The sequence below is a fragment of the Ralstonia sp. 25C genome (assembly GCF_051904805.1).
In the GTDB taxonomy this organism is placed as follows: Bacteria; Pseudomonadota; Gammaproteobacteria; order Burkholderiales; family Burkholderiaceae; genus Ralstonia.
This window is the reverse complement of the sequence record NZ_CP196737.1, coordinates 3,695,120-3,752,790: the sequence shown is the minus strand read 5'-3', so window position 1 is coordinate 3,752,790 and position 57,671 is coordinate 3,695,120. Positions and strand designations below refer to the sequence as shown.

The window sequence follows — 57,671 nt, the reverse complement described above, 5'->3', positions numbered from 1 at the left end:
ACAGGCCCGAAATCAAGGTGACGCGAACCATCGACAAGCCCGATGGCACAAAGTCCCATCAGGTCCGGGACTTCGCCAAGCTCTCGCTCGGCCAACAACAGGCCATCCTCTTGTCAGTGCTACTGTTCTCGAAAAGCAGGGTGCCGCTGATCATCGATCAACCGGAGGACAACCTCGACGGCGAGTTCATTTACAAGACGGTGGTGCGTTCGCTTCGCAGCATCAAAGAGCACCGGCAGGTCATCATCGTTACCCACAACCCCAATATCGCCGTCCTGGGAGATGCTGAGTTGATCATTCCGTTGCGCGGTGCGAGCGAAGTGTCAGTGATCAGGGATCGCGGATCGATCGACACCGGCGAAACCAAGGACATCGTCTGCACAATCCTGGAAGGTAGCCAAAAAGCTTTCAAGCGTCGGCAAGAGGTGTATGGATACTGATCAGCACCCGAGCGCCCACTGAGCGGACTATCACCGTCCGATCAAAAGCAAAGTGTGCTGCCTCGTCGCCGAGGTCACCTACCCGAAGCTAGAGAAATGGCTCGCCAGTCTTGCGCCGCAGCAGGCATCGATTACCCGATCTTCACGATCGACATGTAGCCCTGCAGTTCCAGCGGCGTTTGGTTTTGCGAGCCCAGGACCTTGGCGAAATCCATCCATAGCGGGGAGTTGCTGTTCCAACTTCCTTGCACGCCGCCAACAGGCACCATGCCGAGCGCACCTGACACCGCGGCGTGGTGATTGGTGTGCCTGCATACTGCTGTACGACATGCTGGTAAATGCCCGGATAGACCCCGTTCTGGCCAACGGCGAACACCATCTGGGCAGGAAGCCGGTAGGTGTCGCCGGACGGTGCGAGGATCTTCGCGTTGCCGCAGACGAGGTACACGCCGGACGGAATGGTGATCGTACCGTCGCTGTTTGCGGTGTACTGAAAGTCATTGTAGGTTTGAACATCGATACGGAAATCGGCTGATACCAGTTGCCCTGATCGATGCCGCGACCGCCATCGGCTTGTGCGGATTGGCCCAGTTCGATGGTCAGTACCGTCGAAACCCCGTGCGGAATTGGCAGGTTCGTGAGTTGACTGCCGTCCACCGCTGGCAGCAGGCCTTGTGCGTCGAGCACGATCACGTCGCCCGGCTCCGTGCCTTCCTGGGACTTCGGAATCGCGGCCTTGGCCGTGGTGGAGATGGCCTGGAGCGGAGCGGCAAGGGGCCTGTCCGAGATTTTGTGTTCAGGGCATAACATGTGAGAGCAAGGAGCATGTATGCCACGCAAGACCAAGACGAGCCAGGCCGCAGCGCGAGAGCTGCCGGCCATCCCAGAGGACCTGATTGCCCAATTCGTGAAGGGCCCGATGACTGCGCAGGCGGTGCAGGAAGCGTCGATGGCGTTCAAGAAGGCGCTGATCGAGCGGGCCCTGGGCGCCGAGATGGGCCACCACTTGGGCTACCCGCGTGACCGCGACGGTAGCTTCGCCCCGATCCTGATCCCCAAGCACGAGCGGCGCTTCACCGGGTTCGACGACAAGATCATCGCCATGTATGCGCGTGGCATGACCGTGCGCGAGATCCAGGCGTTTCTGGCCGAGCAGTACGGCACCGAGGTTTCGCCCGAGTTCATCAGTTCGGTCACCGACGCGGTCATGGAGGAAGTCACCGCCTGGCAGGCGCGCCCGCTCGAGGCGATGTACCCGGTGGTGTTCTTCGACGCGTTGCGGGTCAAGATGCGCGAGGACGGCGTGGTGCGTAAGAAGGCGGTCTATCTGGCGCTGGGCGTACTGCCCCACGGCACGCGCGACATCCTGGGCCTGTGAATCGAGAGCACCGAAGGCGCCAAGTTCTGGATGAAGGTGTTCAACGACCTCAAGACGCGGGGCACGCAGGACATCCTGATCGCGGTGACCGACGGCCTCAAGGGCATGGAGGCAGCCCTGAACGCGGTGTTCCCGGCCACCACGCTGCAGACCTGCATCGTGCACCTGATCCGCCACAGCCTGGACTACGCGAGCTGGAAAGACCGGCGGGCGGTGGCAGCCGCGCTCAAGCCGGTGTACACGGCGCCCAGCGCGGAGGCTGCACAAGCCGAACTGACGACATTTGAGCAGGGCGAATGGGGTCAGCGCTACGCGCCGATCGCGCAGTCCTGGCGCCGTGCGTGGAGTCAGGTGATACCGTTCTTTGCGTTCCCGCCGGCGATCCGCAAGATCATCTACACGACCAACGCGATCGAGAGCATCAACGCGCAGCTACGCAAGATCATCAAGACGCGGGGCCACTTCCCAAGCGACGAAGCGGCCACCAAACTCCTGTGGCTGGCGCTACGCAACATCACTGGCAAATGGGGCAGTTCAACGCATGAGTGGAAGGCTGCGATGAACCAGTTCGCGGTCCTCTATGAAGACCGATTCACGCAGCCACACCGTTCAGATAATGCCGGCTCACCGTTCAGCCTGACGGCGAGCCTTGAGTTGCCCCGCACACAAAAAAACTGACAGCCCCGCGGCAAGCCCGGTGATCGCATTATTGAGGCCGACACCCGTGCGCGAATCCGATCCGCAGTTTGACGATCGAATCAACGCGAAAATTGGGCCTCGCCGGGTTCTGCAAACGGAGACGCTTTTTGGGTCAAGCGGCCCTTCACATCCGAGATCCAGGGCTTGGCTGGCTGGCGTATGCGCTCACATCAACTCGTCCGCCTCCTCCAACCTGATAAATTACGGCCTTTGCGACTGAAACCGACTCTATGCGACCCAACCGACTGCTTCCGGAGCGCCGCAATGACTGCTGAACCGTGGGTCTCCGTCGATCAGATCGCGGAGCATCTCGGCGTGACGCGCGATTCGATCTACCGCTGGATTGACCGCAAGGGCCTTCCAGCACATCGCGTGGGACGACTGTGGAAGTTCCAAGTGTCTGAAGTGGATGAATGGGTGCGCGCCGGCGGCGCCGACGAAGAGCAGAAGCAAGATTGAGTAAGAACAACGATATGGCCAAGACCAAGAAACCATCCCACCGACCCAGCCTGCCATTTCCGCCCACACCCGACACGCTTCACAGGGAAGGCCACTGGTTGTGGATTCCCTTGCGCAAGGAATGGCGCGACGTGACTGCCAAGCCAGAGGAAATCGTTCGCCAAAAATTCATTCGTACATTAGTAGAGCATTACGGCTATTCGCTGGACCAGATGGATCAGGAGCAGCGCACCCAGCACGGACACCGCAGTCCCCGTGCCGACATCGTCATCTGGCAGTCCATTGACGATCGGACAGCCAAGCGCTTTCCTATTCTCGTCGTCGAATGCAAGACTGACGCAATTGAGATTCAGGAAAAGGACTATTACCAGGCTGCGTCCTACACCGTTGCTTCTGGCTGTGATCTCTTCATCGCCACCAACGTGCGCCACACTGCCGTTTTCAAGCTCGTGGCCCGCACGCCAGGTGAATTCGTCGCCATCAACGAAATCCCCAAAGCCACGGACTGGGGCGATGCCAAGCGACTGAAGGAAGTCTTAGACAGTCTGCGCGCATTCAACCGCAAGGAATTTCAGGACCTGCTGTTCAGCTGTCACAGCATCCTGCGCGACGTCCACAAAATGGACCCTGGGCGCGCTTTCGACACCATCTCGAAAATTCTCTTTATCAAGATGTATGTCGAACGCTCCGGCCAACATGGTACCTTCACCACCGACTACCTCGACCGGCGCGCTGCCGTGCGGCTGCCTACCGATCCGGCCGTGCACGATGGTCTATTCGAGCAGACAAAGGCCTTTTACCGCGCTGATGACCTGTTCACCGCTGCGGACAAGCTCGACATCTCGGAGGCGACCTTCCGACGCATCGTCAAGCAACTGGAACGTTTCGATCTCTCCAAAACGGGCGACGACATCAAAGGACTAGCCTTCGAGAAGTTCCTCGGCACCACCTTTCGGGGGGAGCTGGGGCAGTTCTTCACGCCCCGGCCGGTAGTGGAGTTCATGGTCGATTTGCTCAACCCGCAAGAAGGGCAATTGATCTGCGATCCGGCCGCAGGCTCGGGTGGCTTCTTGATTCGCACCTTCGAGCATGTCCGCGCCCAGATCGTCGCCGATATCCAGCGCCAGAAGGATGAAGAACGCATCCGTATCGAAGCGCTTGGGCTGCCTGTGGAGGAAGAAGAACACCAGATCGAGAAAGCGTTCTCGCGTCTCAACAAACAACTGCTGCCCAGCGGCGAAGACAACAAGCCTATCGACACCCGCGTCGGCCGCCTGGCGTGGCAGTGCATCTACGGTACCGATGCCGAACCCCGCGCCGCCCGCACCGCCAAGATGAACATGATCATGCACGGCGATGGGCACGGCGGCATCCACTATCACGATGGCCTGCTCGACATCAACGGCATCTTCAATGGCCGCTTCGATCTGGTGTTGACCAACCCCCCGTTTGGATCAAACGTCGGCAGTGACCAGAAAGTCGGCGGTAGCGATGAAACCCGTGTGCCAACAGATGAGGCTTACCTGCAGCGCTGTCGCGAGCGAGGCTATGGCGTAGCTTGGGAAGAGAGTCACAACAGGCTGTTACAAGCGGCAGCGGCTAAGACGCCCATCCTCGACCTATTCGAGATCGGCAAGGACAAGAACAACCGCCCCACCGAACTGATCTTTATCGAGCGTTGCCTGAACCTACTCAAACCCGGTGGACGTATGGGCATTGTGCTGCCCGACGGCAACCTCAACAATCCGTCCCTGGCCTGGCTGCGTCGCTGGGCCGAGGGGCGGGCCAAGCTGCTGGCGGTGGTAAGCCTGCCGGAAGAAACTTTCCGCTCAAGCAATGCCACGGTTAAGGCGTCGCTGGTGTTCCTACGCAAATTCACGGATGCGGAAACCGCGCAGTGGGAGGCTGTCTGGAGTCAGGCGCACGCAGAGCTGGATGCCGGCTTTGACGCCGAACGCACCGCTCGCCATACTGAGTACGCGCAGCGCATCATCACCGGGGAGGACGCAGAGACCGGACGCTTGATTAGTGAACTAGCTGCCTTGGGCCTTCAGCGCGTGTTCCTGCCATGGCAACGCGGCGAAGCCCCGGCCTACCCACGCCAAGGGAGGCCGACCACTCAAAGCAAGGCCGTCTGGCTCGATGAAGTTGCCAAGGAACATAAGAAGGCTGCGGCCGAACTCAAGAAACAAGCGACCGTTGCGCTGGCTAGGGTACAGAATCACAGCGATGCACTGTTGTCGGAACTCAAGGGCAAGTACAAAGCCATCGATGAAGCTCACTCCGCCGCGCTGTGGGCGCGGGTGCGCGAGTTGTTCGACTACCCGGTGTTCGTCGCTGCGCCTAAGGCTGTTGGCATCACGTCTACTGGTGAAACTGGCGATGGGGTGGCAAGCGAGCTACCCGATTTACTAAAAGCTTTCCGCAAATTTGAATCCTGGATTGACCAGGGCGCACAGCCGGAGGCCATGCCAAATTTTCCGGCGCCCTCCCCTGCGTGATCCGGCGGTGGAGGGAGATTGAACGCTGGATCGAGAACGGCGCTTCGACGGGCCGCGCTAGCAGCTATCCAATGGTGCCCCTACGAGATGTGCTCACCGAACGGCGTGAGCCGGTGCAGGTCGACGGTTTGCTGGGTGACTGGCAGGCAATCACAATCAAATTCTCCGGGGCAGTGCTGCCGCGCGAACGCGCCGAAGCGTTCAAGGGTGCGATGTTCGCCGCCTATCCCGGTGATCTCGCGTTTTCAAAGATAGACGCCCGCAACGGTGCGGTCGGCCTGATTCCTGATGACATCCCGAAGGCGGTCGTCACGAGCGAATATCCCGTCTTCACGCCGAATCTAAAGAGGCTGCGTGCAAGCTATCTGCACCACCTACTGCGTGCCGAACATTTCAAAGCCGACCTCCAGCGCAAGGCATCCGGCACCAGTGGCCGCAGGCGGGTCACGCCTGAGGGTTTCCTGAGCCTGGACGTGCCCATTCCCTCGCTCGCCGAACAGGATGCGCTGGTCGCCACCTATACCGCCGCGCTGACCCGTGCCGCACAACTCGAACAGGAAGCCGTAGCCATTGAGCGTGCCGGCTGGCAGGCTTTTGAAACCGCACTGGGCGTGGCAACACCACCGCCATTGCCAGATCGGCCTATTTTCGTGGCACGCTTCAGAAGTGTGGAGCGGTGGAGCCACGACGGCATTTTGCGAGGCGAAATCGGCAATGGCTCGGCAGCTGCAAAGACATCAAATGAACCGCTAGGCAACGCACTGTTGGAAGTACGTCACGGCTGCTCGAAAGGGCCATCCAAGAAGCCTACTTCCCTGCGCGTCTTGAAAATCAGCGCCGTCACCAGGGGCCGACTCGACTTGAAAGAACACAAGTTCATCGCGAACGAACCAGCACTGCGCGAGCAATTTGCGCTCAATAAGGGCGACATTCTGATGTGCCGCACTAATGGCACCTTGGCCTATGTCGGCATGTCCGCTCTTGTCGATGCGGACATCGACGACATGATTTTTCCGGACAAAGTCATCCGGGTTCGCCCTGACCCGAACAGGATCGAATCTGAATTTCTCTGGCGCTTGCTTCAAGTGTCCGCTGTGCGCAGCCAAATCGAAGCGGCAGCCCGAACAGCTGTTGGCAACTTCGCCATCGGTGGCAAAGACATCAAGGCGCTCATGGTGCCACTACCTCTACCTGCACGGCAGAAGGAGCTTGCTCGATCACTGAACGATGCCGTGATGGTCGCGCAGTCCAAACGCACCGAAGCCACTGCCCTGCGTCAATCCGCCTGGGCGGCGTTCGAAGCAACGCTGTTTGCTGCTGAGAAATCTGGCCCACCATAACCCTCAACCGCCCTATGCAGCCACTACCACGTGTAGTGGCTGTGCTCAGCCCATGCTCTGCTAGGGGGTGGCGAGCGGTCACTGCACCCCGTATTGCTGCTCTTCGAGCCGGCGGCGGCGCTCGTCAAGCAGTTCGCCGTCAAGCATCCAGTATCCCGATCCGCTTGCAGCGGGTGTCTTGTAGCCCATACGGTGCAGCGCTTTCAACGCCGCCGCTGAAAGACTCAGGACCTCACCCTGAAATTCAAGCCTGCCCCCGTCCACTACGACACCTGTCACCGACTCATCACGCGAAAACGTCAGAACATCGCCAACCTTGATCCCAATGGCCGCCAAGTTGAGCTTCGGACGGCGAGCCTTGATCTTTTCCAGCGCATCCCTCTCCTCCTTGTCGATTTCCGCCAGCCCCGGCGTAATCTCCTTGAAGTCTCCGATGCTGATGGCGAGCACAGCTTTCTCCGGGTCCAACTTGAAAAACTCTCGCTTCGGATTCAAGCGCACATCGCCAAAGAGCTGATGGAGGATCTTCTCGATCTTCACGCAGTCCGGTACTTCCGCCGCAAAGTAGCATTCGAAAGGCAGCGGCACACCAGAATGTGCGCTCAGTTGGGAGATTCGCGTCTCCACGCTGTCAGTGGTCATGCCGATCTTCACTAGCCCCGGCATTGCTTCGTTCGTCAGCACATAAATGATCTGTGGCACTTGGTCTCTCTCGGTGTCTTCCCGGATGCATAGCAAATGGTGTTCGCCATATGGATGTCAGCACATCACTGGGATAACGACGCCTAGCGATAAGGCGCCTTGGGGCCGATATTGCGTTTATAGGCCGCGATCCAGTCGTGCGCCATCTCCCGCTGGGCAAGTACCAGGGGAATCTTACGGCGACACACCAGCGAGTGCAGCCGGTTCTCCAGCTTATCCTTGGCCAGACTGCCCCAGTTGCCGACCACGTGCCGCGGCTGTGGCCAGAGGTTCTTTGCACTCTCCGGTGAGCCACCGATCTCCAGCGCTACGAGATGGTCTTCCTCATAGTCCCGCAGCCGCTTGTCGTTATAGCCGTACAGCCGGATCTGCCGCACCTTGAGTTCACGCGTAAATTGCTGTGGTGGACGCACGGTCTTAGTGTAGCCACGCACGCAAATCGTCTCGCGGATGTTGGCCTGCGTCACACGCGGATCAACAGCACCAAGCGTCAGCCATGGATTTGGCCGTGCTCGCTCGACAGGTGCGACAGCTGCATACGCACCTGCGGTATTGTCAACACCACCCTTATTGTTGTCGCATGAACTGGAAGCGAAGTCAAAACTGCCACACACAGTGTGGTAAGCAACCACCGATACCGCTTTTGCACAACCACCTCATCGAACAACTCCATCGACGTTCGGAATTGTACGTTCCACGTGCACCACACCCAACCCGTTCATGATGAGACGACGGACGGCGTGAGCCTAGACTAGCGAGCTCAGCGAAGTTCTCTGTAGATAGGGCCTAGTAGCACGATGGCGGCCTCTGCATCGGCCTCGGTAGGCATTGCGGTGCCTCGTTTCCTCTGCTCGGCCGACTTGCCTCGCGAGTGCAACAGAGCAAGGATTTGTGCCGCCTTGGCAAAGGCGTACTTGCCGCGAGGCTTAACCGTTTTTTCGAGGTCCGAGAAGTCCGCTCGCCGCTCCGTCACCGCTATTGACGTGTCGTTATTGCCTTAAATTGATCGATATGGGCGTAAGCAATAACGCGCGGGTTGGTGGTCGCAACGGGGAAACGACTGACAACCACGTGCCTGACCTCTGAGAAGCCAAGCTTGTCCTTCAACAAATGCTCACGCGCCTCCTCCTTTCGCAACGCTTGCGCGTAGTAGCGGTCGAGCTGCCGGTTGTACCGAGCGAAACGCGCTGCGTCGGCCTCTACATGAGTCAGATCTACGAGGTTGTTCTTGCACTGAACGTTGTAGATGACATCGTTCAGCACTGCGACCACATCAAACTCTTTGCCATTGATGCGCTTCACCCCGGTAACCCTGAAGCCCTGCTCGGTGAGGGCCGCCTTGACAGTGTTCTCGAAGATGAACCCAGATCGAATCTGAAAGCGCCGCATGCGATTCAGACAGACCGATTTCCAGTGGTAGACGAATCGACTCAGCAGCGTCACAGTCGATAGATACAAGTCGCCTAGTTGGATGAACGGAGCGTAGCTGTTGGTGCTGCTGACGTAGTCTCCAGCTCTGTGCACCAACTGCCGTCGACCGGGAGGTGACAGCCCCGCGAGCTCGGCCAAGTGCTCAAAGTCGGTGGCCGTCAATTTGACCAGGTAATCGTCCTTGCACGTCAGAAGACAATTTCGGACAAACTCAGTTACGTGGCTGAAGGTCGAGCTCGAGAAATCAAATTCTGCGTAGGCTGCCTCAATCACCCTAATGTTATTGCGAACTTCAGCCGCGGAGAAAATTTTCCTTGGATCGACAGGCTCTAGTTTGGTCAAAACATCAGGAGGCACCTGCATTTCAGTGATCGCGGCCCGCTCAGGCTCCAGAAACCACGAATCGAGCGCGTCGAAATGGTGATTGGCAGAAAAGCCGTGCGCGTCAACCTGTAGCGTGAAATCCGGAAATACCTTGGCCAGCATCAGCTTTTCATAGAGCCCTGTGATCGTGATACCGCTGTACTCTACTTGCGTCAGAAATACGTTGAACGTATCCAGTCGAGCAATACTCTGTGCACCTCGACACGCCGTGGGTAGCATGTACATCATCGCCACCAGATGGCGACGCCGAGACTGAAGATACTCGATCGCGTGCCCAACGGTTTGCAGCCCAGATGCTGCCTCAAGAAATCCATTAGCCAAAAAGGCGGCAGCCATCGCCGAAGACTGCAACGCAGTGAACGTGAACCGTTGCGCGAAATCTGCGCCAAACTTGGCTGCAAGCTCACTACGGATTGGAAGCAATGCTACCGGATCAAGCGGGTCCAGCCGAAGCTCAACAATCGCTTGCTTGAGCGGTTCATCAAGCCCTCCGAAACGGTGCAAATTGATGAACTCCTCAACTGCACGGATGGTGTCCAGCCAGGTCATGAATGCGCCGTGTGCATCAAACGGCGCTAGCACCTGTTCAATTCCCCCGCTGTGCTGGGCAATCTGTTCGAGAATGAGGTTCTCCGCCTCCTGACCCCTGATCTGACGCATCGTCCTTCCTGTCGTCCATAGCCGCCGGCTCAGCGGCCTCCAGTACTCGAAGCTACGCTGCGCGCCTGTTATGTTCTCGGTCAGCCTCATCCGGCTTGGTGTCCGACGACGTGACCGAATCGGCCCGCTCCCGCCAGAACCAAATGGTCTGGCTGCCCACGATTGGCGCCACTCAGCCGATTGCCTCGATGCCGAAGCTCGATTCCTGGCCAGACAGCGAGCTGTCGGCTGCCAGGCGCCGGGCCCAGGCGTCTGGTGTCTGGTGTCGTGGCCAATGCCCATGCCATCTTTTTTCACTGTGGTGATGCCGCACAGTCACAGAACGCCGGCCTCGCAGGTCAGGTCGCCACCGTTGGCCAACAGGGTCGCGAGTTGAAATTCCTGTCCGTCGGCCTCCAGCACCACCATGTCCAACTAGTCCGCGCTGAGCTGCCGCAGAAGCACGTGGGCCTGCTTCGGGTGCGGCTTGACGTGCAATAGGGCCGCCGACAGCATACGACTGGAATCCAAAGCGCAGCGGCAAGACGCCTGCAGAAACTCGCGCTCCCGCTGGCTGGCGTCAATTCTTTAACGACAGCAGCCTCCTATTTGCCGCTGAGAAACAGCGCCGCCAACAGGCCTAGACCGATGGCAATCGCAGCTGGATTGACAGATTTCTCAGCGATGACATCGACGCCCTGCTCCCGCAACAGCGATTCGTATTGTTCGGCGTTCTGCAGTAGTTGAACCGGGGAAGTACCCAGTTTGTCGCAGACGTTTCGCAACTGCGCCAAATTTAGAACCGACTCACCTGACTCCAGCCGTGAATACGCAGACTGCGACATACCAAGAGCTGCCGCCAGTTCACCCTGCTTGAGGCCGATATGCTCTCTTCGCTGGGCCAGCAACTTGCCGACCAAGGCCGGATAGGTAACGACAGGCATAGACGGGGGAGTTGACTTCTTGTGCATTTATGCGTTTAATGCAAATATACAAGAATAGGAGAGTAACATGTCTTCATCCTCAAATCAGCAATGCATCTGGAATTATCCGGCAGGCACAGTGGTCAGAGTTAGCCACGGTCCGTATGACCACCTCGGACTCCTTGGCGAGGGAACAATCGGCGCAGACCGCACCGTGCTCGCCTTCTCTGCTCAAGCCCAAGGATTTATCGAGCAGTCGCTTAGCCAGTTCGCCGGCGGACGTACCATATCGGTGGACGGATATTTGGGCAACCTACATCCTGCGGTGGTGCTGCAGCGTGCTAGGTCGCTGCAGGGACGAACGTACTCGTGGCTAACCTTCAACTGTGAGCACTTCGTACGTCATGCGCACGGGGTAGAAGTCCACAGCCCACAGCTAAGCCAGTGGACGCTTCTCGGCTTGGCGGGCCTCTTTGCGTTCACCGCTCGTGCGTGAGTTGACCGGTTTGACGAACTTCATGGCCAGACTAGGTCGCCCGCCCCTAAGGGCAGGAATTGGAAACCGTCAGCATTACAACCTGTCAGACCCAGCTTGGCCAGCCGGAGACGTCACGGTAACGGCATGCCACGCCGTACCATGCACGTTGACAGCATTTCGCAGCACCGGATCACATTTCACATGCGGGGCAGCGAGTCGTCGGTCGCGCGATTATGCCGATCTTCCCTTTTCGGCCTGATCACATAAAAGCAGGAAGGGAGTGTGTGTCATGAAGACAGCTGCAGACGTTTTCATCATCGAGAGCTTGGATCCGGACGATGAGGGGAGTGGACGATTCGAAGGAAGCTTCTTGGCCCACATTCTGCGGCTTCACGGGAAGAATCCTCAATACAGGTATGTCCGGACCCGAAAGGCTTTTGAAGAGGCCGTGGAGCAGTTTGCGGACTCCAATTACCGTTACCTCCACATTTCTTCCCACGGGGAGCCGGAAGGATTGGTTACGACAAACCTGGAAGAGATCGATTTTGACGAATTGGCTGAGATGCTGCGGCCGCATATGAACGGTCGGCGTCTCTTTCTCTCTGCGTGCTCTACGGTCCATGAAGACCTAGCAAAGGCACTGCTCCCCGCGAGTGGATGCTACTCCGTTGTAGGACCAACGGAGAACATCTACTTCACTGACGCTGCGATTGTCTGGGGCACGGTGTATCACTTGATGTTTACGGAAGACTCCGAGCGCATGACCAGCGCCCGACTCAAGGAGAAGCTGACGAAAGTTACCGACCTCTTCAAAGTAAAGCTCGCGTACTTTGCAAAATCCAAGACTGTGAAGAGAGGCTACACGCGTGACCTCTTGAGCCGATGACAAGGCCGAGTCTGCCGCAAGCCTACCCTGCTATCAAAAGAGACAGCGAATCATCGCAGAGGCTGCCCAGCCTACTTCCGCCGAGGAACTTTCGTTTCTACGACTCTGCTGCAAGAACACTTCCGTCAGCCCACGGTATTTCTGTTCGGAACAGTCTTGCACGCTCGCACCCGTTGGAACCGAATCAGCCGTGACCGGTCGCTGCGCCGAGATAGCCGACACACCGACCGCGATGCATGCGCGGGGCCGCTCGCCAGCAGCGGAAACACCCCATCGCATTTCGGACACATCACGCTGTGGCCATCGAGGGCCACGGCAATGCCGAGGTGTTTCAGCTCTTCCGTCGCTTCGATCAATTTGCCGCCATGGTCGGTGGCGTCGCTAAGACGCTCCATATCACAGCCCTGCGCATCCTGCATGTGCAACTCCGTATCGGAAAATGACTGATTGGGTTCAAACGCTCGCCTGTCGGGCGAATCAAGGTGCCGCGGGCGCCGGTGCGCTCCCGCGGGGCAACCCGGCCGGCGGGCCGCTGTCCGTCAGATTGAACATCGGCATCGAGCTTGGACACCGGAACGTCTTCAGCACGTCGCTCGTCAGCGGATTGGCGACACTGCCGGCGCTCGCGATGTCGAGCACGGCCTTGCGGCCGTCGAAATCGAACACGACGCGCGTGCGCCCCGGCGTCGCCGTCTCGACAACGTGGCCCTTCTGGAGCATGCGCATCAGCGCCCATGGGCCGTCCGTCGCGACTGTCGATGTGCCCGGCCGGATGCGGGGGCTAGCGGTGATCTCCGTATGAGCGCCGCCGCGCGGCCCCGGCCATGTCACCGTGAACGGCGCCACCGGCCCATGCCGGTAAAGCGACGTCTGGCCGTCGATGTCGAGCGATAGGCTCGTGATCGTGGGGTCGAGTTCAGGAACCCGGATGTCGGCCTTCCACGACAGCTGCTTGTGGCCTGGATCATTGAAGAAGACGTCGCGGATCGCCTTCGCATGCTCGAACGGTTCCAGGTCCGGCCCCTGCACGGGTTCCGTTGCACCCGGCAGCGTCCGGTAACGCCACGGTTTCGCGGAAGTGTCGACGAACGGGGCGAGCGTCTTCGCGAAGAAATCGTCGATCACGCCGCCCTGTGCAAACACGCGCGTGAAGTCGTCGATGCTGACGTCGCGTTTACTGTCGGGGGCAAACGGATAGTTGCCCTCAATCGTGAGCCGGCAGGTATCGCCGACCACCGCCTGCATCTCGCGCGACAACAGCTGGCCGATGCCCTGATTGACTTCGTGCGAGCCGTCGGCGGCAAGCTGCAGCAGGACCGTACGGAACGGCGCCGGCATCGTGTCGGCCGTCATCTTCAGCTTCGCGGCCGTGTCGCTCGCGGGCGGCATGCTGTTGTTCGACAATGCGTTGTCGGAAACGGTCAGCGCCGTGTAGTAGTCGTTCAGCAGGTTCGTCACGCCGTCGAGGCCCGTCTTGCCTGCCTGCATGGCAACGGCTTGCGTACCGGCCTGGGCATCGGCATTGCCCGTCACCACCTCCCGCAGCGCCGCGAAGTGATTGTCGACCACTTCACGCTCGACGCGTTCGGACGCACGGATACCCAACGCCTTGTCTGCCTTCTGGTTGAGCTGATCCGCCGCCTTCTGCAGGAACGAGCCGTCCGCGCCGCCAACTGGTTGCGTCAGCGTCGTTTCATGCACGGCTGCGCGCGCGAGACGCGCAAGCGGCGAGTCAGGCGCGGCAAAGCTGCGCAGCACCTGGAGATTGAACGCGAGACTCGTGCCGCTCACCGTCCGGATGTCGCCCAGAAACGCGTCCCACTGCTGCGCGTACTCCATCAGGTATTCGCGCCGCACTGCGTCTGTCAGTGCGTCGTCCGTGCGGGTTACGGCACTCACGATCTCAGTCGTTTTTTTTTGCGCCGAATCCGACAAACTCGCCAAGTACGAGCGCCCCATCACCCACGCGTCGTCGTCCCGCGCGACCTGCACGAACTCCGGCAAGCGCTTGTCGAACAGATTCCGGTAGCCGTCGAACGTGAACAGTCCCGACACCCCACGCGAGAGCGGCTGGCCGCTCGCCCGCGTGAACACCGTGCCGGCCTGCGGGCCGACGGCGCGCAGCAACGTGAACTCGTCCGGTGCCTCCTTCAGCATCGCGGCTTTCGCGCGCTGATAGAGGCGATCGGTCGCGTTGCTGCCATCCAGAAACGCGCGAGCCTGCTGGATCAGCGCGTCATTGCGGATCAGCGGCGACTGCACCACACGTTCGCCCGAAAAGAGCTGCTGAACGTGGTCGATCATCGAGGCCCGTCCGCCGAAGATCGCCGCACTGTCGGTTTTCGCCCAGTCATCAAGCACCCATGCCTTGACATCGGTGGCGTTGAATTTCGCCTTGTCGTACAGCATCAGGTAGACGCGCAGTACGTCGTAGGCGGTCTTCGTATCCTTGTTCGTGATCGCGCCGGTAACCACGTCCTCCATCCGGTGCACGATCTGCGGCAGCAGCAGGTTGTCCTCGAGCGCATCGTAGGTGTGGTGGCTTTCCGTCACGATGTCCGGCGGCACATAAAGACCGTAGCGCCACGTACCGTCAGGATCGGACAGATCCAGGTTCGGGAAGGTCGGCAGATAGCGCGCCTCGGTCAGCGTATCGGGGACGGCTTCCGGCTTTGGCTCCTTGTAGAGCTGCGTCACGCGGGCCACGAGCGCCTGCGCCTTGCGGCCAATCACGTCCAGATAGTCGCTGTTGTGACCGAAGCTCACATGCAGGCCGATTGCGAGCCATACGAACAGCAGCAAAGCGAGCGCATGACCGATCAGGCGCAGCAGCCGGTAGCGGTATTCCCAGCGCAGATTGGGACTGACGAGATGCGCTTCAGGAAACACGATCCGGGTCAGGAGGTCGTGCAGGAAGAAACTCCGGTTGCCCTCATGCTCCGCCACCGCCCCCTGCTTCGGTTTCGGGGCAACACGTTGCACGACTGTGCCGCGGTCCGCCATGACGGGACCGCCACCTTGCCGCGCGCTCGTGAAATAGACACCACGCAATGTCGAATGGAGCTGGGTGTCGTCGTAGCGGGAATCGAGGAACACGCGGTCGATCAAATCGACGAGCGGCCCGATGAGCGCTCCGAACTCCTCAGGCAGCGCGGCAAGCTGGCAGCGCTTGCGCGTCTCGCTCTCGTCCTGCAGGCGCGTATTGACCATAGCCGACAACCGTCCCACCAGTTGAGTCAGTTCATCGCGGCAACGCGCCCGCAGCCCTTCCTTCGCGACGGTTTCCTTGCCGTACGGCAGCGTGAAGCCCCAAGTCTGCGCGCGGCTCTCAGCCGTCAGCGCGCCGAAGTACTCTGCAAATCCCGTCAGGTAGTCCGTCTTCGTGATGATCAGATAGACCGGGAAACGGATGCCCAACTCGTTGCGCAGCTCGGCCAAACGCGCGCGCAGGGCCGCCGCCTCGGCAATGCGCGTCGGTTCATCCGCGCTCGCAAGCGTCGCCAGGTTGACTGCAAGCAGCGCGCCGTTGATGGGCGCGCGGGGACGGTGTAGGCGCAGCATGCCGAGAAAGCCGAGCCATTCCGCGCGGTCCAGTTCCTGCCGCCGGTCACCCGTGTCAGCACGGAGGGGAACGACATTCGTGCTCGATGTCGTAGCAGCGACTGCGCGGGATTCGGACGAAGAGCCTTCCTTGGCGTTGCTACTGGCCCCTTCCGCCACATCCGCGCCGGACGTGCCGGTCTCCGGCCTGTCCGGGTGTACGGGCTGCACGTCTGCGTCCTTCACCGTCGAGGTACCGTGGCGCGTGTAATACCCAGCCGTATCGATCAGCACCGCGTCGTTAGTGAGCCACCAGTCCACCGCATCGGAACTGCCCGAGCGTGCGTCCGACGCACGCTGCATCTGCTCAGCAATCGGAAACGCCAGGCCGCCGTTGAGCAATGCGCTCGTTTTGCCGGCACCTTTTGCGCCGAGCGTGATGTACCAGGGCAGCTCGTACAGGTAGCGCTTGCCCTGGAACAGCTTTCCCGGGCCGCGTGCCCCCGTGCGCATCGACTTCAGACGGACCATCGCGCTCGCGACGATCAATTCAATGGCCTGCAGCCGCTTTGCGGCGGGCGACTCTTCCTCTTTGCCTCCCTTGCGCAGCATCTTCTTGAGAAACGCGTCGTCCTCGCGCATCTTCTGCCAGAGCCGGAACATCCAGTAGACGACGAAGATGGTCAACACCAGCGCGATCGCGATCAGGCGGGCCGATACTGGTTCGAACGGCGCCACATGTCCGAACGAAAGCAGCGGCGACGCATACCAGATCAGCAGGCACAGCAGCGCGACGAACACGACGCTCGTCGACCAGCCGACGAGCCAGAGCAGCACACCGGCGAGCAGCAGAGCGATCAACAGCACGCGCATGCCGGCCGCGGCCAGCGGCTTGAGCCCGCCGAACGCGAAGAACGGCCCGACAAACCAGATCACCAGCGCAACGACGACCAGTGCGACAAACGCGAGGAACTGGCGCGATGCAAGAAACGACAGGAACTTCTTCATGTTTTATTCCGGATGCGGACCTGGCTTATTGCGCGACCAGGATCTCGACGCGGCGGTTCTGCGCGCGCCCCTGGGCAGTACGGTTATCGCCCACGGCTTCGGCGTCACCCTTCCCGACAGCCTCCAGGCGGTTTGCCGGCACACCGGCGGCCTGCAGCATCTGCATGACCTGCGTGGCCCGCTCTTCCGACAGCGCTTCGTTCGACGCAAACTGGCGGCTGCGGATCGGCACGTTGTCCGTATAGCCAAGCACGGTCACCTTGCCCGGCACCTTCGCGATCTCACCGGCGATCTTCGCGATCAGCGGCCCCATCGTTGCCTTGACCGACGCGCCGCCGGGCTGGAACATCGCATCCCCCCGGAAGGTCACGTCGCTATGACGGGCGTCTTCGTCGACGCTCACGGTACCGGCGGCGATTTCGTCCTTGAGCAGCTGTTTCAGATGCAACTGTTTCGGCGCGGTCGGTGGCGTCATTCGGCCGATGTCGATGATCTGCTTCTGGATGCCAGCGCTGCGCGTCGACAATTCGTATTTGAAGTAGCCGAATAGGCCGAACAGGATTACCAACAGCACCATCACGGTAATCCACACTGGAAACTCGAACAGCGACATGCGCCGCTTCCGTTCGTGCGCCATCCAGTTCGGGGACAGCGCCTGGGGCACATGCTCCCGGCCTCGCATGATCTCGTTGTAGATGCGCTGGCGCACAGCAGAATGCTGCCTGGTCATACCGCGATACTGGCCTTCAAACCCGAGACTCAGCACGCGATAGATCACCTCCAGCAGGTCGCGATGCTCGTCGGGCTGCTGCATCAACCGTCCGATCAGCAGATAGATTTTCGTCCCACCCTTACTGTCTTCTAGAAATGTTGACGCAAGACTCTGCCCGGCCCATTCCCCCGCGATCCGGACATCCCTTCCCCAAGCGGAATGCATCACGGCTTCATCGAGTGCCGTGCATAAGCAATAGCGCGCACCGATCATGTGATCACGGCGGATGTTGGTCTGTGTGCAGAGCCGATCGAATATCTGAACTTCCTCAACCAGTTGCCCTCGCAAGAGGATGGCTGTTTCGTGAGATGTTTCATTCGGCAGGTCTTGAATGTCGCCCTGTGCCCGCAGCAGCACGCGCGCAGCTTCGAGCAGCGGATTCCCGGCCTCTCTCACGGCAACGAGCCTTGCTTCGAAACTTTGCCCCTTGGCTGCATTCGGCCGGACGTTTGTTGCCGCATTGTTCAATTCGTCAATTCCCCTGCTTGTACAAGGCTGTCCCATTACGACTAGACACGGCCTTCCGTTGAATGGCCAAAAAGCCAGCGCATCACGCGATGCTTGAAATCAGGCAGCAACCACACGTGCCGCGATGGCCCGAGCGGGCAAGTGGAATGCCTTCCTCATCAGTCATGTCCGGATCGCCTTCTTCGATCCTGTTCGGCTGTACCTGTGGGTGCAGTGGACAGGTGATGAAGTCACCCTTGCGGGCAATCGGAATACCGTCGTAGTCCATCGTTGGCGATGCGCTGCTCACCTTGCCACCGTGGTCGGTCGCGTCACCCAATCGAATAAAGTCCATGGCGAATGCTCCTCACGAAACGTTGCCCAGCGCTGTTTTCCACTATTCCGTGCGCAGATACCACGTCACTGCACCTTGCTGGGTCGTTTCCGGACCGGGCATCGGGTCGCCCAGCTTGACGTGGACCCGCTCCTTGACAAAAGGACTGAACCATTCCCCCTCTTGCGGGCACGGCTGGCCGGGCAAGGCGCGAAGCACGGTGCCCCGTGGCAGCTCGGCGCGCGGCTGCTGCGCTGCCGTGACGCCAGGCTGTGCCGCGTACTCATCTACCGTCGTATCAACCGCGTTGAACTCGATCTGATCGGGATACGGCGGCCAGATGCCTGGCGCGTCGAAGCGCTGCGACCACAGCTCGCTAGTACGCTCATTGAAACTAATCGCACCTGTCGCAGAACCGAAATGAAGACATGGCATAGGTGCAAGTCGCATGGGCTTGATGATGTCGCTCACGACCTTGTACAGTGGCGGGATGCCGTCGGGCACTGGCCCGAGCGTCGGTTGTTCGCCCGCTTGTAGAACATACGTCCGCCCCGCCTTCCAAATTTGGATGCCCGGTGTCGTGTCAAGCGTCTGCCATTGCTCACGGGAAATAGTGGCTGGATACTCCTTATCGAATATCGTCAGCCAATTCGACCCTTTCAGATGGCGTTGGAGTGAATTCCTCAATAGGTAGCCATTTGCAACGGCATCCAATCCGAAATAGCGCTGCTGTAAATCAAATTCACCAGCTTGTGATTTGTTCAGATCCTGAGGCAAAAGCGAAGCCAGCCCCCCAATGCCATGCCATGGTTGCAGCTGCTCGCAACAAAATCGAACGAATTCGATAAAAAGCTGTGCATTTCCTTCCGGTCCGTACACCACCTCCACCGGCATAGCAAAATTCAACCACGAGAGCGGATTACGTACTTTGATTTGCCACTGCCGGGTTGTGAGGGTCGCGATATAACAATCGCTTGCCTCGTCCGCCGATGCGCCACCCGAGACTCGCCAATCGAGTTCATCATCCGGATGCATGGCCTCAACGTACTCTCGCAATGCCGGAATCTTGCGTTTACCACCCATCAAGATTTCTCGGCGGCTGATGTCCTCATTGGGCAACGCCCATGCAAGCCGGGAGCCCAATAGTTCCTCGAACCGTTCAAAGCAACGCGCTACAGCCAGCCGGGTTTCCTTTGTTTCCCCATGCCAGAAATAGAATGTAGCCGACAGTCCTACACATACCTTCACTAACTTCTGATCGTCAGACCGGTAAATTACGTCGCCTTGATACTTCTCGTATTGGGTCCAGATATCCATCGCTTCTCGCCTTTCCAGAAATCATTAAAGTAATGCAAGCATTGCGACAGTCAGCACGACCAAAAGCCAACCACCGTCAGACGTCCGTACGACGCCTATCCTGTCAAAACTGTTTTGTCCTTGTTCCAGGGCATCCGCCACCGGTACTGGCTTCGGCTGCAGGCGTGGTAGCAGCGTAGTAATGTCCGGTGCGACCAAAAAGTCTGGCACTTTCACTTTAGCCGATTGCTTCGCGTCTTCCTCCTTGCACGGCGAGCAAGGGCAATCGCCTTGCTCCAGCAATTCGACCTTACCTGGGCTACCAGCAATGGTTACGTAATCTTCCATTTGGCTTCCACGCGGCCTATCCGTCTCGAATTTGATTTCGACAACATAGGCGATATTGGGCTGATTGAGGTCGAAGTCGTGCATATTCTTCACGATGACCACATCGGGAATGCGCAACATTCCCTTCTGGGCACGCCCCATCAGCACTGCCTTCTCAAACGCAGCGACGACTTCATCAGGCAGCACATCCATCACCGACAGCGGGAACTGATACGGCTGATTTCGGAGCACAGATGACATGATAGGCTTAGGCGGATTTGCACTCATGTTGTAACCCACTTCAGCCTTGTACTTCCACACCTGCGACGCCGCATCCGCATCACGGCGGATACCCAGCGTCACGCATCGCTGTTTCATATTCCGCTTCCGATTGGGCGAAATGGCTGGTTGACAATTGCATCGACAAATGTGGGCGCACAGGTAAGCATTATCCTGCGGCGGAAGAACTGGAATGGTTTTGCCAGTCGGCTGGGGAGTTGTCCGGGAGTTTCCTAGAGTACGGGAAGGTTGTGCCATGTCATTTTCTGTCAAGAATTAAACGGCATTACCAAATTCGTCGTGCGTCATGACGTGATAGGCATCGGGTCTCGCCTCTTCGGCTGAAGTCGAAACCTGAACGGGGCGGCTGGTCGGTGCCAATATGGCGTCGGTACGGCCACTTAACTGGCTGATGCCTTCGACTACCCGCCCGTCGCCCGCGTCCAAGCGGTATGGATAATTCGCCAGCGGGCGCCCCGTTGCATGGTTGACGAACGTCACCCACTCACTCGTCATCTCACCCGTCGGCATGTCGGGTAACGGCGCACGCTCCGACACTGCCCCCTGCTTGCTCCACTTCGCGCACTTCTCCAGAATCTGCCCCGTCGTGCCGTTCTCGATACCGGAGCCGGTAATGCGGATATAAGAACCGCCGACACCAATCCAGACTTCCTTCTCGGCGTTAAGAACGATCTTCCCGTTCGTGCTCGTGATCGCCATATCCTTAAATGCGGCGAGTGACATTTCGTCGCTTTGAGCGGCAATCTGAACCTTGCCAGCTGCGGCGATCAGTTTCAGTCCCAGCTTCTCTACGAACATCGACAGCGCACTTCGCACTGCTACCAGCAGCGAACGTCCGCCCGACAGGCTGATGTCCCGCCCTGCCGTGATCGCATGATCGTTCTGGCTCGCAAGGTGCATGCTTTCGGCCGCCGTGCTGGCAATCCCTGCCGCGCTTGCCAACACCAAATCCGGCCGAGCCATTTCCGGAAACTCGTTTTCCGGCGACGCGGCGCCGCCCCGGATCGCGTCGTTTTGCGACTTGATGCCAACCGCGACATCGTGCTGGCCCAAATTTGCTGTTTGTGCTTCATGCCGTTGCGCGAGCTGCGCAAGCTCTTCGTGTTGCTCGCGCGCCTGCGTGAGCCGCGCCATCGACTCCGGCATGTCCTTCGCGTGACCCTGCGCGCTCTCGCGTCTGTCGGTCGTTACAAACAGCCCCATTGCTGCCCGCAACACACCCCACAGGTCGGTGCGCAGTTCAAATCCCTTACCGCGCTCGTCCTGTCGCCCTGTATTGCCGGCAATGCGCGTGATGTGACCTAAATTCAGCTGCGAACTACCTTCGTCGCTGGACAGGTGGGCCTGGATTTTCCCGTTCGTGTCGTCCAGGGCGAGGGTATTCGCACGCCGGCCGCCGATCTCCCGGCTGCGGTAAGCCGCGAGCGCCTGGTTCTTCGGCAGCTCGTACGGCGGCATGTTGAACGCGTTGGCTGCGCTACCGATGATGATCGGCAGGTCGGGGTCGCCATTGATAAAGCTGACCGTGACTTCCTGCCCGCGCCGCGGCAGAAAGATTCCGCCGAACTGGTCCCCATGCCATGCACCGGCCTGGCGCACCCAGCAGCTGGAGTGCTCGTCGTTCCTGCCGAGCCGGTCCCAAAGGAACTGGAGCTTCACCCTGCCGTAGGCATCCGTCCAGATTTCCTGATTCTCCGGACAGGTCACAACAGCGTATTCGATACCCGTAATGCGTGGCTTCGCGATCGTGCGCACCAGCCGGAATGGCTCATTGGTCGGTTGCAACGTGAAATCCGCTTCGCAGTGGTAGCGCTGACCAGAACCCGCCGTCTCGCCCACCTCCTCGATCGTCAGCCTGGAAGCGATGACAGCATATTCGCGATTGGCTGCATCCTGCGGGTAGTGCGAGAGCACGAACGTTTGGCCGGTGACGAGTCCGCGCAGGTTGCCCTTGCCCGATGCCCTCAGCCCCTGGCAGCGGTACGCCTGCATCTGCACGAGGGTCAGGTATTCGGCTTCAGTTCGCGGATCATTGTGTTCACCGGACAAGCCACCGGCGCCGGCCTGCGGCTGCGCGCAATCGCCCCAAGTGTAATGCTCCTGATGGGCAAGTCCGGTATCGCGCGGATCTTCGCGCCCGACCTTCAGGTCAGCGCGCGGCCAGGTGTAGTCGTAGTCGACACTCGTTACGGCGCCCGCCGTCAGCGCGTGAGAAATCGACAGGTCGTGAATGTGCTCCTCGTCGATACGCCTGCCGGTGGGCGCTTCATAGCGGATCGTCGCGTAGGCTTTGCCGAGCGGCCTGAGCGCCCCCATTGAATCGGTCAGCACGAGTCGGTGCTTGCCTTCGCTATGCTCGAAGAAATAGAAGATGCCCCACTCTTCCCAAAGCCGCTGCAGGAATGTCCAGTCACTTTCGAAGTGCTGGCGCTGCATATCTCGCTTTGGCCATGCCTTGTTCGGGCGCGGGGTGGTCAAACGTTTCTCGACCGGGAACTGGTAGGCCGAAAGCACCGCATCGGTGATCTCGATCACGGACATGTCTTGGAAGATGCGGCAGTCGCGGTTCTTCGTCGCGTGCCACAGCCATGGCCGCAGCGTGATCGCATACACGATCGAGCGGCCGTCTTCTCGCAGGATAGCTGCGTGACTGACGACGCCAGTGATCTCGCGTGTACCCGCGCCGATGTTCGCCATCCCCGCATCGCCGGCAAGCCCGGGAATGAAATGCCCCTTGCCTTCGAGCTGGATCGAGACGGTCAGCTCGGTGCCGATCAGCTTGTCGAGGTTGACGTTCGCCGCGATGCTTTGCGAGAACGCGAGCGCATCCGGCGTTTTCAACTCAAGCGTGTACTCGAACAACTCGCCGATCGTCTCGCCGCCGGTAAGCTTGACCGGCGTGAGGATCGGCTGGCCACCGTACACCGGCAGCGCTGCGCCGGCAACCGACAGGGTCCGTGGTGCTTCAAACAAGGCCATCTGCATCTCCCATCATGATTGGCACAGTCCGTTGCCTAGGCGCGCACGCCCCACAGCTCGAGCTTGAGCGACGGGAACTCGCCCGCCACGTGCAGCGCGACGCCGCCGTGACGCACGACCTCTTCCCAAAGCGGTCCACCCTGCGTGAGTTCGTAATAGATGTAGCCCGCGTTGAACGGGATCTGCCGCGGCGGCACCGGCAACGCCTGCAGGCCAATGCCAGGCAGGTGGCTGCGCACGAGGCTCGGCAGTTTGTCCGACGGGCCGGCCTTCGCCTGCGCGAGGAACTGCTGCTGCAGCACGTCCGGCGGCATCGCCGCATGGACCGCCAGCACGACGGCGGTAAAGCCCTGCATGTCGACGGGATCGACCACCGCATTGCGCATGCCGTGGCCCCGGTCCTCCAGCGCGATGCTCTGCGCACTACGGACCAGCACCGCGTTCAGCAGCCGGTGGGTGTCGTCGACAACGGGCTTGACACACAGATGCGGCGTCGTATGCTGATACGGCGGATGCGTTTCAAGCGGCCGGCGCGTGTCGGTGCGCAGGTGCGTCGACAGCTCGCCCGCCATGCCGAGCAGCAGCGCATAGACGTCGGCGGGCGACGTCGCCGGCACGCGCAGCAGATGCTGCAGCAGCGGCTCGTAGCGGTTGAGGATCTGCAGCAGCAGGTAGTCGGCCACCGTCGCCGCGCTCGCCGTGGTGTCGTCCGTGCCCGCAAGCCGCTGCGCGAGCGCGTTGGCGCGCAAGCGGGCGAGGTCGTGGATCTTCGTGACCCAGCCCGTCAGCACATCGCTCGCACCGTAGCCGGACACGGGCGGCACAAGCGTGTCGTCGAGCTCGATACCGCCGTCCGCGCGGATAGTCTTCACTCGCGTGAGGGCAAGGCCGATCCACGCGTCACCGAGTTCCTTTTCTGGCAGCAGGCGCAAGCGCAGATTTGAGAGCTGCACCGGCTCCGGTGCGAGCCCGATCGAATTCGTGTCGCGCAGCTCGGTATCGAACACCAGATAGCGTGCAAGCGAATCCGCGGTGTTCTCGAAGGTCGTTTCTTCGCAGTTCGGCAGACGCACCGGCACGGCCAGATAAATCACCTGGTCGAGGTGTTCCGGCCGGATCGTCAGCGGCGGCGGCAGCGGCGTATTGCCCGGCGCGTCAAATGGCGTGCCGTCGGCGAACACGCCCGCGGCCGACTTGACGATCACCTTGCCGAGCGCAAGCGATTCGAGATCGAGCGCAAAGTGCGCGAAGCCGAAGAAGAATGGCGAAAGCGGCGCCGCGCGCATGTGCGCGTACTTCTCGAAATATCGGTCCTGCTGCTGGAACAGTTGCGGACGGAAAAACAGCCCCTCCTGCCAGGCGACCTTGGCGTACCAGCTCATGTGTATCTTCCGTTTCGCTGCATGAAGTGTTTCGTCTACCAAGCGACACGCCGATCAATTGCTCGCGAGTCGCGTGTGGTCCATGCAGTGAGCGACGATCTTGTACATGAAGAAGAAATAGCCAATACCGAACGTAACGATCGAGATGAACGTCCAGATCACGATCTTGCCAATGATGGTCGCCAGATCGATGGTGCACTCCAACTTGCCCACTTCCTTGCCGTCGCGATCGACAGCAATTGTTTTGCTAATGACGAACCGATAGAGGTAGTAGGGGTAAACAAAAAGACCCAGACCGACCGTCACGATGGTCAGCAGAATCCAGATTACGGCGTGACCAATGATATCGGCGGTGGTCAAACGAGATTTCAGCGTGAGATTGTTCATATTGGCTCTTATTTCGGAGGTTCTGCGATCCGAGTCGCGTTCGCATCCAAATCGATGTTCAGTGTCAGTTTCGGCGCGGAAAAGCTGTACCACGCCTTGTCCAGTGCGGCCGGCATCGTGTACACCGTGCGCCACACCGAGTTCGGCAAGTCGCGGTAGGCCGCGATCACGCCAATGGCTGTCGTCGCCGCATCGGGCCGGCGGACGACCACCTGCTGCTCGCCCGGGCGCAGCTGCAGCTCATCGCGCTTCACGACGTCGTCAGCCAGCACCGTCTTGTCCTGGGTCTGCAACGTGAAGAAGTCAGCCGCCTTGAAGGCGCCATCGTTCTTCAGTTCGTAGATACGCACGACAATCGGCGCCGGCCGACCACGGTCATCCGGATTGACGCCGGACAACGCGTTCACGCTCATTTCGAGCCGGATCGGCTCTTTCGGCTTTGGTTCGCCGCTTGCGCAAGCGGAAAGCGCAAAGACGCAGGCGAGCGCGGCGACAGTCAGAATCGAACGCATGCAGGATTGGTCTTGATAGAAGGCGGGAGACGCCGCGCGACCGGCGGGGCAGGACTCTTGTCCGGCGCGCGGCATTCCATGGGCTTACGCCTCCTTGTTGCCCTTGATGTCGAAGCTGGCCGTCACCGCTCCGCCGCTGCCGCCTTGCGCGTTCTGCACGACGTACTCCTGCTTCACCTTTGCGAACGACAGCGATACCGCCTCACGGCTCTTCTCGGCGTCGGTCTTGCTGCCCGACGGCTTCACACGCGTGACAATCACGTCGCTCATCGTGAGCTTCAGGTACTCAAGCGGATTACCGCCAGCCTTGCGCATGACAAGCGTTGCCTGATCGATGTGCTTGCCCGTGAGCGCGTACTTCATCAGGTTCGGGCTCGCGCGATCGATGTTGTGCTCGAACGTCAGATCCTTGACCGTGGCTTTGCCAGCACCACCGCCGCTGCCCGCGTGCATCGAGGATTCCTGCTGGATCTCCCAATCCCAATTCAGGACCTCAATTTCGTCCTTGTGCTTGTCGTCGAGCGACTCGCCATTGATGCCAGCGATTTTCAGAAAAATATCCTGAGCCATTTCTTCACTCCATGTTGTTGCTGATAATGAAAGCGACCGGGTTCAAGGTGCATCGTGCCCGGCCACATGAGGACTCCGACCGACATGTCAGGCGGCTTCCTTGATCGACGGCAGTTTCGTGACAAGCCGCAGCGATACAGTCAGACCTTCGAGCTGGAAGTGCGGACGCAGGAAGAACTTCGAGTTGTAGTAGCCGGGGTTGCCCTCGACCTCCTCCACAACCACTTCGGCGGCAGCGAGCGGCCGGCGCGCCTTGGTGTCCTGCGACGAGTTGGCGGGATCGGCATCGACGTAATGCATGACCCATTCGTTCAGCCAGCGCTGCATGTCCTCGCGCTCCTTGAACGCGCCGATCTTGTCGCGCACGATGCACTTCAGGTAGTGCGCAAAGCGCGAGCATGCAAAGAGGTACGGCAGGCGCGACGACAGGTTCGCGTTGGCGGTCGCGTCTGCGTCGTGATACTCGGCCGGCTTCTGCAGCGACTGCGCGCCAATGAAAGTCGCGTGGTCGGTGTTCTTGCGGTGCACGAGCGGAATGAAGCCGTTCTTCGACAGTTCCGCCTCGCGCCGGTCCGAGATGGCGATCTCGGTCGGGCACTTCATGTCAACGCCACCGTCGTCGGTCGGGAACGTGTGGCACGGCAGGTTTTCGACCGTGCCGCCCGACTCGACGCCGCGGATCAGTGAGCACCAGCCATACAGCTTGAACGAGCGGTTGATGTTGACACCCATCGCGTACGCGGCATTCGCCCAGCCGTAGCGGCTGTGATCCGAACCGTTCGTGTCTTCCTCGAAGTCGAATTCGTCGACCGGATTGGTCTTTGCCCCATACGGCAGACGCGCGAGGAAACGCGGCATCGCAAGGCCCACATAGCGCGCGTCCTCGGTATTGCGCATCGAGTTCCACGCGGTGTATTCGAGGTTCTGCGTGAAGATCTTCGTCAGGTCACGCGGATTCGCGAGTTCCTGCCACGATTCCATCTGCAGCACCGAAGGCGCGGCGCCAGTAATGAACGGCGTATGCGCTGCCGCCGCGACCTTCGCGATCGAGCCGAGCAGGTCGACGTCCGGCGGCGTATGGTCGAAGTAGTAGTCGGCCACGAGACACCCGTACGGCTCGCCGCCGAGCTGGCCGTACTCTTCCTCGTAGATCTGCTTGAACAGCGGGCTCTGGTCCCATGCGAGCCCCTTGTAGCGGCGCATCGTGCGATGCAGCTCGGTCTTCGAGACGTCCATGACACGGATCTTCAGATGCTCGTCGGTCTCGGTGTTCGACACGAGGTGATGCAGGCCGCGCCAGGCCGATTCCAGTTCCTGATAGTCCTGGTGATGGAGGATCAGGTTGATCTGCTCGGAGAGCTTGTGGTCGATCTGCGCGATGATCGCGGCAATGCTCTTGTAGGCGTCGTCGCTGATCGTGGCGGTCTGCGCCAGTGCCTGCTCGGCGAGCGTCTGGACTGCAAATTCGACGGCTTCGCGGGCCTGCTCGGTCTTCGGACGGAATTCCTTTTCGAGCAGGTTCGTGAAATCGGACTGGGTGGTCGTCTGGGCCTGCGCGGCCCGTGCTTGCTGTTTCGCCATGGTGGTCATCCTCGATCGGTTCGTCGGTCAGTTCGCGCCTTCCGCATCGACAGCGCCGCCCTCGTCAACCTCATGGCGCTGCGGCTTCGGTGCGGCCGCGAGCGACTTGAGCAGCGCGGGGTCCTGCAGCAGCTGCGTGACAAGCGCCTCCGCGCCCGACTTGCCATCCATGTAGGTCTGCAGGTTTGCGAGCTGCGTGCGGGCCTCGAGCAGTTGGCGCAGCGGCTCGACCTTGCGCGCGATCGCGGCCGGCGAGAAGTCCTCCATGCTTTCGAAGGTCATGTCGACCATCAGTTGGCCTTCACCCGTGAGCGTGTTCGGCACGGCGAACGCAACGCGCGGCCGGATCGCTTTCATGCGCTCATCCATGTTGTCGACATCGATGTCGAGAAAGCGCCGGTCCGACACGGCCGGCAGCGGCTCGACGGGATGCTTGCCAGACAGGTCGGCCAGCACGCCCATCACGAATGGCAGCTCGACCTTCTTCTCCGAACCGTAGACTTCGACGTCGTACTCGATCTGCACGCGCGGCGCACGATTGCGCGCGATGAATTTCTGCGAACTGCTGGCGGACATGAACAGGCTCCTGACTGGTTGATGGGTTGCGAGCTCAGCAAACCGGCTCGTCGGAATGGAGGGGAATCGCCTCAAACATCAGCGCCTGAGCGGGCGCGGCGGAAAGATCGGCAACAGCGATGGCGATGCGCGAGAGCAACTGCCTTGACGTGAATGCGTCGAGCCAGAGCGCGGAAAGCCGTGGCAGGATGTGCTGCTCGATGAAGCCGATGAGCACGCGCGCGCCGGTCTCCTGAACGAGGCAGCGTCCGACGATGTAGTCGATCACCGCATCGTCATACGCGAGCGCGATGTCGTGGCTGTCGGCCATGCGCTTCACGACGCGACCGAGATGCAGGCGTACGATGCTCGCGAGCGCGCTGTCGGCGAGCGGCCGGTACGGCACCACGGTCACGCGCCCCAGGAACGCCGCAGGGAAGGCCTTCAGCAGTTCGGGCGTCAGCGCTTCGCGCAGGCCTGCCGCGTCCGGTGCGAGAGACGGATCGGCGCACAGGCTCGCGGTCAGGTCCGAGCCGACATTGCTCGTGAGCAGAATGGTGGTATTGCGGAAATCGATGTAACGGCCATCGCCGTCTTCCATGTAGCCCTTGTCGAACACCTGGAAGAACATCTCGTGCACGTCGCGATGGGCTTTCTCGACCTCGTCTAGCAGTACGACCGAGTACGGACGGCGGCGCACCGCTTCGGTCAGCACACCCCCTTCTCCGTAACCGACGTAGCCGGGGGGCGCCCCCTTCAGGCCTGACACGGTGTGCGACTCCTGATACTCGCTCATGTTGATCGTGATCAGGTTCTGTTCGCCACCGTACAGCGCCTCGGCAAGCGCCAACGCCGTTTCGGTCTTGCCGACACCGGAGGGGCCGGCGAGCAGAAATACGCCCAGCGGCTTCTTCGGATCCGTCAGACCCGCGCGGGCGGTCTGCACGCGCTCGCCAATCTGGCGCAGCGCGTCGGTCTGGCCGATCACACGGGCTTCCAGCGTCGCCGGCAACGTGCGCACGGCCGCGACCTCATCGGTGACCATGCGGCCCACGGGAATGCCGGTCCAATCCGACACGATCTCTGCCACGATCGCTTCGTCGACTTCCGGAAAGACCAGCGGTGCATCGCCTTGCAGATCGGTCAGCACGCGCTCGAGTTCGCGCAGCTTCACGACTGACGCTGACGGATCGTCCGGCGTGCCGTCGACATCCGTGGTCACGGTTTCGCGCGCAGTGAGCAGCGCCTGCGCGGCGGTCGCCTGTTCGCGCCAGCGGGTCTCGATTGCCAGCTCTTCCGTAGCGAGTATGTCGATACGTTCGCGCACGCTCGCCAGTGCCTTGTCTGCATCCAGCCCGACGCGGGCTTCCTGCAAGAGCAGCGCTTCCTCCGCACGCGCAGCGGCAAGACGCTGACGCACGTCGTCCAGCTCGCGCGGCGCGGCATGCTGCGACAGCGCGACGCGAGCGCAAGCGGTGTCGAGCAGGCTGATGGCCTTGTCCGGCAACTGACGCGAGGGAATATAGCGATGCGAGAGCGCGACGGCCGCGCGGATTGCTTCGTCACGTACCACGACGCCGTGATGCGACGAGAACGTTTGCACGAGACCGCGCACCATGTCGATCGCAGCGGCCTCGGACGGCTCCGCGACCTGCAGAACCTGAAAGCGCCGGCTCAGCGCCGGATCTTTCTCGATGTGCCGCTTGTACTCGGCCCAGGTCGTCGCGCCGATCGTGCGGATCGTGCCGCGCGCAAGCGCCGGCTTCAGCAGGTTCGCGGCATCGCCCGTGCCCACCTGACCGCCCGCACCGATCAACGTGTGGATTTCATCGATGAAGAGAATGACTGGCACCGGCGACTTCGCGGCCGCTTCCAACAGCCCTTTCAGGCGCGCCTCAAATTCGCCCTTCATACTCGCGCCCGCAAGCAGCGCGCCCACGTCGAGGGAAAGCAGGCGCACGTCGGCGAGCTTCGGCGGCACGTTGCCGGATGCGATCGCGCGCGCCAGCCCTTCGACAACTGCCGTCTTGCCGACACCGGCCTCCCCCGTCAGCAACGGGTTGTTCTGCCGGCGGCGCAGCAGCACGTCGATCATCGTGCGGATTTCAAGTTCGCGGCCGATCACGGGGTCGATCTCGCCAGCGCGAGCGCGGGCGGTCAGATCCGTACAGTACTGTTCGAGCGAACCGCCCTTCGGCGTGGCTGACATCGCCCCGGACGCTTCGCCCGGCGTGGCCCGAGCCAGTTCGCTGCGATCGTACGGGCCATCGGCCGCCTCGGGCGACCCGTCGATCCAGGCGGGCAGCACGTCATCGAGGCCGTCGACGGGAATCTTGCCAAATGCCGGAGAAATCGAGAGCAGTACGCGCCGCAACTCGGCGTTGGTGACGAGCGCCGCGACGAGCCATGCGCCGCGTACCTGCCGGTCGCCGTAGCCGAGTGTCGCGAGCACCCACGCGCGTTCGATGGCCGATTCGATGTGCCAGGAGAAATCGCTGATCGAACTCGCGCCAGCCGGCAACGCAGCCAGCGCGCGGGCGAAGTCTCGCTCAAGTGAGTCGCGGTCAATGCCAGCGTGCCGCACGATCCGATGCAGATCGCCATCCGGTTGCTGAAGTAACTGATGCAGCCAGTGGATAAGCTCGACGTACGGATTACCCCGCAGCTTGCAGAAACTGGTTGCCGATTCGATACCGCCGTAAAGCTGACCCCCGAGCTTGCCGAACAGCGTCTGGCGTGAAATCGTCATGCGTACCTTCTGTTGTTCCGTTCGGCGTGATCCTCGCTCCCACCATAGCGATGAGGAGTCCTATTCAGGCCACAGATGCATAGATCTATTGGCATGCAACGAGGCACTGGCCCACTACCTCTATTTAAATTTGGAGGCAATAAAACCATCCCGATTCGCGCATTACCATCATGAATGCGAATCGCCGCCAACTTACGCGGCGCAGAAAATCAAAGCCGGATCGTAGCTCACGTCATCACGTCCAAATCAATACCCGAGCATAACAATCGGATTCACCGCCCACCACACCATCCAAAAGCCTTGAAAACACTAACACCCTTGTTAAATTTAATAAATTCCAATTTAAATTTTGAAAACTCTGAAAATTCACTCGCAAGACACTGGTTATCAAGGGATCTGGTCTTTTCTGACTTTTGCATCTGACGTTCTCGTACATTCGTTGACAGCTAAAAACCCTCTTATCCCAACGTTTCAACAACCTATCAAATCCGGATGACCCAATTGGGGATAGACTGGTCCCCACGACTCGTGTTTAAAATGCGCGCTTTTCTTGTCACCGGACATCGTCGATGCGCTCCTTCCGTTTGCCCTGGCGCCGCCAACCGGAAGCCGCGCACATCGAACCCGTGCTGCGCGACGGGCCTGGACGGAGCACAGTCAACATCCCCGAATCCAGCCTTCGAGCACGCGAAGCGTCTGGCGATGGCGCCGTGCTCAGCCTGATCGGCGTCGGCAGCATAGACAGCGCTGCGTCAAACGCACGCACCCCGGCCCCTGCTCCAACCGGTGACGCCGACAGCGCCGACGGGCTTGTCGATGCGCTGCACGCACAGTACTGGCGCGCCCTCGCCGATCCCCACGCGTCCCTCACCGGTTCGTGGGCACCGCAAGTGGACGAGCCATCAACACACGCAGCAACACACGACGCGCCAGACGAATGGCATGCTCAGGACGCTCATCGCGAATCCGCGTCAATCGAAGCCCTGCTTTCAGGCGAACGCACGCTCGACGACGTGTTCGGCCGGCTGGAAGGCGACCCCGTGCTCGAAGAAACGTCCGTTCCAGAAGTGCTGCGGCTCTTCGCCCCACCGGAATTTCACGCGGCCGACACGCGCTGGGTGCCTGCCCTGCCCCCCGCGCTTACCCGGCGCGAACACCACGCGCTGTCGGTCGACAGTCCGCTTGCCGCCCCATCACGCGAGAACGACGCATGAATACCCAAACCGCTGCGGGCGAACCGCGCACCCATCGTCTGCAAGACACGCCGCTGGTCGAACAGATCGAGGGAATCGAGTCGCGCATCCGTGCGCAACCGACCACCGCCACGCACCGCTGGGCGCTGTTCCAGTTGATGTGCGTCACGGGTGACTGGGCGCGCGCCGTGCAGCAGTTGCAGACGTGGGCGAAGCTCGATGCCGGCCAGTTGCAGACCGCGCAGGTTTTCCGCGATCTGATCCGCGCTGAACGCTGGCGGGCGAAGGTGGTCGACGGACAGGAGCGCCCGGGCTTCATCCACGAGCCCGATTCATGGGTGAGGGAGCTGGTAGGTGCGTTGCGGCTCGCGGCGGATGGACAACGTGAGGCCTCCGACGAGGCGCGTGAAAGCGCGCTGGACGGGGCGCCGCTCGTTGCCGCCCGCACGCCGCAAGGTGTGGCAGGTTGGATTGCGGACAGCGATTCGCGTTTTGGTCCCATATGCGAGTTCATCACGGCGGGGCACTATCGCTGGGTGCCGTTCGCCGATCTGGCAGCGTGGCGTGTGTCGCCGCCCACGAATCTGGTCGATCTTGTCTGGGCACCCTGTGTGCTCACGCTCACTGACGGCAGCGTCGTGCGGGGCTTCATGCCCGCGCGTTACCCCGGTTCGGACGCGGCCAGCGATGCGCTGCGTCTCGGCCATGAAACGGTCTGGCACGAGTCGGGGCGTACCGCCGTCATCGCACTCGGACAGAAAACCTGGACGAGCGAACACGGTGACTTCGGCCTCTTCGAGGTGGCCGACACGGCGTTCAGCGCACCGGATGGGTCGATGACGGCGGACGGCGTCGCCGCCGGGGAACCGGTCAATGACTGAGCGCAGGAAGCCTTCGTCTCCCGCAGACGCGCTGGCCGCACGGACGCCACGACAGGCCAGCGCGCACCTGATGCCAACGCTGCTCGACCGGCTGCGCAACGACGCGCCGCAACGTCAGGTGGAGGCCCCCGAGGAATACACCGTCACGCGCCGGCAGATGCGCGACATCGTGCAACGCGACCTGGCGTACCTGCTCAACACGACCAGCATCGAAGACCAGATCGATCGCGCGCGCTATCCGCATGCAGCCGCTTCGACGGTCAACTTTGGCGTGCCGCCGCTCGCAGGCACCTTTATCGCCTCGCGCCAGTGGAACGACATCGAACGCATGATCCGCCAGGCCATTACCGATTTCGAGCCACGGCTGATCCCCGATTCGCTGGTGGTGTCGCCGCGCCAGAAGGCCGATGCCGGCGAACATCACAACGTCCTCGCATTCGAGGTGCGCGGCCTCCTGCACATGGACCCGTATCCGCTCGAATTCATGGTGCAGAGTTCGCTCGATCTCGAAACCAGCGAGATCCAGATCACCGGCGTGCGCACCGGCTGAGCGCTGCCCTGCACAACAACAACGAGACCGATCCGATGGACCCGCGACTGCTCGACTACTACAACCAGGAACTGCTCTACATGCGCGAGCTCGCTGCCGAGTTCGGACAGGCGCACCCGAAGATCGCGCGGCGCCTGGGCATGCAGGCGGGCGAAGTGGCTGATCCCTACGTCGAACGCCTGATCGAGTCGTTCTGCTTCATGGCCGCGCGCATGCAGATCAAGCTCGACGCGGAATTCCCGCGGTTCACGGGCCGGCTGCTGGAAGTGATCTACCCGAACTACGTCGCGCCCACGCCGTCGATCGCGGTCGCGCGCCTCTATCCGGGCCGGGCCGAAGGCAATCTCGTCGAAGGCTATCGCGTCGCACGCGGCACGTCGTTCACCGCACGGGTGCCCGATGGGGAAAAAACCGCATGCCAGTTCACCAGCGGCCAGGACGTCACACTCTGGCCGCTCACGATCACCGAGGCGCGTCTGACGGGCATACCGCCCGACATTCCGGCGCTGGACCGGTATGTATCGGCGGGCACACAGGTGCGCGGCGCACTGCGGCTCAGGCTTGCCACCACGGGTGACGTGCGTGTGTCCGACCTGAAGGGCCTGGACCGGCTGCCCGTCTATCTCGCTAGCGACGAACAGGTTGCCTCACACCTCTTCGAACTGCTGCATGTCGCGGGCGTCGCATCCGTAATCGCCGCCCCTGGCGAATTCGGCGCATCGGGCCGGCCACCGGCAGCCGTCACCCGCAACGCGGTGGAACACGAAGGCTTGCGTACAGATCAGAACCTGCTGCCGCTCGCATGGACGAAATTCCACGGGCACAACCTACTGCACGAATATTTTGCGTGTCCCGAGCGGTTCTGGTTCTTCGCGCTCAACGGCCTTGCGGAAGGTCTGTCCCGCGTGGATGGACGCGAGGTCGAAATCGTCGTGCTGCTCGATCGCGCGCCGGGCCAGCTCGCGAACCTCGTCGATGCGTCGCGCTTCGCGCTCTTCTGCACACCCGTCATCAATCTATTCAAGCGGCACACCGACAAGATCGAAATCTCGCCGCGCGAGACTGAATTCCACCTGGTTCCGGCGAGGCTTGCACCGCTCGACTATGAGGTGTTCTCCATCGACAAGGTGTACGGACAGGTGGCGATCACATCCACCGAACTGGAATTCCGCCCGCTCTACCAGACGCTGAACAACGACGAAGGCAATCACGGACGCTACTTCTCGACGCGGCGCGAACAGCGACTCGTGTCCAACTCGGCGCGCCGTTACGGTACGCGCACGCCCTATGTCGGAAGCGAAGTGTTCCTCTCCCTCGTTGACCAGAACGAGGCGCCATATGGCGAGGCTATCCGCTTCCTGTCGGTCGATGCGCAGCTCACGAACCGGGATCTCGCTACGCTCGTGCCGCGCGATGGCGTGCGCGACCTCGAGACCGCGCAATCCGCGCCGGTCGAAAGCATCGGGCTCATTCGCGCGCCGAGCTCACCGAAAGCGCCGTTTGCCGAACGCGAGATGGCTTGGCGTCTGATCCGCCAGCTCAACTTCAACTACCTGCCGTTCGAGGATCTCGATCACCGTGAAGGGGGACAGGGCTTGCGCGATCTGTTGCGCCTGTACCTTCCGGACGAGGACACCGGACACCTGCGGCAGGTCGAAAGCCTCGTCGGCGTGCAAACGCGCCCCGTCACGCGCAAACTCCTAGGTACCGGCCCGATGACGTTCGGCCGCGGCATCGAATGCGCGTTGACGGTCGATGAAGCGGGCTTCTCCGGCGTGAGTCCGTATCTCTTTGGCGTCATTCTCGAACACTGGCTCGCGCGCCATGTGTCGATCAACAGTTTTACGCAAACCGAGCTGCACTCGATGCAGCGTGGCCGGATCGCGCGGTGGCCCGTGCGCACCGGTACGCGCGGAGTCCTTTGATGAAGCGTGCCACCCTGCCCGCGCTGATGCGCGACAGCACGCTCTCGCCGGAATTGCTCGAACGCCTGCAGGCCGAGCCGTGGCGATTCGGGTTCCTGTCGCTGTTGCGGCGCATCGGTGCAAACGCCTCGATCGATCCCGTCGGCACGGCGCGCCGGCCTCAGGCGGAACCGTTTCGTCTCGGACAGCAGCCGAGTCTCGCCTTCGCGCCGCGTGAAGTGGCAAGCGTTCAGGAAGCAGCGGGGCGGCTCAAGGTGCGGCTCTTCGGTCTCGGCATGCTCGGGCCCAACGGACCGCTGCCGATCCATGTCACCGAGATCGCGAAGGATCGCGAGGACAGCCGGCGCGATACGACGACCGTCAACTTCTTCGACATCTTCCATCACCGCTTCTTCACGCTGTTCTATCGGGCCTGGGCGTCCGGGCAAGCCGCGGCGGGACTCGACCGCAAGCACGACGAGCGTTTTTCGTTCTACATCGCGAGCCTGGCTGGTCAGGACGTCAACGAAATCCAGCAACGCCCCCTGCCCTCGCATGCGCGCCTCGCCGCCTCGGCACACCTCGTGCGCGAGTCGCGCAATCCGGACGGGCTGCGCGCGACGCTCGCGCAGTACTTCGGCGTGCCCGTGGCCATCGAGGAGAACGTGTTTCACTGGATCGAGATCAATCCAGCCGATCAGGGACGCATGGGCCGACCGGGGCCAGCCGCGACGATGGGACACGGCGCCATGCTCGGCCGCGTCGCGCCGGATCGCCAGCACCGGTTCCGTATCGTCATCGGGCCGGTCGATCTCGACGCCTATCTGCGCTTCACACCGCAAGGCGAAGATCTCCCGCGGCTCGTCGAATGGGTACGCGCGTTCGTCGGCCATGAACTGGAATGGGAACTCGAGCTACGCATCAAACCCGAGAGTGCGCCGCCGGCAGTAATGGGCGGCCGGCAGCGCATGGGCTGGTCGGGGTGGCTGGGCCGCCCGAGTCCCCACAAACCGATTACCGGCATGCGTTTCGAGCCTGAGCGCTACGTTCGGCACTTCAATCGCCGCGCCACTGAATCTGAAGATCGACCATGAGCAAGAAACCCTCCGTCCAGCGGACAGACTCCGGGATTGCCCCTGCCGGGCGCGCGCCGCATCATGACTGGCTGACACCCGTGAGCGACGCCGCGCCATGCGGCCCGGACCTTGAATACGACCACGATTTCGTCGTGCTCTTCGCGAACGCAGCGCCCAGGCAGGACGTGCAGTATGGCGCGTTCGTTGGCGCACCCGATCCCGTCAGCTGGGGTGAAGTCGAGCGCGATTGCCGGCGGCTCATGATGCGCACCAAGGACGTCCGCGTCGCCGTGCTTTACACCCGTTGCCGCACGCGACTGGCTGGCGCGGCGGGTCTCGCGGAAGGCACGGGGATCCTCGCCGCCTGGCTTGAGACGTTTGCGGACAACGTTCATCCGCAGCCGGACATCGACGGAGAACGCAGCGCTGCACTCGAAATGCGGATGAATGCGCTGCAGGCGCTCGCCGATCCCGAAGGGTTGCTCGCCGACGTGCGCGAAATCGTGCTCACGAAATCGACCGCGACGCGCCTGCAGGTCCGCGACGTCGAGCGCGCGTTTGCGCATCCGAGACCAGCCGATGCACTCGCGCCCGATTCGGTCGCGCAGCAGCTTCACGACCTGCGCACGCACCAACCTACAGTGATGGCGGGCTTCGACGAGGCGGTCGCGAATCTTGCCGCGATTGGTGAATGGTGCCCCCGACATCTCGGAGCGTACCAGCCAGACCTGTCGCCGCTGACGCGGCTGCTCGGCAGGTTAGGCGCGCCCGCGCAAGTGACGGTGTCCGAACCGGTCGACGCATCCACCGAACCCGGTCCTGAAACGGACGAACTACTGGAAAACGATGCGGCAACCATGCCCGAACCGGTGAATGCCGCAGCAGTTGCTGTTCCCGAAAGCGCGACGGTGCAATCCGGCTCCGCTCCGGCTGATCGTCAAGCAGCCCTTGCATTGATCCGCACGGCCCGCACGTGGTTCGAGGCCCATGAACCAAGTAGCCCGATTCCGGTGTTGCTTAGACGCGCCGAACAGTTCGTCGGTAAACGCTATGCCGAGATCGTGCGTGCCGTTCCCGCAGAGTTGCTGGCTGAATGGGAGCAGGCGGATGGCACGTCGTGACCGCACGCGCGTTGTCTGGCGCTGAGGTTGGTGCGGCAGTCGGCTTGATGGGTGGCCCATCGGCTCGGCATGCGGCAGTATTGCTGGCGCCATTCTCGCCGGATTTGCTGCCGGCAGTGCCATGGGGCCGCTGGTAGCACAGGCCTCGACCATGCGGTGCTCTAGAACTGGCGGTCCTTCGACTTCGGCCGAACGTTCAGCGTTCAGCCGGGCTGACCCAATCCGCGTCTTTCCTTCTCTGTTTCTTTGACTATCAGCCTCACCTATCGCCGGGGCTTCATGCACTTGCCTCAAGGAGTTCGCATGCATTTGGTTCCAGAGGCAACAATATCTGGGATGCATCGATTTCGTGCGCACGGGCGAACTCGCACACTGTTTTGATACGCTCGAAGAAGGCAGCTTTTTGGAAGTCGGCAGGATTTCAGCCAGCTCCAAGCAGGTGCGCCCTGCACGACGCCCAGCAAAGAAAAAAACCCGAGCTTGCGCCCGGGCTCCGTTCACTTCGACGAAGGTCGATTAGAACTTGTGGCGAATGCCAACCACTGCACCCAGTTGGTTGCCCGAGGCGACCTGGTTGTCGTTCGACAACAACGTCACCGGGTTGTCCACCGACAGACCATTGAAGCCGGCCACGCCCAGCGCCGAGCTCTTGTTCTTCGCATACGCAACGTTCATGTAGACGTCGGTACGCTTGGACAGTGCGTAGTCGGTACCGACCACGAACAGCCAAGGATTGCCAACGCTCGTGTTCTTGAACTGCTGGTAGTACGCCGCGCCAGTCAGCGACAAAGCGGGGGTGGCTTGGTAGGTAGCGCCTGCCCAGTACAGGTTCGAGCGCAGCGCACCGCTCGTGCTGGTTTGCAGGTTGGTCTTGTACCAACGATAGCCGGCAAACAGCTTCGCCGGACCGGTGGTGTAGGTACCCGCGATCGTCGCACGTTGCTCCTTGACATCAGCAAAGGTCGAAGCAAATGCCAGGTTCTGAGCTGCGGTCAGGCCCGAAAGATCGGTCCACGCGCCGTTCGTCTGGTCATACACAGCGCCGATCGAGAACGGACCGCCATTGTAGTTGGCACCCAGGCTCCATTCACGGCCCAGCTTGTTGAGGCCAGCGCGCTCCTGTCCGTCGCGGTTGAACGCGTACAGCGCCGAAACGCTCACGCCGCCGAACGTGCCGGCGTACTTGAGTGCATTGTCAGCGCGGCCCGAAATGAACGCATCTTGCGACGCGATCGAATAGCGGCCCGCCATAGACATCGGGTCGTAGTTGAGTGCGAAGTCGTACAGCAGGTTTTGCTGGCGACCCAGGGTCACTTGGCCCCATTGGCCTTGCAGACCGACGTATGCGGCGCGGCCAAACAGGCGATTGCCTTGACCTGACGTACCGGTATCAAGGTTGAAACCGCTTTCCAGGTTGAAGATACCTTTCAGGCCACCGCCCAGGTCTTCAACGCCACGCAGGCCCCAACGCGAGCCGGACAGGTTGCCCGACTGCATGGCGACGCGCGAGTGGCCTTGGCCATCGGCGCCGGGCACGTGGTTTGCCCACTCAATACCGACATCAGCCACGCCGTAGAGATTCACGCTCGATTGAGCAAATACACCGGTCGAAACCAGAGCTGCGGCAGCCGCCGCAAAGAGCTTGATCTTCATATCTGTTCCTTAAATTGCGATTTCGCGATAAGTTGCGAGTCGTAATTATGGATTCGTGCCGTCCGCGTTATGTATTTGAAATGAGACGCTGTGGCAAATATGAGACCGCCAAAACCTGTAGATATATTTCTCATTGAAATCAAAAACTTACATTGAATCGCTCACGCCAATACAACAAAAAAGCAGCACTCATGAGCAATGCACTCATGAACGTGAGCCATCATGCAATCCTAAGTGAGTAACCGACTCAACGAATATGAGGCTGTCTCATCCTGGGTTTTGAATTATTATTTCGTTGAAGCTTGACAGCGTAACAGCTCGATAACTTCATATCACACTTTCCTTTATGGGGCCGCTTTCGAGTGGCCCTTTTTCTTGGCCGGCAATACGGCTCGAGCGGTTCGGTGCCTTCGATGAGCTACACTGCTTCACCCGAGGCTCGGCCCCGACCCGCAAGGTGCCCTGGAGGTTGAGATATTCGGTGAGGCGCTGGTTCGATAGGGCGCGTATCACCGCCGCACTAACAACGGCGTACGCACGAGCGCGTTGTATGCGGAGGATCAATAGAGCTTCAGCTAGCTTCGCAGAGGCAGTGGCCGAACAGGCCATCTAAATAAAGCGATTACGCAGGTCCGCTCACTTTCCGAGAAATCCTGTGTTTGAGCGACGACACCGTCTTTGGAGAAATGCCGAGTCTCTTTGCAATCTCGACATTGCGATACCCCTCCGCAACCAGTTGATTGATTCGGTACTCGCGCTTGGTGAGATGTCCCAGTGCATCCATTTCAGCTGGCGCTACCGAGCTGATTGAAGACCTATGAAATCCGACGTACCCATGGGCCACCAACAGAAGCGCAGCCGTTAGGAGCGATGTCGATTCCGATTTGCCAACATACGCGTTGGCACCGGCGAGCAATGCAAGCCTTGAATCAAGCTCTTCGCTCCCTCCTGAAGTCATAACGATTCCGAGGTCAAGGCCGTGAATCCGCACCCTCCGAGCGAGCTCGAGGCCGTCCAGCGTTGGAAGATTTAGATCGATGATCGCCAGCTTCGGCCGCGTAGTGCGCAACAACTGGAGACCGTCAGATCCATCCGTTGCGGTTCCGACCAACCGAAAGTGGGGTGACTGAGCCAGCAAAGCGTGGATCGACTGCAACACGATTGGGTGTTTATCGATCGCGATAACGGATTGAGGCTCTTCGCCTTCTATGTGCATTTGGACAGGCCTTTTGAGACGTAGGGCGCAGGCCTGCGAACACTTGGAAACCTTGGGGTCGCGATGGTGAGGCTCCGGATAGATCACACCGCAATGGGCGTTCAGTTCATCCCGCACTGGGACCAAAGGTAACGCCATCACGCTGACCGTTTCGGGCGTCGCGCGAGCCATCGGGCGCGCCGGCTTGCACTAGAGAAAAATGCAGCCATGATCGGCATCGAGCGCACGACTCGGCAATTCAATTTTTGAAAATTCGGAATGACAGTCTGTCGGCAGAGGAACTCGGTGATCAACCGAGTTCCTTGTCCAGAAATACCCGTGCTGAGTCTGCGCCAAAACGAGCGAGAAGATGGATGCGAGCTGCAGCGGCTAGGTGTCGATGTTTACAACGTGGGCCGGAAGATCAACTGCATTCTGCGCTGACGTCATGCACTACTTCGCCCCACTCGCTAGGCAGGAAAGCCGATACGCCCACCGTCCGGCAGTTTTTGCCACAGCCTCGCCACTGTGCGGCGAAGGCTCCCTACTCTCCGGATGCCGATCGACATAATTGTCCGATCGATCCCAACAGGTATCGAACAGCGTGGTAAAGCGCCCACCGGCATTGGGTGACTCTTCAGCAGGTGCTTTCTGACCGACCGATGTTGACCTAACCGCAGAATCTTCCTTGTCGGCGTAGACCCCAAGAAATCGCAGCGCCAACACGGTCACAAGCAGGAGGAAAATAATCCTGAACAGCTTTCTGAATACGAACATAACGGCGTAGTAGAAGTAAAAGGCAATGTCTAACATCATCGGTCGGGATAGGTTGAGGAATGGAAAGTACGCATCACATCCAGATCCTCGACGGCCTTTTCTGTCCTAGCGCACATCGCCTCTCGAGGCGTTGAGAGTCTCTTCCGCGCAAGGACGTTTCGCCACACAAAGACACCGTGCCGGAAGAAACTGCCATTGAGTTGGGTGTGGTGGATCAAGTAATTGCGAAAGCGCTGATATAGCTCGCAATCCAGTTTGAATTCGCCGGCCGCCTGCCAGAACGCATCCAGCCCCTCCTGGAAGGTCATCTGCGGCATCGCGTAGACGGCATCCCCCAGTACCACCATTGGAAGACCATGGTTCATGGCCGAGAGCCCTACTGTGCTGTTGATGAGGACAACGCCCAGCGCATGGTCCAGCAGGGTTGGCAAGTGCTGGTCATGCAAATAGATGAGACGCCCCACCAGCCTGAATCTGACCGCCAGGGCGCGGATCAACGCCGCGTAGCAGTGGTAGCCTCGGTCCATTGGATGGTGCTTGATCACTAGGATGTGGTCTCTCGCTGCATGCTCGGAGAACGACTTCACAACGTGCTCAATGAACTCCGCAACCGAACCAAACGGCGAATGCACGCGAACCTGAGCGTCCGTATTGACTTGCAACGGCACGAGAAAGAACCGCTTTGACGCTTCGCCGCATAAGAACCCTCGATATTTCCTTTCCCGCACCTTGTAGACCAGCTTGCGCCATGGACTACGAAGCCACGGCAAGACCTCCCGCGCAGAAAGCAGGCGATGGTGACGATAGAACGGAAAGCCTCGCGCCATCACGATAGCTGCCAGGTAGTAAAGGAAAGCCCAGGCAGCCGCATGCCAGAACACATTGCCGACGGGTCTCTCCTCCGCCTGCTCCATATCGGGCAGGCCACGATAGAACGCAGGATCGCGTGGCAGATCGGAATGGTTGTTGACGCCCGATCTCTCAAGCGTGATGTAGTCGGGGCGCACGTAACCCTCCTCGAACACCCATACCTCTGCGCTTGCCGCCTTGGCAATACCGCGTACCGGCACATGAATTTCACGACAATCTCCGAACAGGAAGATCGTGTCGATGGCGTGCTCTTCTACCAATCGCGCCAAGCTTTTTGGCCACGCATCCATCGGTCCGCGGTAGCAAGTCGCTCCAGCCGGCGAGAAAAGCCAGTCGCCCCCATTGAAGTTGACCTTGTGGACGTACTCGGCACCGACGGCATGCAGCACGGCCGCAAGCCGCCGGAAGAATGGCCCGACCGGACCCTGTAGCAGCAGGACCCTGCGCCCCGCGAAACGCTCCCAACCGCCGTCGATCATCGCTTGCCCAGTAATGCCCGCAGGCCAAATCGCTTCAGGCCGAGCAGAATGCCGCGCGTCAGTGTGTGTGTGTACGGCTCGGCACGGCGGGTGTCGCGCCATGCGATCAGCGCGTCCAACGCCTGCTCGACGGAAACGAGCTCGCCACTCTCCGGGCAGAGGTAACGTGGGTAGAGGATCAAGGCCCCGGCCACCAGTTCATCCACCGTCAGGCGGCGCGTGCGTCTGTCTATCGGGAGCGCATCGGCGGTGAGTCCCCATCCGGCATAGAAGGGTTGTCCGTAAGTCGTGACCTGGCGGCCCCTGAGCAGCGCTTCGAATCCCGCCAACGACGTGAGCACATGCACCTCGTCCACCTCATGGATGAGGCGGTCCATCGAGACGTCCTCGACGATCTCATCGCACCAGTGGAGCACCTCGCCGGCATCCTGCCGCCCCTTTCTAAGGCCGGCCAGTACATCCGGATGCGGCTTGTACACGATGTAGGCATCGGGGCACGTTCGCCTGACTGCCTGCAACAAGCCGAGATTGCTGCGTAATCCCGGGGCGCCGTCGCGCAGCGCGGCGTCGCTTTCGACCTGCCCCACCGCGGCCACAATCCGGGCGTGCCCTGCTGGCCGTTGCCATTCACCGGTACCGACGTTGTACTTCGTGATACCCGAAGCAACGATTTTCGTCCGCAGTTTTGCCGCACGCGCCAGCAGTGCGGCATCGAAGTTGGCGTGTTGCAGGATCGACTCGAGATCTGAAGGCTGTGAAGCGTCGTAATAAATTCCCTGCGCGTCGACCGCGAGAGACAACGGACGAACGAGGTCAACGCCCAGCCCTACCGAACGCAGAAAGCCATCTTCGATACGCAACACACGCCTCCCGCCAAGTACCGCCGCATCAAACTGCATGTTGCCCCAGACCGCAATCGCTGCATTGAGCGGAACCTTGGCGAGGCTGCGGACGAATCGCACCTCAGCATCGGCCAAGATTCGTTTGACCATTCCGCGCTTCCGCAGCGGCAATCCCAAAGCGTAGATAGTCTGCGGCCCAGGGTCGGCAGAATGCGACGGACTGCTATACATGACTGGCTCCGGAGACTTCGGCCAGCAATTGGTCCACACTGGCAAAGTGCTGGTCCCAGCCAGAGGCCCTGAAATTGCGGATGCGCCCAGCCTGCTTGCCACGCCTCGAACTGGCTGAGCTAGCAAAATCGAGGATGGCGTTCCGCCAGCCAATGCCGTCCAGCGGGGACAGGTAGTCGGGCACGCTTCCGGCGATCTCATGAAACACATCGAGGTCGCTGGCGATAACGGGGGTTCCCATCGCAAGCGCCTCCGCCAACGGCATCCCGTATCCTTCCGCAAATGACGGGAACAACAGCGCGCGCGTGTGGCGCAGCCACGTCGCGAGCTCCGCATCCCCACAGTCGGGTCTCAAGATGACAAGCTGCGCGAGCTCACTACAACGGTCCAGCAGTCCATAGACATGCTCGACGTTCCACCCTCGCTGGCCAATCAGAACGAGCCGCGGCACCGGGCCACCACGGGCAGCCATCTCGCGCCAAATCTGGAGCATCATCGCGTGGTTCTTGCGAGGCTCGACGGTACCCAGCATCACAAAGTAAGGCCCATCCAGAAGCGGCACAGAATCTCCCACCGGTAGGTCCGCGCCAGCCAGCGGCGCAACCGTGGTCGCTGGCATGGCAAGACCACGCTCCCGCGCGTAGGCGCGCAATGCGTCGAGTGTCGCCCTGGAGTTGGTAATGAGCCCGCTGCCCAACCGCAACATGGCCGCTATGCGGCGCTCGTGCCGATTACGCTCCCCGTCCCTCGCATACTCCGGGTGGGTGATGGGAATGAGGTCATGCACCATGAATACCGGGCGAAGGCCGCTTTGGCCAAGCCAGTTGACGTACGACTCGCGGTGCAGGCCGGTGTGGCCAACATTGAAGAAAACACTCCCCGCACCAAGCCGCTGCACCGGCGCCAACATTCCACCGGCTATCAGCGTCGGCAATCGATGTACGAGCCCCCGGGGCTGCGTGCACAACAACGAGAACAACGCCCGCGAGCGGTCTCTGGATAGCACCCGTCCAACGGCGCCCATACGCACTACTGCTCGCGCGTCCGGAAAGCGACGCGCATAGCGCAGACAAACGCGGTCAATGCCGGTCGGAAGCCGGCGGCGTATGGCTCGTATCACGAGTCTGGTTACATCGATGGAAGTTTCTGTCACGGCAAGACGCTTCACCAAGGCCATTTGGCTGGCTACCTAGTGAGGTTGATGGCGTTGAGGACCGGATAAGCACCCGACAACACTACGTTCAAGAACTTCTGCAGCTCTGCCGCAGGGGCATTGGCTACGTAGAGAACGTCCTTGTCTTCCACGCGGAACCGCTGCGCAGCGAAAAGCGAAGCGGGGTCGCGCAGGTCCACTCGATATACGACGGGCACCTTGGCTTCGTCAGCATCCCCGGCAGGCGACGCGCGCCCGAGGACTGCGGCATCCTCGAATCGGAAGACAAAGACGCCGGCCGGGTCCGCCCGGTTATCCAGCAATCCACCCGTCCTTGCCAACGCCTGCGCGAGCGAGATCCCGCCTGCTTCGAATGCGATTTCCTCACTCTTGCCCACCGCCCCCAATGCGGTGAAGCTCAGCGGCTGGAACAGCACGGTCAACACATCCCCGGGTTGCAGCGGTATGTTCTGCCTCGGATCCTGAATGACGGCAGTAAGCGGCATGGCATAGGTGTTCACGCCACGTGTAAGCTGCAACGTCGTCTTGTTCACTGGTTGGCTTGCCCCTCCAGCCGTGGCCAGCGCATCGAGCACGCGCTCAGCCTTGGGCGTCAGCGGAATGCGTGCACTGTTCCGGACCTCTCCAACCACCGTAGCCTGCGACGACGCGTTGCTAGCAATACGGACAAGCGCCTGCGGCTGATTCGCTTTGCCCCGCAGGCGACGGACAATCTCCGCTTCAATTTCGGCCGTGGTTCTGCCTGCTGCCTGAACAGCGCCAGCGTATGGAATATTGACGCGACCGTCCGCGGCTACCATCTGTGGCGGCAGCTCATTAGCGCGCGTGGGCGTCGGTGCCGTCATGGCGCTGCCCGCGCTGATCCCCGCATTCACGAACAGCATCGCCGGCGGCGCTTCCCAGATCGCCACCTCGAGCACATCACCGCTTCCCACGGTATACCGCGTCGCCTGACCGCCGCCGATCTGCGAGAACTGACCGTGCGAGCGTGATCGCTGCAGATGCGCCGCCACCGCGGCAGTCACGTCAACCAGCGCGACGTTCACCGGCGCCGCACCATCTCGCTTGTCCATTCCCTGTACGTCAGTACGGTCGGGGCCTGACGCGGGCAAGATCGACATGCAGCCGGCACAGGCACAGGCCATCGCAGCGGCGATCCACAAAAGAATGGCGTGGGTCGTTCCCCGCGCCCTGGGGCAATTCAGTTTCATAGGAGTACGTCACTCGTCTATGCCACGGCTGTCCGTGGCGGCGTGGCTTGGCATCCAGTCAGCCAGGAAAATCAAACCAGCGAAAAGAAGGACGCCCGGCGCACAGCGGCGATCACTCCCTTTCGAGATATTTGTGAAAGCCTCATACGCATGCTTGGTAGGCAACAAGCAGCGTCTGTGGGCTTGCCGCATCCGATACGAACGGTAGTGACTCGACCGCAGGGCACTGCTGGGAAAGCCGTGCAGCCAGCGCTTCCGGCTCTTCCACATAGCAGCCGCATGACGGCCAGGCAGCCGCCAGGTCCCGTATCTTCTCCTGGGAACAGCCCACGAAATAACGGCCGGCCAGCGCGGCGAAGATGGCACCGTGGTAACGCATCGAGACCACGCGTGCCGTGTTACGCAACTGAGCCATCAATGCCGAAAGCGATGTCATGGCAATTACCGGAACGCCGGGCAACCAAGCGCTCAGAACCTCGTCCATGGCTGGCTCGAGTGCAACAACGACGTGCCGTTCCGTTGGATGGTCCTGGATGTACGTGCTAATTCGGCGTAGGAGTGCCTCGTCGCAAGCGTTGGCTGGGTATTTCAGTATCCACAGCACGTCTGATGGTTCGGGATGCTGTCCGACCGCCAAGTCGAACGCCGTCAGGGGCGAGACGGAGGACAAACCAAGTATCGGGTCGAGGCAGGCAACGGCATCCGCACGTGCCGCTTTCAGTGCAGACACCGAGGTACCATCGCGCCCCGTTACCAGCCAGGCCCTTGCTAGGAGTTCAGCGTGGGAGCGGTGTACATCGCCACTCGCCCCGACACCAAGCAACAGAATTGGCGCGTGAATGCCATGCACCCAATCGGCGTCGCCAAGCGGATCGTGAGGATGCGCGAGCAAGCCGCCCCCACCAACCACCACGCAATCAAAGCTGTTCACCTGCTCCGCGTCGAGAAGCGTATTCGCCGGAAGCTTTTGCGCTTCCGGAAACGGGTAATCCGATTGCGCGACAAGGCTGGCCGCAAAAATTGCGTCCTCCGGCAATCCCCATGCAGTCTTCAGGTGGTGCCGTACAGCAAGCGCCTGGTAGACGTCGCCTAGGTTGCCGTTGCCGTAGGCACCGACAATCAGGATGCGCGGCGCATTGCGGCGGACGGGCGCGCCCAGACGCCGATACAGTGCCGCTCCGACCGGTGATGGATCAGCCAGACAAGCCGCCACCTCGCTCGCCGTCGCTGGCCGGCCCGCGAAACGCTCAAGGCAGCGTGCAATCAGTTCGGCATCATAGGCCACGCTATGCATGGAAGGTCCCCGCTTGGCGTGGGCGCCCAGCAAGTAATCCATGTGCTCGTCGGAACCTGAGACCGCCTCGATACACCGCGTAAGATCACCCGTGTCCCTCAGTAATCCTTCGTAGGCATCCAGTGCAGCCGGTTCCGGCTGGCGACCAAGGAGCGCTTGGAACACCACCGATACGATACGCGCCGAATGGTTCCGGACTTGGGCGTTCCAGCCCTCCTCGCTTGCGAGCAACTCTCGAACCAAACCAAATACCGCGTTCAGCTCGGTATCGACCCGGTCTGTGTCCGCACCGCCGGCAACGTCAGCGCGGAGCGCCTCTAGGACTGCTCTGCGGATACCCGGCAGTTCGTCATTGAACCGGAGGAACCGGCACTCCTCCGAATCGGTAATAGCACGCAGGAGATCGACGACACTTCCCGAATGAGACAGCAAGGCAAGATGGTGCTCGTATCCAGACTCATCCGGTTCGCGCGACAACAGAGCCAAGTAGGCTGCCCTTACCAGCTCGGAGGCTGCGATGCGCGCGTCGGAGCATGGCAGCGGCAGACTGTCGGTCACGAACTCGCCTCTGCACTGCATAATTTGCGCAGGAAGTCGGGAAGCGCCGGACTCCGGCCCGTAATTCCAACCGTCTCTGCCTGTTTCTGCTCGGCCACCCATTCCAGCAACTGATTCCAGCGCGGAAGAATGCGTTCCGGCAGGTATCGCTGTGAGACTTCCTCGCCGCGCTCTGACAACTCTGCACGCACTGTCACACTGTCGCCAGCGTAGGCGATCTGCTTCAACGCGTTGACCAAGCTAGCAGTCGAGTAAGGGTTGAAGTACTGCGCCGCATCGTCGTAGATCTCCCGGTGAACCGGGATATCAGACGCGACTACAAGGCCACCGCTGCGCATCGCTTCTACACCAGAGAAGTCAAAGCCCTCCCCCAGGCTGGGGCAGACGGTCGCCGCAGCATGCTGGTAGAGCACGCGCAGGTCCGGCGCTGGCACCGCGTTGAGCATGAACAGGTCACCGCGGTCGATCCAACTGCGGAAGCTCTTTACCATCTGCTTGTAGTCCCAACCCAGCGTGCCAACGATGACAAGCTTGAGGTCTGGGTCGACATCGGCCTTGATGACCTCCCACGCCGCCATCAGGCGGGCGTGATTCTTCCGGGGCTCGATCGTCGAAACGATTAGCAGGTAGCGGAAATCGCCGGACCCCAGGTGCCGCTTGTAAAAAGCCTCTTGCTCCCGCAACGTCAGGAACTCCGGCACCAGTCCGATGCCTTTGGCGTCCGGATCCATGCCATAGAGCCGTGATCTGACGATGCCCGGCACCAGCGCTCGCGCCGCCGGCTGTGGGTGGTAGTGATGGGAAACCATGTTGTGGATCGTGAGCGACCGTTGCTCCGCCTCGGGGAACAACGCAATCAGATCCTTGCGCGTGGCTTCCGACACGCAAGCAAAATAGGCCCCCGACTTGACGTTACTCATCAGGCTGTAGAAATGCGTTGCCTGATGCAGCGACTTGTCGGAAATGGTATGCGGCATGAACACCGGGATCGCATCGTGATACCGGACAACAAACGCGGTCTTGCGGTGTATCCGTGCAGGATATGGTGTTTGAGCGATGAACACGTCAACGCCCTTCGTATCCAGCCGCGGATAGCGGGGCTGCGAGAAAAAGTTAAGCATCGTCAGCCCGACCATGTGCATGACATGCCAAGGAGTCGAGCAGACCCGAAGGTCAGCCGACGACACCAGATCGAAGTCCGACGCAGGCAGTGTCTTGGCGAAAAGCGTTCGCCAGATAAAGTCCTCGAAGTACTTGGCACGAAAGTTCGAGAGCTTGACATGGCTGATACCCATCGCCACGCCCCAGGCCAGCCGCGTGGACATGAAGCGCCGCTGCATCCAGTCAAGTAGCCGGTCAAGGAGCGTGTTATAGGGCCGCTCCGCAACCGAGATCACCACCCGGGAGTATCGATTGATCCGGCGATTCTCCGATAATCGCCCTTCCCCCAGTAACCAGCCTCGCTTGACAGTGCCCCGGGACAAGACGCGATTCGACGTCTGGATCATTCCATCCACATGGAACCCATCAAGCATGCGCAGCCCGCGGAACAGCAGCCGGGTTTCCTGAGGAATGCCCGCATACCCGTCCAACGCCGGACGCATTTCCAGCAATACTTTTGTCTTGTCGCTCTTTTTCACGCTGTATCCCTACCCCATCAAATCTCGTTGTAAATGCGAAGCGCGTCGTCCACGCTGTCAAACTCTCGAAGCCGTCCGTTCTCGAGGATGCATGCCCGGTCGCAGTGCCTCCGGATGGACTCCGAATCGTGAGAGACCATGATCATTGCCCGGTCCGCTCGCTTCTCGAACAACTCGCGCTCGCACTTTTCGTGGAACCTTGCATCCCCGACGGCAATGATCTCGTCGATCAGGAAGCAATCAAATTCGATCGCCATGGAGATGGCGAACGCCAGGCGGGAGCGCATGCCAGACGAGTACGTCTTCACCGGTTCCCGCAAAAATTTTCCGAGCTCTGCAAAGTCCTCGACGAAGGGAGCTGCGTGACGGTAGTCGGCCCCATAGACGCGACAAACGAAGCGCAGGTTATCCAGGCCAGTAAGGCTCCCCTGGAATCCCCCGCCGAACGCCAACGGCCACGAGACCGACATGCTCCGATGCACCACACCGGAATCGGGTAGTTCCGCGCCACTGATCACTCGCACGAGCGTCGATTTCCCGGCACCGTTGCGTCCGAGAATGCCCACCTTCTCGCCGCGCCGGATGGAAAAGTCCAACCCGTTCAATACCTCGTGGTGACCTTGCCGCGTCCCATAGCGCTTCACCAGCCGATGCAAATGAATCACGCACCCTCCACCCTGCGCCCGGTCTCGCGCACCATGAACAGTCCGATCAGGAGCAGCAGCACGTTTGCCTTCGTCAGGTAGACCAGATCGAAATGCGCATGAACGGTGTCGCCGAAATACCCGCCCCGGATCATCTCGTTGATATGAACTGTGGGCAGCCAAAGGGCAATTGCATGGAACTTGGCCGGCAGCCAATCCACCATGAATGCGGCTCCCGAGAAAGGGAAGTACAGATAGGTCAACGTATGCCATATCCGATCGACCATCTCCGAGCGCTCCGACATTGCGCCAACCATGCAGCCCATGCCAAGCGCATACCAGGCAAGGAACACCCAGCCAGCAATCATCAGTCCGACATCAGCGGGTGGCTTCATCAGGCCGAAGACAACTGCCGCACCGGCGAGAATGAAGAACGACACCGTGGCCCCGCAGACCTCCAGGATCACGCGAGCGACGAAGAAGTCCAACACGCGCACATTGCGGTGAAATAGCAGGGCCTTGTTGGGTTCAACCGCATTCGCGCACCTGCTGACGCCGTTGCGCCAGATCAGCACAGCCGAGTACCCGGTAATGGCGAACGGAATGATCGGCATCGCGGCGTTATGCAGGGAATGCGTTGCATTCCAGATCAGCGCGATTCCGGTTGTAAACAGCATCGGCTCCGCGAACAGCCAAAGAAAGCCGATGTTATGGCGACCGTAGCGTGTGATGATCTCCCGCATAAGCAAGGCACCGATCACTCTCGCCTGGATACGCGCAGACGTCAGCAGAGATGGCTCTTCAACGCTCGCCATGGCTCAATCCCGATGCTCTTTCACGCCGGCAATCATCAAAGCCAGCAATGCCCAGCAGATCATGCCGAAAGCCAGGGTCGTGACTATGCTTCGCAGCCTACGCGGCTCGGTGGCTTCATCAGGCAGACTGGGCTCCGCCACCCGCTCCAGGTAGAGTTGCTGCTGCATTGCCGTCTCATGGGCTTTCACCAATGCTGCCTGCGCGGCGATCAGGCGCTTCTGGGAGAACTCCCTCTCGACCGAAAGTCGCTCATACTCGATGTTCTTCGACGCGAGTGACCCGGCTCCCCCTGACACACCGGAAACCATGCGCTCGATTTCCGCCTGCAGGCTCCTGATCCTTAGCTCGGTTGCGGGGACTTGCGGGTTCTGTGGCGCAAATGCGCGCAACTGTGCAAGCTGCGTCCTCGTCGCCACGAGCTCTTGCCTCAGTTGTGTCACTTGCTCCAACTGGAGCGCGCCCTCCCGCTCCGGATCCACCAGCGAATGCTCGTTTCGAAAGCTGGCAAGATTCAGTGCCGCTTCCCTAGCCTTGCTCTGCGCCTCGGTCTCTTCCTTTTGCGCAACGCCGATGGCGTCGGCAAGAGCCCGCTCGTTGATCGCATTCACCCGGCGCTCGGCAGCGCGCAGCAATCGCTCCGCAATCGCCTGTGCGTCATGTGGATCGAACGCGCGAACCGTCAGCGTGGAAATGGAAGAGGTGGGATCGATGTCAACACCAATGTGCGTCCGGTAGTACCGGTGCAGTGCTTCGAAGGTGCCATCGAGACCAAACGGATCAAACCGACTCAGCCTATCAATCGTCGGCTTCGACATGGCTGCACGAATTCCGACCTCGCCTTCCACCTCATGCAAGGCGTCACGCGACAACATGAATTCACTGACCGCATAGACGTCGTCAGTCGCCCTCCCAAGCCCTGTTACGCCAGTCATCTGCAGTAACGCACCAAGACCCGACGAGCTCTGACGCTGGGGCGCACGCACGATATAGCTTGCTTCCGACACATAGACGTCAGACGCGACGGCGCCATAGTAGGCAAGCGCGAGCGCCGTAGGCAGCGCGACGACGGCAAGCGCCAGACGATGGCGCCGCAATGACTGCCTCAGCGGGGACCAGCGTCGTCCCGCCATGTCTGGCTTCCTTCTTACAACGCTCGTCATCAGCAGCGCCCGTACATGTCCTCGAAGCGGACAATGTCATCCTCTCCAAGATACTCGCCGACCTGAACCTCGATCATCACAAGGTTGAGGATGCCCGGGTTTTCCAAGCGGTGCTGATGGCCGGCAGGAATGTACGTCGATTCGTTCCGGTGCACGAGCATCTGGCTATCACCGTTGACGACTCGGGCCGTTCCGTTCACGACAATCCAATGCTCGCTGCGATGATGGTGCATCTGCAAACTCAGGCTGGCCCCGGGCTTGACCTCGATGCGCTTGATCTTGAATCCCGTCCCGCCCTCTAGGACCGTAAAAGTCCCCCACGGACGATGGACGGTGCGGTGGTGCTTGTAGAGTTCGTTGCCCTGGGACTTCAGGTTGTTGTAGATGTGCTTGACGGACTGAGCGCGATCGCGGCTCGCCACGAGTACCGCATCGGGCGTGTCGACGACGATCAGGTTATCGACACCGAGCACGCCGACCAGCCGCTCGCTGCTCTGCACATAGCAGTTGCTCGCGCTGTGAAGCAAGGCATGCCCTTCCACGCGATTGCCGTCCGTATCAGGCTCGACGAGATTTCCTAGTGCCACCCAGGAGCCGATATCGCTCCAGCCGAGCTCGCACGGGACAACAGCCACGTTCCTCGACTTCTCCATGACAGCACAATCGATGGAGTCCTCGGGAACAGACGCGAACGCACCAGGGTCCAGCAGCGTCAGATCGCCACCTTCGTCGGAATTGCTCTCGGACTTGGCAAGACACACTCGGACCGCACGCAAAACCTCCGGACAATGCGCCTCCATTTCACGCAGCATATCGCCCGCGCGGAAACAGAACATGCCCGAGTTCCACAGGAAGCGCCCCGAGTCCACATACGTCTTGGCCCGTTCTTCGGTTGGCTTTTCCACAAACCGAATGACCGCGTTTTGGTCGTGCTCAATGTAGCCGTAGCCTGTTTCCGGCTCGGTAGGCCGGATCCCGAAGGTGACGATCTTTCCTTGCTCGGCGAGTCTGATCGCCTGATCGACCGCTTCGGAGAGGGCGCGCAGGTCTTCGACGAGGTGATCCGCTGGCAGCACCAGCATGATGCTGTCTTCGCCGCGTGTGCCGCAGATTCGTTGTGCTGCCGTGGCAATCGCTGCTGCAGTGTTCCTACCGACAGGTTCAAGAATCCACTCCAGGCGCTTGCCAACCGCGTTGACCTGCGCAATTTCGGCAAGCGTTCGCTGATGAAAGTCCTGATTCGTGACTACGACGACTTTGTCAACTGGGGCTATAGCTGCGCCACGCAGGAAGGCCTTCTGCAGAAGACTCTGACCGTCCGCCAAGCGAATAAACGGCTTTGGGGACGCCTCTCTGGAGACAGGCCACAGGCGCGAGCCAGAACCCCCGCACAGCAATACAGGAATAACGCCAGACACTTCCATTTACTTATGGGCAACCAAATAACTCAGTCAGCAAATCGTTTTTATTATGGCAATTTTGAATATCCACAACAGAAAAACGGACCTCTACCCCAACCCTAAAAACCTCAAATCAAACTCACCACCTTTTATTTAAAGAATCACTTCATCTATCAACATTGTTGAACGAAAAATGCATACAAAATTGGTGTCTAGCAAAATTTAACCGGCCATCTCATTCCATCAACTTTGTTGGCACGACGCCCTCCTCCGTCGAAGTCACTGGCTTTGAGCTACACGCGTGGGTTCTGGGTCATTGCCAACGTGAATCGCCCTTCCGCACTTCTGGTCTGGATCTACTCGTGCGTGACGGACAGATCACCACGAAGGTCAGCGATTTTTTTGAAGATTTAACTTGCGCACCGCAAAGGAGGACGACCGCTTTTTGAGCGGCGCGAACACGCCGTGCGATGAGTTTTCCTTTTCTTCGAATCCGTGCTGCGGCAACCTTGAAGGAAAGAGCGCAGCGCCACAGGTTCGAAGCTGCGCTATGGAATACTTCATGCCCCGAGCTCCCACCCTCAATGGCATTGCGCAACGCTGCCCTTCAGCGCCTGCCAACGAGAGCCTTCAAGATCCGTGTCGCCAAGCGAAATGGGTTCGGTGACGACAAGCCCTGCGCCCTCCAACTGGCGCGCTGCGTGCCAGAACGCTTTCGCGCTAAAGACCTCCATCACAGCAGTAATCGGCTGCCCAAACACCTGCGAAAGGAGCCATAGCGCCGACGTACCGTATCCTCGGCGTCGATGCTCTGATTCGATCCGAATACCAAACACATAGATACGGTCAGACAACGGCGATACCGCGTAGGTAACGGCCCCCACCAATTCACCTGCCTTGTTGTACACCTTGGCATCGTGCACAGGACTGGGCTCAATAAACCCACCAACATGCGCTGTCGAGACAAGCTCCATGGCAACCGATGGAAGACGCTCGATCCGGCGTCGTGCTTTATGCTTCCACAGGATCAGTCGCAAAAGCTCCATGAAAAACTTCCCGTTTGAGAGCCGTCCAGCCCTCAGCGACGGAACGGAAAGCGCTGCTGGTTGACGAAGCCGTCGGGCATGTAGTCACCCACCACGCCGTACTTTTCTGGGAAGGCCTTCTTCGATTTCACCGCCGTACCGAACAGGTAATCGATGAAGGCGAAGTGCGCGGCGTAGTTCTTGTCGATGGCCTCGTCTTCCGACGAATGGTGCCAGTGGTGGAAATCCGGCGTCACGAAGATGTACTTCAACGGCCCCCACGGCAGGTGCACGTTGGCGTGATTGAACACCGCCTGGAAGCCCACGATGATGATGTAGACGTCCACCACGGCCTTGTCGAAGCCCAGCACGAACAGCGGCCCCAGCACCGCCACGCGCGTGACGATCAACTCAAGAATGTGCTGGCGCGAACCCGCCAGCCAGTCCATCGTCTTCACGCTGTGGTGCACGGCATGGAAGCGCCACAGGAACGGCACCTCGTGATACGCGCGGTGCGTGACGTACTCCATCAGGTCGGCCACGAGCATGCACAGCAGCAACTGCGGGATGAACCAGATGTGCGCGACCATCTGCTGAAAATCCGCATGCACCATCCACCCGAACACGCGGTGGATGAGGAAGTTCACCACCAGCAGCACCAGCCCGACGATGAAGTGGTTCACTGCAAAGTGCACCATGTCGGTCTGCCACTCGGCGCGGAACACGGGCTGCTTTTTGTAGAGCGGGAACAGCTTCTCCAGCAGCACGAAGATCGCTGTGGAGCCGAGCAGATCGAGAATGAACCAATCCATGCCGATATACGGCGTGTGATCCGGAAAGTCGCCCACCGGCACGCGCGAGCCCCCCAAGGCCACGGCCGCCACCACAAACAAAAACGCCAGGCCGTTCAGGCGGCGGCGGTTATCCAGCACGATATTGGCCAGCGATAACCCGCCCGAAATCAACAGCGAGACAAACAGGATTTGCGGCAGCACATCCACCGAATAGGCATGGCGCAATTCCGGTGTGGTCAGGTACTGCGGAAAATGAAACGCCAGCACGCCCATCAGGCTCAGAAAACCCAGCACCAGCGACAGAATGGTGGCGATCAACCCATCGCCGAAGGTCAAGCCTCCATGGCTGACCCACAACCGGTTCACGCTACGGGCGGTCTGTGAAACGCCACCCGCATTCGTCGGCACGTCGTCCACCTGAGTGGTCGCCGGTGGATTCCCACTTACTTTCATTTCATGATCCAAAGAGTTCAGTAACGTTTTCAGTCTCGGCGTTCAGTCAGAAGACATTTGCCAGGTTTTTGAGGAAAGGCCGGGCAGTTGGCATCGAGCATTAGTCGTCCGATCTCGAATGCGGCCGCTCTTCGTACATCCAGCACAGGGCAGAGAAGTTTTCCGCTTCGGGCACCCAGGTAGTACCGGCCATCGCAGCGGATCTCATCGAACACGTAACTCATGTCGTAGACCTGCGTCGGTTGTAAGCTACCCTCGCCAGCAAGGATCCCGGCTGTAATCGAGTGGTTGCCGTTCCCCACGAAGCCGATTCCCCACGGCAACCACAGCGTGACGAAATGGTTGTCGTCCTGTTGCCAGGCGGCGCGGGCATTGTTTTGTTTTGACGAGCCGATAGTGGTCAATGCTCTTACGTAGCGCTCATGGCTCCATGCCCAAGGCAACACCATGTGCCGAGAGAGATCCAAGCGAAAGCCTTTGGGGTCCAGCCGCTTGCCGCGCATGCCCGTGCCGTCGCTTGCGAACAAAGCCGCATATACGGCTGGGCCGAAGAACCGATACAAATCGATGCTGGGATAGGGCCCCTGACCGCGCTCGGCGACTCCCAGCAAGTATTCGGCCTGCAAAGGCAACAGAACGGCTTTGAGCAGGTCTACTAGCGCACGCGGATTCTTTCCAGCGATCTCACGCGCGGTTGCCATCAGCTGATCAAACCTGGCATGCGGCTGCTGTCGAGCAATCTCCTTTTGTCGGAGGATATGCCGCGAGCGATAGTGGTGCCACGCACAACACAGACGCGCGAACGCACTTGAGCTGTTCATTGGTGGAATGCGCCCCGTATTGGTCATAAGCGGATCTGAACGCCAGAACATTGCATTGGCATTGCCAACTTTTACGCGCCTGTCAGCCAAGCACTCTCTCACCGCGATAAGTCGCGGAGCTGCACTCAGTGCACAACACACAGATGCTGTTTGTCTTGGCTACGGACGTTCGTGGCAATGCCGCCTGAAACAGCACCATGCAACCATCAGCGTGCTGGTGCATTCATGCGAATGCAATGTACGGCTCGGTCTGCAACCGGCTGAATTCAATTCTTGTTAATTCGCACGATTGCCATACTCGGCGAACGATGCCAGCGGGGTTGTGGCGAACGGCCCTGCGCAGCCGCCTCTGCAAAACGTGGACGTGTCTTCGGCTGGTGCAGTGCGCGAGGCGGCTGACGCAGCAATATCCGCGCTGAGAGTCCGGTATGCCACAGCGCAGCCCAGGCGATCCGGATGGTGACGCGCTACGCGAAGGTAGAACTAACAAAGTTTAACGAGCTCACGCGAGACCACAACAATAGAATTCCCAGACATCATCCGACGGTTCGTATTTCGCCATCCAATTGCGCCCGGCATATTCGTGAGCGGGTGAAACCCATTCAAAAAAAGCAGGACAAACATGAAACTTCATTCGATTCTTGTTTTCGCAGCGGGCGCTGCCAGCTTCGTCGCCGCTGATGCGCAGGCCGTTGATGTCAACGTCAATTTGGGAATGCCAACCGTCGTGCAAACGCCTGTCCAGCCGGTCATCGCTCCGGGCTGGCAAGGAGATCGATATTGGGATGGCCATCGTTACTGGACGCGGCAAGATTGGGAAAGCCACGGCCGCGCAGAAGGCCAACGGCGCCGCGACCGCGATGAGGACCATCGCTGCCCGCCCGGTCACCGGAAAAAGCACGAGTGCTAA

Annotated in this window: 48 protein-coding genes and 1 pseudogene (1 of these 49 cut by a window edge); 14 read left to right on the top strand and 35 right to left on the bottom strand. The window is 60.5% G+C overall.

What is annotated here, in order from left to right; genetic code table 11:
• Window positions 1-440 carry the 3' end of a TrlF family AAA-like ATPase gene (locus ACS7SF_RS17475; protein ID WP_439890924.1) on the top strand. The gene continues 2,233 nt to the left of window position 1, outside the view, so 440 of the gene's 2,673 nt are visible here — the last part of the coding sequence; its start codon lies beyond the left edge, outside the window; the stop codon is at window positions 438-440.
• Window positions 441-571: 131 nt separating this feature from the next.
• Here ACS7SF_RS17475 and ACS7SF_RS17470 read toward each other — a convergent pair whose 3' ends face one another.
• A complete protein-coding gene (locus tag ACS7SF_RS17470) occupies window positions 572-709 on the bottom strand; it encodes a hypothetical protein (protein WP_439890923.1) in 138 nt (45 codons plus the stop codon).
• Window positions 710-1,269: 560 nt separating this feature from the next.
• Here ACS7SF_RS17470 and ACS7SF_RS17465 point away from each other — a divergent pair.
• From ACS7SF_RS17465 to ACS7SF_RS17450, 4 genes and pseudogenes are all read left to right on the top strand, one after another.
• Window positions 1,270-2,421: pseudogene (locus ACS7SF_RS17465) on the top strand (IS256 family transposase); the annotation flags it as partial.
• A 360-nt stretch (window positions 2,422-2,781) separates the two neighbouring features.
• Window positions 2,782-2,976 carry a helix-turn-helix domain-containing protein gene (locus ACS7SF_RS17460; protein ID WP_439890922.1) on the top strand — a complete coding sequence of 65 codons (195 nt, stop codon included), beginning with the start codon at window positions 2,782-2,784 and terminating at the stop codon, window positions 2,974-2,976.
• 14 nt (window positions 2,977-2,990) lie between these two features.
• Complete coding sequence (locus tag ACS7SF_RS17455) at window positions 2,991-5,477, top strand: N-6 DNA methylase (protein WP_439890921.1); 2,487 nt, start codon at window positions 2,991-2,993, stop codon at window positions 5,475-5,477.
• A 71-nt stretch (window positions 5,478-5,548) separates the two neighbouring features.
• Window positions 5,549-6,817, top strand: coding sequence for a hypothetical protein (locus ACS7SF_RS17450; RefSeq protein WP_439890920.1), 1,269 nt, complete (start codon window positions 5,549-5,551; stop codon window positions 6,815-6,817).
• A 78-nt stretch (window positions 6,818-6,895) separates the two neighbouring features.
• Here ACS7SF_RS17450 and ACS7SF_RS17445 read toward each other — a convergent pair whose 3' ends face one another.
• The 4 genes from ACS7SF_RS17445 to ACS7SF_RS17430 all read right to left on the bottom strand — a co-directional run bounded on the left by ACS7SF_RS17445 (window position 6,896) and on the right by ACS7SF_RS17430 (window position 10,917).
• Window positions 6,896-7,519 carry a GIY-YIG nuclease family protein gene (locus tag ACS7SF_RS17445; protein WP_439890919.1) on the bottom strand — a complete coding sequence of 208 codons (624 nt, stop codon included), beginning with the start codon at window positions 7,517-7,519 and terminating at the stop codon, window positions 6,896-6,898.
• A gap of 83 nt (window positions 7,520-7,602) precedes the next feature.
• Window positions 7,603-7,986, bottom strand: a complete 384-nt coding sequence (locus ACS7SF_RS17440; RefSeq protein WP_439890918.1) for a hypothetical protein — start codon at window positions 7,984-7,986, stop codon at window positions 7,603-7,605.
• 508 nt (window positions 7,987-8,494) lie between these two features.
• Window positions 8,495-9,994, bottom strand: coding sequence for a hypothetical protein (locus ACS7SF_RS17435; protein ID WP_439890917.1), 1,500 nt, complete (start codon window positions 9,992-9,994; stop codon window positions 8,495-8,497).
• A 584-nt stretch (window positions 9,995-10,578) separates the two neighbouring features.
• Entirely contained in the window at window positions 10,579-10,917 is a 339-nt protein-coding gene (locus ACS7SF_RS17430; protein WP_439890916.1) for a helix-turn-helix domain-containing protein, read from the bottom strand.
• Window positions 10,918-10,984: 67 nt separating this feature from the next.
• Between ACS7SF_RS17430 and ACS7SF_RS17425 the strand changes: the two genes are divergently transcribed.
• Window positions 10,985-11,392 (top strand): lecithin retinol acyltransferase family protein, encoded by a 408-nt coding sequence (locus ACS7SF_RS17425; protein WP_439890915.1) that lies wholly within the window; start codon window positions 10,985-10,987, stop codon window positions 11,390-11,392.
• A 271-nt stretch (window positions 11,393-11,663) separates the two neighbouring features.
• Window positions 11,664-12,260, top strand: coding sequence for a hypothetical protein (locus ACS7SF_RS17420; RefSeq protein WP_439890914.1), 597 nt, complete (start codon window positions 11,664-11,666; stop codon window positions 12,258-12,260).
• Between the two features lie 125 nt (window positions 12,261-12,385).
• On the opposite strand, the gene ACS7SF_RS17415 is transcribed toward ACS7SF_RS17420, so the two are convergent.
• The 14 genes from ACS7SF_RS17415 to tssH all read right to left on the bottom strand — a co-directional run bounded on the left by ACS7SF_RS17415 (window position 12,386) and on the right by tssH (window position 30,999).
• Complete coding sequence (locus tag ACS7SF_RS17415) at window positions 12,386-12,679, bottom strand: PAAR domain-containing protein (RefSeq protein ID WP_439890913.1); 294 nt, start codon at window positions 12,677-12,679, stop codon at window positions 12,386-12,388.
• A gap of 58 nt (window positions 12,680-12,737) precedes the next feature.
• Window positions 12,738-16,808: a type VI secretion system membrane subunit TssM gene (gene tssM, locus ACS7SF_RS17410; protein ID WP_439890912.1), complete on the bottom strand. Its 4,071-nt coding sequence runs from the start codon at window positions 16,806-16,808 to the stop codon at window positions 12,738-12,740.
• 25 nt (window positions 16,809-16,833) lie between these two features.
• The gene (gene tssL / locus ACS7SF_RS17405; RefSeq protein WP_439890911.1) at window positions 16,834-18,084 is read right to left on the bottom strand and encodes a type VI secretion system protein TssL, long form; all 1,251 of its coding nucleotides are present in this window, start codon (window positions 18,082-18,084) and stop codon (window positions 16,834-16,836) included.
• 46 nt (window positions 18,085-18,130) lie between these two features.
• The gene (locus ACS7SF_RS17400) at window positions 18,131-18,382 is read right to left on the bottom strand and encodes a PAAR domain-containing protein (protein WP_439890910.1); all 252 of its coding nucleotides are present in this window, start codon (window positions 18,380-18,382) and stop codon (window positions 18,131-18,133) included.
• 42 nt (window positions 18,383-18,424) lie between these two features.
• Window positions 18,425-19,678 (bottom strand): type VI immunity family protein, encoded by a 1,254-nt coding sequence (locus tag ACS7SF_RS17395; protein WP_439890909.1) that lies wholly within the window; start codon window positions 19,676-19,678, stop codon window positions 18,425-18,427.
• Window positions 19,679-19,702: 24 nt separating this feature from the next.
• Window positions 19,703-20,347 carry a VRR-NUC domain-containing protein gene (locus ACS7SF_RS17390; protein WP_439890908.1) on the bottom strand — a complete coding sequence of 215 codons (645 nt, stop codon included), beginning with the start codon at window positions 20,345-20,347 and terminating at the stop codon, window positions 19,703-19,705.
• 192 nt (window positions 20,348-20,539) lie between these two features.
• On the bottom strand, window positions 20,540-23,263 hold the full coding sequence (locus ACS7SF_RS17385) for a type VI secretion system Vgr family protein (RefSeq protein WP_439890907.1): 2,724 nt from the start codon (window positions 23,261-23,263) through the stop codon (window positions 20,540-20,542).
• Between the two features lie 35 nt (window positions 23,264-23,298).
• Entirely contained in the window at window positions 23,299-24,645 is a 1,347-nt protein-coding gene (tssK, locus tag ACS7SF_RS17380) for a type VI secretion system baseplate subunit TssK (RefSeq protein WP_439890906.1), read from the bottom strand.
• A gap of 54 nt (window positions 24,646-24,699) precedes the next feature.
• The gene (locus tag ACS7SF_RS17375; RefSeq protein ID WP_439890905.1) at window positions 24,700-25,032 is read right to left on the bottom strand and encodes a DUF6693 family protein; all 333 of its coding nucleotides are present in this window, start codon (window positions 25,030-25,032) and stop codon (window positions 24,700-24,702) included.
• A gap of 8 nt (window positions 25,033-25,040) precedes the next feature.
• The gene (gene tssJ / locus ACS7SF_RS17370) at window positions 25,041-25,544 is read right to left on the bottom strand and encodes a type VI secretion system lipoprotein TssJ (RefSeq protein WP_439890904.1); all 504 of its coding nucleotides are present in this window, start codon (window positions 25,542-25,544) and stop codon (window positions 25,041-25,043) included.
• An 84-nt stretch (window positions 25,545-25,628) separates the two neighbouring features.
• On the bottom strand, window positions 25,629-26,114 hold the full coding sequence (locus tag ACS7SF_RS17365; RefSeq protein WP_439890903.1) for an Hcp family type VI secretion system effector: 486 nt from the start codon (window positions 26,112-26,114) through the stop codon (window positions 25,629-25,631).
• An 87-nt stretch (window positions 26,115-26,201) separates the two neighbouring features.
• Window positions 26,202-27,695, bottom strand: a complete 1,494-nt coding sequence (gene tssC, locus ACS7SF_RS17360; protein ID WP_439890902.1) for a type VI secretion system contractile sheath large subunit — start codon at window positions 27,693-27,695, stop codon at window positions 26,202-26,204.
• A 27-nt stretch (window positions 27,696-27,722) separates the two neighbouring features.
• Window positions 27,723-28,271, bottom strand: coding sequence for a type VI secretion system contractile sheath small subunit (tssB, locus tag ACS7SF_RS17355; RefSeq protein WP_439890901.1), 549 nt, complete (start codon window positions 28,269-28,271; stop codon window positions 27,723-27,725).
• A gap of 34 nt (window positions 28,272-28,305) precedes the next feature.
• Window positions 28,306-30,999, bottom strand: a complete 2,694-nt coding sequence (tssH, locus tag ACS7SF_RS17350; protein ID WP_439890900.1) for a type VI secretion system ATPase TssH — start codon at window positions 30,997-30,999, stop codon at window positions 28,306-28,308.
• Between the two features lie 569 nt (window positions 31,000-31,568).
• Between tssH and ACS7SF_RS17345 the strand changes: the two genes are divergently transcribed.
• Genes ACS7SF_RS17345 through ACS7SF_RS17320 form a run of 6 tightly spaced genes read left to right on the top strand, consistent with a single transcriptional unit; the run spans window position 31,569 to window position 37,724 of the window.
• The gene (locus ACS7SF_RS17345; protein WP_439890899.1) at window positions 31,569-32,213 is read left to right on the top strand and encodes a TagK domain-containing protein; all 645 of its coding nucleotides are present in this window, start codon (window positions 31,569-31,571) and stop codon (window positions 32,211-32,213) included.
• The gene (locus ACS7SF_RS17340; RefSeq protein WP_439890898.1) at window positions 32,210-33,073 is read left to right on the top strand and encodes a type VI secretion system accessory protein TagJ; all 864 of its coding nucleotides are present in this window, start codon (window positions 32,210-32,212) and stop codon (window positions 33,071-33,073) included. The genes ACS7SF_RS17345 and ACS7SF_RS17340 overlap by 4 nt, the downstream gene beginning before the upstream one ends.
• Window positions 33,066-33,623: a type VI secretion system baseplate subunit TssE gene (gene tssE / locus ACS7SF_RS17335; protein WP_439890897.1), complete on the top strand. Its 558-nt coding sequence runs from the start codon at window positions 33,066-33,068 to the stop codon at window positions 33,621-33,623. Before ACS7SF_RS17340 ends, tssE begins: the two co-directional genes overlap by 8 nt.
• Window positions 33,624-33,658: 35 nt before the next feature.
• A complete protein-coding gene (gene tssF / locus ACS7SF_RS17330) occupies window positions 33,659-35,548 on the top strand; it encodes a type VI secretion system baseplate subunit TssF (RefSeq protein WP_439890896.1) in 1,890 nt (629 codons plus the stop codon).
• A complete protein-coding gene (gene tssG / locus ACS7SF_RS17325) occupies window positions 35,548-36,621 on the top strand; it encodes a type VI secretion system baseplate subunit TssG (protein ID WP_439890895.1) in 1,074 nt (357 codons plus the stop codon). Before tssF ends, tssG begins: the two co-directional genes overlap by 1 nt.
• Window positions 36,618-37,724, top strand: coding sequence for an ImpA family type VI secretion system protein (locus ACS7SF_RS17320; protein WP_439890894.1), 1,107 nt, complete (start codon window positions 36,618-36,620; stop codon window positions 37,722-37,724). Before tssG ends, ACS7SF_RS17320 begins: the two co-directional genes overlap by 4 nt.
• A gap of 516 nt (window positions 37,725-38,240) precedes the next feature.
• Here the strand turns inward: ACS7SF_RS17320 and ACS7SF_RS17315 are convergent.
• The 16 genes from ACS7SF_RS17315 to ACS7SF_RS17240 form a co-directional block, all read right to left on the bottom strand.
• Window positions 38,241-39,377 carry a porin gene (locus ACS7SF_RS17315; RefSeq protein ID WP_439890893.1) on the bottom strand — a complete coding sequence of 379 codons (1,137 nt, stop codon included), beginning with the start codon at window positions 39,375-39,377 and terminating at the stop codon, window positions 38,241-38,243.
• 622 nt (window positions 39,378-39,999) lie between these two features.
• Complete coding sequence (locus ACS7SF_RS17310) at window positions 40,000-40,764, bottom strand: response regulator (RefSeq protein WP_439890892.1); 765 nt, start codon at window positions 40,762-40,764, stop codon at window positions 40,000-40,002.
• 620 nt (window positions 40,765-41,384) lie between these two features.
• Window positions 41,385-42,698, bottom strand: coding sequence for a capsule biosynthesis protein (locus ACS7SF_RS17305; protein ID WP_439890891.1), 1,314 nt, complete (start codon window positions 42,696-42,698; stop codon window positions 41,385-41,387).
• Entirely contained in the window at window positions 42,695-43,690 is a 996-nt protein-coding gene (locus ACS7SF_RS17300) for a capsular polysaccharide export protein, LipB/KpsS family (protein ID WP_439890890.1), read from the bottom strand. The genes ACS7SF_RS17305 and ACS7SF_RS17300 overlap by 4 nt, the downstream gene beginning before the upstream one ends.
• Before the next feature lie 73 nt (window positions 43,691-43,763).
• Complete coding sequence (locus ACS7SF_RS17295) at window positions 43,764-44,681, bottom strand: glycosyltransferase family 4 protein (protein WP_439890889.1); 918 nt, start codon at window positions 44,679-44,681, stop codon at window positions 43,764-43,766.
• A gap of 275 nt (window positions 44,682-44,956) precedes the next feature.
• Complete coding sequence (locus ACS7SF_RS17290; RefSeq protein WP_439892793.1) at window positions 44,957-46,090, bottom strand: polysaccharide biosynthesis/export family protein; 1,134 nt, start codon at window positions 46,088-46,090, stop codon at window positions 44,957-44,959.
• Between the two features lie 208 nt (window positions 46,091-46,298).
• On the bottom strand, window positions 46,299-48,008 hold the full coding sequence (locus ACS7SF_RS17285; RefSeq protein ID WP_439890888.1) for a polysaccharide pyruvyl transferase family protein: 1,710 nt from the start codon (window positions 48,006-48,008) through the stop codon (window positions 46,299-46,301).
• The gene (locus tag ACS7SF_RS17280; RefSeq protein WP_439890887.1) at window positions 48,005-49,648 is read right to left on the bottom strand and encodes a glycosyltransferase family 4 protein; all 1,644 of its coding nucleotides are present in this window, start codon (window positions 49,646-49,648) and stop codon (window positions 48,005-48,007) included. Before ACS7SF_RS17280 ends, ACS7SF_RS17285 begins: the two co-directional genes overlap by 4 nt.
• A 17-nt stretch (window positions 49,649-49,665) precedes the next feature.
• Window positions 49,666-50,313, bottom strand: coding sequence for an ABC transporter ATP-binding protein (locus ACS7SF_RS17275; RefSeq protein WP_439890886.1), 648 nt, complete (start codon window positions 50,311-50,313; stop codon window positions 49,666-49,668).
• A complete protein-coding gene (locus tag ACS7SF_RS17270) occupies window positions 50,310-51,107 on the bottom strand; it encodes an ABC transporter permease (protein WP_439890885.1) in 798 nt (265 codons plus the stop codon). The genes ACS7SF_RS17275 and ACS7SF_RS17270 overlap by 4 nt, the downstream gene beginning before the upstream one ends.
• A 3-nt stretch (window positions 51,108-51,110) precedes the next feature.
• Window positions 51,111-52,238 (bottom strand): hypothetical protein, encoded by a 1,128-nt coding sequence (locus tag ACS7SF_RS17265; RefSeq protein WP_439890884.1) that lies wholly within the window; start codon window positions 52,236-52,238, stop codon window positions 51,111-51,113.
• A 29-nt stretch (window positions 52,239-52,267) separates the two neighbouring features.
• On the bottom strand, window positions 52,268-53,692 hold the full coding sequence (locus tag ACS7SF_RS17260; RefSeq protein ID WP_439890883.1) for a mannose-1-phosphate guanylyltransferase/mannose-6-phosphate isomerase: 1,425 nt from the start codon (window positions 53,690-53,692) through the stop codon (window positions 52,268-52,270).
• Window positions 53,693-54,058: 366 nt separating this feature from the next.
• Complete coding sequence (locus ACS7SF_RS17255) at window positions 54,059-54,232, bottom strand: hypothetical protein (RefSeq protein ID WP_439890882.1); 174 nt, start codon at window positions 54,230-54,232, stop codon at window positions 54,059-54,061.
• A 17-nt stretch (window positions 54,233-54,249) separates the two neighbouring features.
• A complete protein-coding gene (locus tag ACS7SF_RS17250) occupies window positions 54,250-54,714 on the bottom strand; it encodes a GNAT family N-acetyltransferase (RefSeq protein ID WP_439890881.1) in 465 nt (154 codons plus the stop codon).
• Between the two features lie 32 nt (window positions 54,715-54,746).
• On the bottom strand, window positions 54,747-55,940 hold the full coding sequence (locus ACS7SF_RS17245; RefSeq protein ID WP_439890880.1) for a sterol desaturase family protein: 1,194 nt from the start codon (window positions 55,938-55,940) through the stop codon (window positions 54,747-54,749).
• Window positions 55,941-55,969: 29 nt separating this feature from the next.
• On the bottom strand, window positions 55,970-56,851 hold the full coding sequence (locus tag ACS7SF_RS17240; RefSeq protein WP_439890879.1) for a DUF6710 family protein: 882 nt from the start codon (window positions 56,849-56,851) through the stop codon (window positions 55,970-55,972).
• Between the two features lie 532 nt (window positions 56,852-57,383).
• On the opposite strand from ACS7SF_RS17240, the gene ACS7SF_RS17235 reads away from it, so the two are divergent.
• Window positions 57,384-57,671: a hypothetical protein gene (locus ACS7SF_RS17235; protein ID WP_439890878.1), complete on the top strand. Its 288-nt coding sequence runs from the start codon at window positions 57,384-57,386 to the stop codon at window positions 57,669-57,671.

Bases quoted from the DNA above. Each gene is read 5' to 3' on its own strand.
- ACS7SF_RS17265 (WP_439890884.1), bottom strand. From the start codon at position 52,238: ATGGCGGGACGACGCTGGTCCCCGCTGAGGCAGTCATTGCGGCGCCAT.
- ACS7SF_RS17260 (WP_439890883.1), bottom strand. From the start codon at position 53,692: ATGGAAGTGTCTGGCGTTATTCCTGTATTGCTGTGCGGGGGTTCTGGC.
- ACS7SF_RS17295 (WP_439890889.1), bottom strand. From the start codon at position 44,681: ATGTTGGCGCCGGTGCAGCGGCTTGGTGCGGGGAGTGTTTTCTTCAAT.
- ACS7SF_RS17320 (WP_439890894.1), top strand. From the start codon at position 36,618: ATGAGCAAGAAACCCTCCGTCCAGCGGACAGACTCCGGGATTGCCCCT.
- ACS7SF_RS17300 (WP_439890890.1), bottom strand. From the start codon at position 43,690: ATGGTCAAACGAATCTTGGCCGATGCTGAGGTGCGATTCGTCCGCAGC.
- ACS7SF_RS17235 (WP_439890878.1), top strand. From the start codon at position 57,384: ATGAAACTTCATTCGATTCTTGTTTTCGCAGCGGGCGCTGCCAGCTTC.
- ACS7SF_RS17420 (WP_439890914.1), top strand. From the start codon at position 11,664: ATGAAGACAGCTGCAGACGTTTTCATCATCGAGAGCTTGGATCCGGAC.
- tssE (WP_439890897.1), top strand. From the start codon at position 33,066: ATGACTGAGCGCAGGAAGCCTTCGTCTCCCGCAGACGCGCTGGCCGCA.
- tssH (WP_439890900.1), bottom strand. From the start codon at position 30,999: ATGACGATTTCACGCCAGACGCTGTTCGGCAAGCTCGGGGGTCAGCTT.
- ACS7SF_RS17290 (WP_439892793.1), bottom strand. From the start codon at position 46,090: ATGGCCTGTGCCTGTGCCGGCTGCATGTCGATCTTGCCCGCGTCAGGC.
- ACS7SF_RS17400 (WP_439890910.1), bottom strand. From the start codon at position 18,382: ATGGACTTTATTCGATTGGGTGACGCGACCGACCACGGTGGCAAGGTG.
- ACS7SF_RS17255 (WP_439890882.1), bottom strand. From the start codon at position 54,232: ATGAAGTATTCCATAGCGCAGCTTCGAACCTGTGGCGCTGCGCTCTTT.
- ACS7SF_RS17310 (WP_439890892.1), bottom strand. From the start codon at position 40,764: ATGGCTCGCGCGACGCCCGAAACGGTCAGCGTGATGGCGTTACCTTTG.
- ACS7SF_RS17305 (WP_439890891.1), bottom strand. From the start codon at position 42,698: ATGATCGACGGCGGTTGGGAGCGTTTCGCGGGGCGCAGGGTCCTGCTG.
- ACS7SF_RS17315 (WP_439890893.1), bottom strand. From the start codon at position 39,377: ATGAAGATCAAGCTCTTTGCGGCGGCTGCCGCAGCTCTGGTTTCGACC.
- ACS7SF_RS17435 (WP_439890917.1), bottom strand. From the start codon at position 9,994: ATGCGTCAGATCAGGGGTCAGGAGGCGGAGAACCTCATTCTCGAACAG.
- tssB (WP_439890901.1), bottom strand. From the start codon at position 28,271: ATGTCCGCCAGCAGTTCGCAGAAATTCATCGCGCGCAATCGTGCGCCG.
- ACS7SF_RS17250 (WP_439890881.1), bottom strand. From the start codon at position 54,714: ATGGAGCTTTTGCGACTGATCCTGTGGAAGCATAAAGCACGACGCCGG.
- ACS7SF_RS17460 (WP_439890922.1), top strand. From the start codon at position 2,782: ATGACTGCTGAACCGTGGGTCTCCGTCGATCAGATCGCGGAGCATCTC.
- ACS7SF_RS17365 (WP_439890903.1), bottom strand. From the start codon at position 26,114: ATGGCTCAGGATATTTTTCTGAAAATCGCTGGCATCAATGGCGAGTCG.
- ACS7SF_RS17450 (WP_439890920.1), top strand. From the start codon at position 5,549: ATGGTGCCCCTACGAGATGTGCTCACCGAACGGCGTGAGCCGGTGCAG.
- ACS7SF_RS17425 (WP_439890915.1), top strand. From the start codon at position 10,985: ATGTCTTCATCCTCAAATCAGCAATGCATCTGGAATTATCCGGCAGGC.
- tssF (WP_439890896.1), top strand. From the start codon at position 33,659: ATGGACCCGCGACTGCTCGACTACTACAACCAGGAACTGCTCTACATG.
- ACS7SF_RS17385 (WP_439890907.1), bottom strand. From the start codon at position 23,263: ATGGCCTTGTTTGAAGCACCACGGACCCTGTCGGTTGCCGGCGCAGCG.
- ACS7SF_RS17340 (WP_439890898.1), top strand. From the start codon at position 32,210: ATGAATACCCAAACCGCTGCGGGCGAACCGCGCACCCATCGTCTGCAA.
- ACS7SF_RS17415 (WP_439890913.1), bottom strand. From the start codon at position 12,679: ATGCAGGATGCGCAGGGCTGTGATATGGAGCGTCTTAGCGACGCCACC.
- tssL (WP_439890911.1), bottom strand. From the start codon at position 18,084: ATGGGACAGCCTTGTACAAGCAGGGGAATTGACGAATTGAACAATGCG.
- tssK (WP_439890906.1), bottom strand. From the start codon at position 24,645: ATGAGCTGGTACGCCAAGGTCGCCTGGCAGGAGGGGCTGTTTTTCCGT.
- ACS7SF_RS17375 (WP_439890905.1), bottom strand. From the start codon at position 25,032: ATGAACAATCTCACGCTGAAATCTCGTTTGACCACCGCCGATATCATT.
- ACS7SF_RS17430 (WP_439890916.1), bottom strand. From the start codon at position 10,917: ATGCCTGTCGTTACCTATCCGGCCTTGGTCGGCAAGTTGCTGGCCCAG.
- ACS7SF_RS17345 (WP_439890899.1), top strand. From the start codon at position 31,569: ATGCGCTCCTTCCGTTTGCCCTGGCGCCGCCAACCGGAAGCCGCGCAC.
- tssC (WP_439890902.1), bottom strand. From the start codon at position 27,695: ATGGCGAAACAGCAAGCACGGGCCGCGCAGGCCCAGACGACCACCCAG.
- ACS7SF_RS17395 (WP_439890909.1), bottom strand. From the start codon at position 19,678: ATGGATATCTGGACCCAATACGAGAAGTATCAAGGCGACGTAATTTAC.
- ACS7SF_RS17270 (WP_439890885.1), bottom strand. From the start codon at position 51,107: ATGGCGAGCGTTGAAGAGCCATCTCTGCTGACGTCTGCGCGTATCCAG.
- ACS7SF_RS17470 (WP_439890923.1), bottom strand. From the start codon at position 709: ATGGTGCCTGTTGGCGGCGTGCAAGGAAGTTGGAACAGCAACTCCCCG.
- ACS7SF_RS17455 (WP_439890921.1), top strand. From the start codon at position 2,991: ATGGCCAAGACCAAGAAACCATCCCACCGACCCAGCCTGCCATTTCCG.
- tssM (WP_439890912.1), bottom strand. From the start codon at position 16,808: ATGAAGAAGTTCCTGTCGTTTCTTGCATCGCGCCAGTTCCTCGCGTTT.
- tssG (WP_439890895.1), top strand. From the start codon at position 35,548: ATGAAGCGTGCCACCCTGCCCGCGCTGATGCGCGACAGCACGCTCTCG.
- tssJ (WP_439890904.1), bottom strand. From the start codon at position 25,544: ATGCGTTCGATTCTGACTGTCGCCGCGCTCGCCTGCGTCTTTGCGCTT.
- ACS7SF_RS17245 (WP_439890880.1), bottom strand. From the start codon at position 55,940: ATGAAAGTAAGTGGGAATCCACCGGCGACCACTCAGGTGGACGACGTG.